The organism is Pantoea sp. SIMBA_079 (assembly GCF_046940275.1).
In the GTDB taxonomy this organism is placed as follows: Bacteria; Pseudomonadota; Gammaproteobacteria; order Enterobacterales; family Enterobacteriaceae; genus Pantoea; species Pantoea borealis.
On sequence record NZ_JAWRYR010000008.1, the window covers coordinates 112,470 to 168,335 of the forward strand.

The 55,866-nt window shown below is 57.6% G+C and carries 56 protein-coding genes, 1 tRNA gene, 1 pseudogene and 1 other annotated feature (2 of these 59 running past the window's edge); of the genes and pseudogenes, 24 read left to right on the plus strand and 34 right to left on the minus strand.

Annotated features, from left to right (window positions below; translation table 11 throughout):
• The 4 genes from dnaX to htpG form a co-directional block, all read left to right on the plus strand.
• A protein-coding gene (gene dnaX / locus SB719_RS12345; RefSeq protein WP_314688928.1) for a DNA polymerase III subunit gamma/tau crosses the window boundary here: on the plus strand, positions 1-1,458 show its 3' portion. The gene continues 534 nt to the left of window position 1, outside the view; only the last 1,458 of its 1,992 coding nucleotides appear in the window; the start codon falls outside the window, past its left edge; its stop codon occupies positions 1,456-1,458.
• Positions 803-864, plus strand: a sequence feature (DnaX frameshifting element). Its footprint overlaps the gene before it by 62 nt.
• Positions 1,459-1,508: 50 nt before the next feature.
• Positions 1,509-1,838, plus strand: coding sequence for a YbaB/EbfC family nucleoid-associated protein (locus tag SB719_RS12350; RefSeq protein WP_031377860.1), 330 nt, complete (start codon positions 1,509-1,511; stop codon positions 1,836-1,838).
• Positions 1,838-2,443 (plus strand): recombination mediator RecR, encoded by a 606-nt coding sequence (gene recR, locus SB719_RS12355; protein WP_039383019.1) that lies wholly within the window; start codon positions 1,838-1,840, stop codon positions 2,441-2,443. The genes SB719_RS12350 and recR overlap by 1 nt, the downstream gene beginning before the upstream one ends.
• A 100-nt stretch (positions 2,444-2,543) precedes the next feature.
• Positions 2,544-4,418, plus strand: coding sequence for a molecular chaperone HtpG (htpG, locus tag SB719_RS12360; RefSeq protein WP_065649918.1), 1,875 nt, complete (start codon positions 2,544-2,546; stop codon positions 4,416-4,418).
• A 62-nt stretch (positions 4,419-4,480) separates the two neighbouring features.
• On the opposite strand, the gene SB719_RS12365 is transcribed toward htpG, so the two are convergent.
• Complete coding sequence (locus SB719_RS12365) at positions 4,481-5,350, minus strand: LysR substrate-binding domain-containing protein (protein WP_412159269.1); 870 nt, start codon at positions 5,348-5,350, stop codon at positions 4,481-4,483.
• A gap of 184 nt (positions 5,351-5,534) precedes the next feature.
• Here SB719_RS12365 and SB719_RS12370 point away from each other — a divergent pair, with 184 nt between their 5' ends.
• The 4 genes from SB719_RS12370 to SB719_RS12385 all read left to right on the plus strand — a co-directional run bounded on the left by SB719_RS12370 (position 5,535) and on the right by SB719_RS12385 (position 9,589).
• A complete protein-coding gene (locus SB719_RS12370; RefSeq protein ID WP_065649916.1) occupies positions 5,535-6,356 on the plus strand; it encodes a DUF6024 family protein in 822 nt (273 codons plus the stop codon).
• 151 nt (positions 6,357-6,507) lie between these two features.
• On the plus strand, positions 6,508-7,152 hold the full coding sequence (adk, locus tag SB719_RS12375; protein ID WP_065649915.1) for an adenylate kinase: 645 nt from the start codon (positions 6,508-6,510) through the stop codon (positions 7,150-7,152).
• Positions 7,153-7,266: 114 nt separating this feature from the next.
• Entirely contained in the window at positions 7,267-8,226 is a 960-nt protein-coding gene (gene hemH / locus SB719_RS12380) for a ferrochelatase (protein WP_304232134.1), read from the plus strand.
• Positions 8,227-8,287: 61 nt separating this feature from the next.
• Complete coding sequence (locus tag SB719_RS12385; protein ID WP_065649913.1) at positions 8,288-9,589, plus strand: inosine/guanosine kinase; 1,302 nt, start codon at positions 8,288-8,290, stop codon at positions 9,587-9,589.
• 100 nt (positions 9,590-9,689) lie between these two features.
• Here the strand turns inward: SB719_RS12385 and ybaL are convergent, their stop codons facing one another.
• Positions 9,690-11,378, minus strand: a complete 1,689-nt coding sequence (ybaL, locus tag SB719_RS12390; RefSeq protein WP_314687108.1) for a YbaL family putative K(+) efflux transporter — start codon at positions 11,376-11,378, stop codon at positions 9,690-9,692.
• Positions 11,379-11,785: 407 nt separating this feature from the next.
• Here ybaL and ushA point away from each other — a divergent pair, with 407 nt between their 5' ends.
• Positions 11,786-13,480, plus strand: a complete 1,695-nt coding sequence (gene ushA, locus SB719_RS12395; RefSeq protein ID WP_304232351.1) for a bifunctional UDP-sugar hydrolase/5'-nucleotidase UshA — start codon at positions 11,786-11,788, stop codon at positions 13,478-13,480.
• Between the two features lie 48 nt (positions 13,481-13,528).
• Here the strand turns inward: ushA and SB719_RS12400 are convergent, their stop codons facing one another.
• The gene (locus SB719_RS12400; protein WP_065649910.1) at positions 13,529-13,960 is read right to left on the minus strand and encodes a multidrug/biocide efflux PACE transporter; all 432 of its coding nucleotides are present in this window, start codon (positions 13,958-13,960) and stop codon (positions 13,529-13,531) included.
• A gap of 91 nt (positions 13,961-14,051) precedes the next feature.
• Here SB719_RS12400 and SB719_RS12405 point away from each other — a divergent pair, with 91 nt between their 5' ends.
• Entirely contained in the window at positions 14,052-14,924 is an 873-nt protein-coding gene (locus tag SB719_RS12405) for a LysR family transcriptional regulator (protein WP_065649909.1), read from the plus strand.
• Here the strand turns inward: SB719_RS12405 and ybaK are convergent.
• The 3 genes from ybaK to copA form a co-directional block, all read right to left on the minus strand.
• A complete protein-coding gene (gene ybaK / locus SB719_RS12410; RefSeq protein WP_065649908.1) occupies positions 14,921-15,400 on the minus strand; it encodes a Cys-tRNA(Pro)/Cys-tRNA(Cys) deacylase YbaK in 480 nt (159 codons plus the stop codon). The genes SB719_RS12405 and ybaK overlap by 4 nt on opposite strands.
• 206 nt (positions 15,401-15,606) lie before the next feature.
• Positions 15,607-16,416, minus strand: coding sequence for a TraB/GumN family protein (locus SB719_RS12415; RefSeq protein WP_304232143.1), 810 nt, complete (start codon positions 16,414-16,416; stop codon positions 15,607-15,609).
• A 68-nt stretch (positions 16,417-16,484) separates the two neighbouring features.
• Positions 16,485-18,995, minus strand: coding sequence for a copper-exporting P-type ATPase CopA (gene copA, locus SB719_RS12420; RefSeq protein WP_412159270.1), 2,511 nt, complete (start codon positions 18,993-18,995; stop codon positions 16,485-16,487).
• A gap of 94 nt (positions 18,996-19,089) precedes the next feature.
• Here copA and cueR point away from each other — a divergent pair, with 94 nt between their 5' ends.
• The gene (gene cueR / locus SB719_RS12425; protein ID WP_065649905.1) at positions 19,090-19,506 is read left to right on the plus strand and encodes a Cu(I)-responsive transcriptional regulator; all 417 of its coding nucleotides are present in this window, start codon (positions 19,090-19,092) and stop codon (positions 19,504-19,506) included.
• On the opposite strand, the gene SB719_RS12430 is transcribed toward cueR, so the two are convergent.
• The 5 genes from SB719_RS12430 to tesA all read right to left on the minus strand — a co-directional run bounded on the left by SB719_RS12430 (position 19,482) and on the right by tesA (position 23,278).
• Positions 19,482-19,940, minus strand: coding sequence for an NfeD family protein (locus SB719_RS12430; protein WP_065649904.1), 459 nt, complete (start codon positions 19,938-19,940; stop codon positions 19,482-19,484). The two genes, cueR and SB719_RS12430, sit on opposite strands and share 25 nt — an antisense overlap.
• Positions 19,940-20,854 carry an SPFH domain-containing protein gene (locus SB719_RS12435; RefSeq protein WP_412159271.1) on the minus strand — a complete coding sequence of 305 codons (915 nt, stop codon included), beginning with the start codon at positions 20,852-20,854 and terminating at the stop codon, positions 19,940-19,942. The genes SB719_RS12430 and SB719_RS12435 overlap by 1 nt, the downstream gene beginning before the upstream one ends.
• Before the next feature lie 58 nt (positions 20,855-20,912).
• Entirely contained in the window at positions 20,913-21,767 is an 855-nt protein-coding gene (locus SB719_RS12440) for a co-chaperone YbbN (protein WP_292969586.1), read from the minus strand.
• Positions 21,768-21,846: 79 nt separating this feature from the next.
• Complete coding sequence (locus SB719_RS12445; RefSeq protein ID WP_065650498.1) at positions 21,847-22,620, minus strand: SDR family oxidoreductase; 774 nt, start codon at positions 22,618-22,620, stop codon at positions 21,847-21,849.
• Positions 22,621-22,645: 25 nt separating this feature from the next.
• Complete coding sequence (gene tesA / locus SB719_RS12450; RefSeq protein WP_139074203.1) at positions 22,646-23,278, minus strand: multifunctional acyl-CoA thioesterase I/protease I/lysophospholipase L1; 633 nt, start codon at positions 23,276-23,278, stop codon at positions 22,646-22,648.
• On the opposite strand from tesA, the gene ybbA reads away from it, so the two are divergent.
• Positions 23,246-23,932, plus strand: a complete 687-nt coding sequence (ybbA, locus tag SB719_RS12455; protein ID WP_039383054.1) for a putative ABC transporter ATP-binding protein YbbA — start codon at positions 23,246-23,248, stop codon at positions 23,930-23,932. The genes tesA and ybbA overlap by 33 nt on opposite strands.
• Positions 23,929-26,346 carry a putative ABC transporter permease subunit YbbP gene (gene ybbP, locus SB719_RS12460; protein ID WP_314687095.1) on the plus strand — a complete coding sequence of 806 codons (2,418 nt, stop codon included), beginning with the start codon at positions 23,929-23,931 and terminating at the stop codon, positions 26,344-26,346. The genes ybbA and ybbP overlap by 4 nt, the downstream gene beginning before the upstream one ends.
• A 36-nt stretch (positions 26,347-26,382) precedes the next feature.
• Here the strand turns inward: ybbP and purK are convergent, their stop codons facing one another.
• The 4 genes from purK to ppiB form a co-directional block, all read right to left on the minus strand.
• The gene (gene purK, locus SB719_RS12465; RefSeq protein WP_304232152.1) at positions 26,383-27,447 is read right to left on the minus strand and encodes a 5-(carboxyamino)imidazole ribonucleotide synthase; all 1,065 of its coding nucleotides are present in this window, start codon (positions 27,445-27,447) and stop codon (positions 26,383-26,385) included.
• A complete protein-coding gene (gene purE, locus SB719_RS12470) occupies positions 27,444-27,953 on the minus strand; it encodes a 5-(carboxyamino)imidazole ribonucleotide mutase (RefSeq protein ID WP_304232156.1) in 510 nt (169 codons plus the stop codon). The genes purK and purE overlap by 4 nt, the downstream gene beginning before the upstream one ends.
• Positions 27,954-28,084: 131 nt before the next feature.
• A complete protein-coding gene (locus SB719_RS12475; protein WP_304232158.1) occupies positions 28,085-28,801 on the minus strand; it encodes a UDP-2,3-diacylglucosamine diphosphatase in 717 nt (238 codons plus the stop codon).
• Positions 28,801-29,295, minus strand: coding sequence for a peptidylprolyl isomerase B (gene ppiB / locus SB719_RS12480; RefSeq protein ID WP_039383066.1), 495 nt, complete (start codon positions 29,293-29,295; stop codon positions 28,801-28,803). The genes SB719_RS12475 and ppiB overlap by 1 nt, the downstream gene beginning before the upstream one ends.
• 215 nt (positions 29,296-29,510) lie before the next feature.
• Here ppiB and cysS point away from each other — a divergent pair, with 215 nt between their 5' ends.
• Positions 29,511-30,896, plus strand: coding sequence for a cysteine--tRNA ligase (cysS, locus tag SB719_RS12485; RefSeq protein WP_304232162.1), 1,386 nt, complete (start codon positions 29,511-29,513; stop codon positions 30,894-30,896).
• A gap of 33 nt (positions 30,897-30,929) precedes the next feature.
• Here cysS and ybcJ read toward each other — a convergent pair whose 3' ends face one another.
• Together ybcJ and folD are read right to left on the minus strand one after the other, a co-directional pair.
• On the minus strand, positions 30,930-31,142 hold the full coding sequence (ybcJ, locus tag SB719_RS12490; RefSeq protein WP_039383070.1) for a ribosome-associated protein YbcJ: 213 nt from the start codon (positions 31,140-31,142) through the stop codon (positions 30,930-30,932).
• Positions 31,142-32,008, minus strand: a complete 867-nt coding sequence (gene folD / locus SB719_RS12495; RefSeq protein ID WP_065649896.1) for a bifunctional methylenetetrahydrofolate dehydrogenase/methenyltetrahydrofolate cyclohydrolase FolD — start codon at positions 32,006-32,008, stop codon at positions 31,142-31,144. Before folD ends, ybcJ begins: the two co-directional genes overlap by 1 nt.
• A 175-nt stretch (positions 32,009-32,183) precedes the next feature.
• On the opposite strand from folD, the gene SB719_RS12500 reads away from it, so the two are divergent.
• Entirely contained in the window at positions 32,184-32,687 is a 504-nt protein-coding gene (locus tag SB719_RS12500; RefSeq protein ID WP_412159272.1) for a DUF1198 family protein, read from the plus strand.
• Between the two features lie 95 nt (positions 32,688-32,782).
• A tRNA-Arg gene (locus SB719_RS12505) sits at positions 32,783-32,859 on the plus strand.
• 15 nt (positions 32,860-32,874) lie between these two features.
• Here the strand turns inward: SB719_RS12505 and SB719_RS12510 are convergent.
• Positions 32,875-33,027, minus strand: a pseudogene (locus SB719_RS12510) (integrase); the annotation flags it as partial.
• A 198-nt stretch (positions 33,028-33,225) separates the two neighbouring features.
• Complete coding sequence (locus SB719_RS12515) at positions 33,226-34,329, minus strand: AI-2E family transporter (RefSeq protein ID WP_292969604.1); 1,104 nt, start codon at positions 34,327-34,329, stop codon at positions 33,226-33,228.
• Between the two features lie 131 nt (positions 34,330-34,460).
• Here SB719_RS12515 and SB719_RS12520 point away from each other — a divergent pair, with 131 nt between their 5' ends.
• Positions 34,461-34,691 carry a DUF1272 domain-containing protein gene (locus tag SB719_RS12520; RefSeq protein ID WP_304232240.1) on the plus strand — a complete coding sequence of 77 codons (231 nt, stop codon included), beginning with the start codon at positions 34,461-34,463 and terminating at the stop codon, positions 34,689-34,691.
• 840 nt (positions 34,692-35,531) lie between these two features.
• Positions 35,532-36,356: a Cof-type HAD-IIB family hydrolase gene (locus tag SB719_RS12525; RefSeq protein ID WP_304232242.1), complete on the plus strand. Its 825-nt coding sequence runs from the start codon at positions 35,532-35,534 to the stop codon at positions 36,354-36,356.
• A 19-nt stretch (positions 36,357-36,375) separates the two neighbouring features.
• On the opposite strand, the gene SB719_RS12530 is transcribed toward SB719_RS12525, so the two are convergent.
• A complete protein-coding gene (locus tag SB719_RS12530) occupies positions 36,376-37,521 on the minus strand; it encodes an iron-containing alcohol dehydrogenase (RefSeq protein ID WP_412159273.1) in 1,146 nt (381 codons plus the stop codon).
• A 276-nt stretch (positions 37,522-37,797) separates the two neighbouring features.
• On the opposite strand from SB719_RS12530, the gene gntT reads away from it, so the two are divergent.
• On the plus strand, positions 37,798-39,114 hold the full coding sequence (gene gntT, locus SB719_RS12535; protein ID WP_065649890.1) for a gluconate transporter: 1,317 nt from the start codon (positions 37,798-37,800) through the stop codon (positions 39,112-39,114).
• Between the two features lie 37 nt (positions 39,115-39,151).
• Here gntT and SB719_RS12540 read toward each other — a convergent pair whose 3' ends face one another.
• Positions 39,152-39,397, minus strand: coding sequence for a hypothetical protein (locus tag SB719_RS12540; RefSeq protein WP_065649889.1), 246 nt, complete (start codon positions 39,395-39,397; stop codon positions 39,152-39,154).
• Between the two features lie 942 nt (positions 39,398-40,339).
• Between SB719_RS12540 and pagP the strand changes: the two genes are divergently transcribed.
• The 5 genes from pagP (at position 40,340) to tatE (ending at position 43,178) form a co-directional block, all read left to right on the plus strand.
• Entirely contained in the window at positions 40,340-40,912 is a 573-nt protein-coding gene (gene pagP, locus SB719_RS12545; RefSeq protein WP_412159274.1) for a lipid IV(A) palmitoyltransferase PagP, read from the plus strand.
• 150 nt (positions 40,913-41,062) lie between these two features.
• Complete coding sequence (gene cspE / locus SB719_RS12550) at positions 41,063-41,272, plus strand: transcription antiterminator/RNA stability regulator CspE (protein WP_010615627.1); 210 nt, start codon at positions 41,063-41,065, stop codon at positions 41,270-41,272.
• A 358-nt stretch (positions 41,273-41,630) separates the two neighbouring features.
• A complete protein-coding gene (locus tag SB719_RS12555; RefSeq protein WP_065649887.1) occupies positions 41,631-42,056 on the plus strand; it encodes a GNAT family N-acetyltransferase in 426 nt (141 codons plus the stop codon).
• Positions 42,057-42,080: 24 nt separating this feature from the next.
• Positions 42,081-42,875, plus strand: a complete 795-nt coding sequence (locus tag SB719_RS12560; RefSeq protein WP_292969640.1) for a deaminated glutathione amidase — start codon at positions 42,081-42,083, stop codon at positions 42,873-42,875.
• A 99-nt stretch (positions 42,876-42,974) separates the two neighbouring features.
• Positions 42,975-43,178 (plus strand): twin-arginine translocase subunit TatE, encoded by a 204-nt coding sequence (gene tatE, locus SB719_RS12565; RefSeq protein ID WP_039383119.1) that lies wholly within the window; start codon positions 42,975-42,977, stop codon positions 43,176-43,178.
• Between the two features lie 98 nt (positions 43,179-43,276).
• On the opposite strand, the gene lipA is transcribed toward tatE, so the two are convergent.
• The 13 genes from lipA to leuS all read right to left on the minus strand — a co-directional run.
• Positions 43,277-44,242 carry a lipoyl synthase gene (gene lipA / locus SB719_RS12570; RefSeq protein ID WP_039383121.1) on the minus strand — a complete coding sequence of 322 codons (966 nt, stop codon included), beginning with the start codon at positions 44,240-44,242 and terminating at the stop codon, positions 43,277-43,279.
• A 176-nt stretch (positions 44,243-44,418) separates the two neighbouring features.
• Positions 44,419-45,069 carry a lipoyl(octanoyl) transferase LipB gene (gene lipB, locus SB719_RS12575; protein WP_065649885.1) on the minus strand — a complete coding sequence of 217 codons (651 nt, stop codon included), beginning with the start codon at positions 45,067-45,069 and terminating at the stop codon, positions 44,419-44,421.
• 69 nt (positions 45,070-45,138) lie between these two features.
• The gene (gene ybeD / locus SB719_RS12580) at positions 45,139-45,402 is read right to left on the minus strand and encodes a DUF493 family protein YbeD (RefSeq protein WP_065649884.1); all 264 of its coding nucleotides are present in this window, start codon (positions 45,400-45,402) and stop codon (positions 45,139-45,141) included.
• Between the two features lie 95 nt (positions 45,403-45,497).
• On the minus strand, positions 45,498-46,709 hold the full coding sequence (gene dacA / locus SB719_RS12585) for a D-alanyl-D-alanine carboxypeptidase DacA (RefSeq protein WP_065649883.1): 1,212 nt from the start codon (positions 46,707-46,709) through the stop codon (positions 45,498-45,500).
• Positions 46,710-46,833: 124 nt separating this feature from the next.
• Positions 46,834-47,907, minus strand: coding sequence for an endolytic peptidoglycan transglycosylase RlpA (gene rlpA, locus SB719_RS12590; RefSeq protein WP_292969644.1), 1,074 nt, complete (start codon positions 47,905-47,907; stop codon positions 46,834-46,836).
• Positions 47,908-47,917: 10 nt separating this feature from the next.
• Positions 47,918-49,030, minus strand: coding sequence for a peptidoglycan glycosyltransferase MrdB (gene mrdB, locus SB719_RS12595; protein ID WP_065650496.1), 1,113 nt, complete (start codon positions 49,028-49,030; stop codon positions 47,918-47,920).
• A gap of 8 nt (positions 49,031-49,038) precedes the next feature.
• Complete coding sequence (gene mrdA, locus SB719_RS12600) at positions 49,039-50,943, minus strand: peptidoglycan DD-transpeptidase MrdA (protein WP_292969646.1); 1,905 nt, start codon at positions 50,941-50,943, stop codon at positions 49,039-49,041.
• A 33-nt stretch (positions 50,944-50,976) separates the two neighbouring features.
• Positions 50,977-51,447: a 23S rRNA (pseudouridine(1915)-N(3))-methyltransferase RlmH gene (gene rlmH, locus SB719_RS12605; protein WP_013357098.1), complete on the minus strand. Its 471-nt coding sequence runs from the start codon at positions 51,445-51,447 to the stop codon at positions 50,977-50,979.
• 3 nt (positions 51,448-51,450) lie between these two features.
• Positions 51,451-51,768, minus strand: coding sequence for a ribosome silencing factor (gene rsfS / locus SB719_RS12610; protein ID WP_065649880.1), 318 nt, complete (start codon positions 51,766-51,768; stop codon positions 51,451-51,453).
• Positions 51,769-51,879: 111 nt separating this feature from the next.
• Positions 51,880-52,548, minus strand: a complete 669-nt coding sequence (gene nadD / locus SB719_RS12615) for a nicotinate-nucleotide adenylyltransferase (protein ID WP_292969652.1) — start codon at positions 52,546-52,548, stop codon at positions 51,880-51,882.
• The gene (gene holA / locus SB719_RS12620) at positions 52,541-53,572 is read right to left on the minus strand and encodes a DNA polymerase III subunit delta (protein ID WP_292969654.1); all 1,032 of its coding nucleotides are present in this window, start codon (positions 53,570-53,572) and stop codon (positions 52,541-52,543) included. Before holA ends, nadD begins: the two co-directional genes overlap by 8 nt.
• Entirely contained in the window at positions 53,569-54,168 is a 600-nt protein-coding gene (lptE, locus tag SB719_RS12625; RefSeq protein ID WP_065649877.1) for an LPS assembly lipoprotein LptE, read from the minus strand. Before lptE ends, holA begins: the two co-directional genes overlap by 4 nt.
• 14 nt (positions 54,169-54,182) lie before the next feature.
• On the minus strand, positions 54,183-55,866 hold the 3' portion of the coding sequence (gene leuS / locus SB719_RS12630) for a leucine--tRNA ligase (protein ID WP_293006435.1). 899 nt of this gene lie beyond the right edge of the window; the window shows 1,684 of its 2,583 coding nt (coding positions 900-2,583); its start codon lies beyond the right edge, outside the window; its stop codon occupies positions 54,183-54,185.

The window sequence follows — 55,866 nt, forward strand, 5'->3', positions numbered from 1 at the left end:
GACGTTGAGCAGATTCAGCAGCAGCTGAGCTATGTGCTGGAGCAGGAGCAGATAGCAGCAGAGCCGCGTGCACTGCATCTGCTGGCGCGCGCCGCCGATGGCAGTATGCGTGACGCGCTGAGCCTGACCGATCAGGCGATTGCCAGCGGGCAGGGCAGCGTCACGCGCGAGACCGTTGCGCAGATGCTGGGCACGCTGGATGATGAACAGCCGCTGGCGCTGATTGAAGCGCTGGTGGAAGGCAGCGGCGAACGGGTGATGGCGCGTCTGAATCAGGCCGCTTCGCGCGGTGTGGAGTGGGAAGCGCTGCTGGTTGAAATGCTGCGTCTGCTGCACCGTATCGCGATGGTACAGCTGCTGCCCGGCTCCCTTAATGATGAAGAGTTCAGTGAAGCGCAACGTCTGCGTGAGCTGGCGCGCACGCTGCCGCCCGCTGATGTACAGCTCTACTATCAGACGTTGCTGATGGGGCGCAAAGATCTGCCGCTGGCACCCGATCGGCGGCTGGGTGTGGAAATGACGCTGCTGCGCGCGCTGGCTTTCCATCCACAGGCTACACTTGCTGAACCGGTGGCGCGTCCCTCGCTGGCGCCTCAGGCGGCACCGCAGGTACCTGCCGCCGCCCCGGCTGAGCAGCCCGCTGCGGCTACGCAACCGCAGATGGCACCGCCTGTTGCACCGGCTACACAACCGCAGATGGCACCGCCCGCTGCACCGGCTCCCGCAGAACCGCAGGCACCGCCTGCCGGCAATCTGCCGGACACCACCAGCCAGCTGCTACAGGCGCGTACGCAACTGCTGCGTCAGGGGGCAGGTAAAGTAAAAAAGAGTGAGCCGGCAGCGCGTCCCGCGCGGCCGGCAAATCAGGCGCTGGAGCGCCTGGCAACGGTTACAGAGCGCGTGCAGCAGCGCACGCCTGAGGCCGCAAGCGCGCCGGTAAAACCAGAAGCGTACCGCTGGAAAGCGCAGCAGCAGAGTGAGGTGAAAGCGGAGCCGGTCGCGACGCCAAAGGCCTTGCGTTCAGCGCTGGAGCATGAGAAAACGCCAGAGCTGGCCGCCCGGCTGACAGAGGAAGCGCAGCAGCGTGATGCCTGGGCCGCTGAAATTGCCCGGCTGACGCTGCCAAAGCTGGTGCAGCAGGTAGCGCTTAATGCGTGGAAAGAGCACCATGAACAGCGTGTGACGCTGCACCTGCGCAGCAGCCAGCGACACCTTAATTCTGCGACAGCACGGCAGGCTATTCAGGCTGCGCTAAGCCAGGCGGCGGGTCAGGAGGTTGAACTGACCATCGTGGAAGATGATAATCCGGCGGTGCTGACGCCGCTGGAGTGGCGACAGGCCATCTATGAAGAGAAGCTGGCGCAGGCGCGCCAGTCGCTCGCAAGTGATACCCACATTCAGATGCTGCAGCAATTTTTTGATGCCGATCTGGATGAAGAGAGTATCCGACCCGTATGATCACGCTGTCGCGCAGACGTTGCGCGCAGCCCCAGCAGAGAGAGAAAACTATGTTTGGTAAAGGCGGATTGGGCAACCTGATGAAACAGGCCCAGCAGATGCAGGATAAAATGGCCAAGGTTCAGGAAGAGATCGCCGCGCTGGAAGTCACGGGCGAGTCGGGTGCGGGTCTGGTTAAAGTAACTATCAATGGCGCGCACAACTGCCGTCGCGTGGAAGTGGATCCCAGCCTGCTGGAAGATGACAAAGATATGCTGGAAGATCTGATCGCTGCAGCGTTCAACGATGCGGCGCGTCGCATCGATGAGACGCAGAAAGAGAAGATGGCCTCCGTATCTTCCGGTATGCAGCTGCCGCCTGGCTTCAAGATGCCGTTCTGATGCAGACCAGTCCACTGCTTGAAACCTTAATGGAGTCACTGCGCTGTCTGCCGGGCGTAGGCCCGAAGTCAGCGCAGCGCATGGCGTTTCACCTGTTGCAACGCGATCGCAGCGGTGGCATGCGTCTGGCTCAGGCGCTGACGCGCGCGATGTCGGAGATTGGCCACTGTGCCGATTGCCGCACCTTCACTGAACAGGAGATCTGCACCATCTGCGCTAACGCCCGTCGGCAGCAGAATGGACAGATTTGCGTAGTGGAAAGCCCGGCAGATATTCACGCCATTGAGCAGACCGGCCAGTTTGGCGGACGCTACTTTGTGCTGATGGGACATCTGTCACCGCTGGATGGGATTGGCCCGCAGGATATCGGGCTCGATCGTCTTGAGCAGCGTCTGGAACATGAGACGCTGCAGGAGGTGATCCTGGCCACCAATCCCACGGTAGAAGGTGAAGCTACCGCCAACTATATCGCTGAGTTGTGCGGTCAGTATGGCGTTGACGCCAGCCGTATTGCACACGGTGTTCCGGTAGGCGGCGAGCTGGAGATGGTTGATGGCACCACGCTGTCACACTCTCTTGCCGGGCGTCACAAGATTAAATTCTAAGCACTTGCCGGTTTCATTCACTGAAACCGGCTTGAAAATTTTCCCGCCATCCCCATCTCTTTCTCAACGTTCGATCAACCCCGATTCTGTTGAGGTAGCAATGACCATGAAAGGACAAGAGACGCGTGGCTTCCAGTCAGAGGTAAAACAACTTCTGCACCTGATGATCCATTCCCTCTATTCAAACAAAGAGATTTTCCTGCGTGAACTGATCTCCAACGCCTCTGATGCCGCTGATAAGCTGCGCTTCCGCGCGCTTTCTGTGCCGGATCTCTATGAAGGCGACGGCGATCTGCGCGTACGTATCTCGGTCGACAAGGAGAAACGGACGCTGACGCTGAGCGATAACGGTATCGGTATGCGTCGTGATGAGGTGATTGAAAACCTCGGCACTATCGCTAAGTCAGGTACCAAAGCGTTTCTGGAGTCTATGGGTTCTGACCAGGCAAAAGACAGCCAGCTGATTGGCCAGTTTGGTGTGGGCTTCTATTCCGCCTTTATCGTTGCTGACAAAGTGACCGTACGCACGCGTGCTGCCGGTGCACAGGCCAGCGAAGGTGTGTTCTGGGAGTCAGAAGGCGAGGGTGAATATACCCTGGCAGAAATTGAAAAAGCCGATCGCGGTACGGAGATCACGCTGCATTTCCGCGAAGGCGAAGATGATTTCCTTGACGCCTGGCGCGTACGTAATGTCATCAGCAAATATTCCGATCACATCGCACTGCCGGTAGAGATCGAGACCAAAGATGAAGAGAACGACACCGTAACCTGGGAGAAGGTTAATAAAGCCCAGGCGCTGTGGACGCGTAATAAAGCGGAAATCAGCGACGACGAGTACAACGAGTTTTATAAGCACATCGCGCATGACTTCAGCGATCCGGCTATCTGGAGCCACAACCGCGTGGAAGGCAAGCAGGAGTACACCAGCCTGCTCTACATCCCGCAGCGTGCTCCCTTCGATATGTGGAACCGCGACAGCAAGCATGGCCTTAAGCTTTATGTACAGCGCGTGTTTATCATGGATGACGCTGAGCAGTTCATGCCGAACTACCTGCGCTTTGTGCGTGGCCTGATTGACTCTAACGATCTGCCGCTCAACGTCTCGCGTGAAATTCTGCAGGACAGCCGTGTAACCCAGAGCCTGCGCGCCGCGCTGACTAAGCGCAGCCTGCAGATGCTGGAAAAACTGGCAAAAGATGATGCAGAGAAGTATCAGCAGTTCTGGAAAGAGTTTGGCCTGGTGCTGAAAGAGGGACCGGCGGAAGATAGCGCCAATCAGCAGGCGATTGCTAAACTGCTGCGTTTTGCCACCACGCAGAGCGAAGGCAGCGAGCAGAACGTGTCGCTGGATGACTACCTGAGCCGTATGGTAGAAGGGCAGGAAAAGATCTACTACATCACAGCAGACAGCTACGCCGCGGCGAAAAGCAGCCCGCATCTGGAGCTGTTCCGTAAGAAAGGCATTGAGGTGCTGCTGCTCTCTGACCGCATCGATGAGTGGATGATGAGTTATCTCACCGAGTTCGACGGCAAAACGTTCCAGTCGGTAAGCAAAGCCGATGAGTCGCTGAGCAAACTGGCGGATGAAGAGACCGAAGAGCAGAAAGAGGCAGAAAAAGCGCTGGAGCCGTTTGTTGAGCGCGTGAAAACTCTGCTGGGTGAACGCGTAAAAGAAGTGCGTCTGACGCATCGTCTGACCGATACGCCTGCCATCGTGACCACTGACGCTAACGAAATGACCACGCAGATGGCGAAGCTGTTTGCCGCCGCCGGTCAGGATGTTCCGGAAGTGAAATATATCTTTGAGATCAATCCGGAGCACGGTCTGGTGAAACGCGTAGCGGACACCCAGGATGAAACACGCTTTGCCGAGTGGGTTGAGCTGCTGCTGGATCAGGCGCTGCTGGCTGAGCGCGGCACGCTGGACGATCCTAACCAGTTTATCCGCCGCATGAACCAGCTGCTGACGGCATAACGTCGCGCAGCGAGAGCAAAACTACTGCTAAGGGCGTCTTTAATGGCGCCCTTTTTATTGCCTTAACACTGCGCCTGTTCGCTAAGCCATGCGCGAAACAGACGGATCTCTGCATTCTGCTCGCATGAGCGTTTAGCCATCATCCAGGTGGCGCGATCGATGCGTACAAAGCCCAGCGGTGCGATCAGCGCACCCGCTTTCAGCTCCTGCTGCACCAGCAGTCGCGGTGCCATGATGATTCCCAGACCGCTTCTGGCGGCCTGAATGGCCAGCATCAGATTATCAAAGTGTTTGCCACGCCAGAAATCACCCCGCACGCCGCTGTTTTTTGCCCATTCTGCCCAGGCGTGCAGCCGGGTATCCGCATGCAGCAGCGGCAGCGTTTGCAGATCGCGCGCGCTCTGCAGGTGTTCGGCGTAGTGCGGCGCACAGAGCGGCCCGATTGCATCATCGCTGATAAGCGTGGCCTCAATGTCGTCATCGGGCTGCTGCTCGTAGCTCAGGATCAGTACATCGGTATGCTCGCTACGCAGCTGGTCAATGTCGACCAGTGACTGAAACTGCACGTCAATATCCGGGTAGCGCTGATAGAAACTGCTGATGCGCGGGATCATCCACTGTGAGAGGAAGCTGGGCGCACAGGAAACAGAGAGATGATGCCGCATGCCGGTACGAATGCTTTCGCAGCTGGTGGCGAGTTCGCTGAACGCTTTCTGACAGCTGACCAGCAGGCGTTCACCGTGCGAGGTTAATTTAACGCGTCCGTTAGTGCGTACAAACAGCGGCTTGCCCATCCAGCTCTCCAGCTGGCGCACCTGGTGGCTGACGGCGCTGTGGGTGACATGCAGGGTTTCCGCTGCCGTACTGAAACTGCTGTGCAGCGCTGCCTGATGAAAATAGCGCAGCGCCCGTAGTGACGGAAGCGCGGTCATACTCGTCCCTTGTGTAAAAACCTAACAGGGATTGTCAGTTTATATCATTTTAATGTCCAGCCGCATTGCCCTAACCTTTGCTCCAGATTCTGGCAGGTTGACGGGGCGTGCTGGCTATGTATCAGCCACGCGGTTTACCTGCCGGAAGCACTACTTCGCAGTCAATACAGGGAAACGTTACGCGATGGCCCCACAATACGCTTCTGCCAGGGCGGCGATATGCGATCGGCTGCGCAGCCAGCTATCCCGCTACTATCGGCTGGAAAATTACGATCTCTTCTTTGCACCCTCGCTGCATATTGCGCGCGTCGTGCTGTCCCAGCTTTTTTTACGCCAGGAGCAGGCGCGCAATCAGACGCGCTACGCCTCGCACCATCCGGTCAGCGAGCTGAGCGTACTGCCTGCTGTCCCCATGATGGCGGGCAATATCGCGCTGATAGAGCATGTGGATCTGGCGGAAGGGCGGGTACGATCGCTTGATACCTGCCAGAGTCAGGGCGTGACCGACGCTTCCGATTCCTTTGCCAGCGCGCTGCATAAAGCGCTGATCGCCGAATCCCATCTGTTTGTGGCGCACCTGAACCGCCACGCAGCGCTGAGCGACGATCTGGTGCTGATTGCACTGCGCACGACAAAATTCAGCACGCTGGTACGCAGCGAACTGCGGCTGATCGAGCAGGGGCTGGCGCTGGGCAACGCGCCGCAGCAGGCGCTGACGAGGATGGAGCACGCTGAGTGGAAACCCTTTAATGTTGCTCTGGTTGACCGGTTTACGCTGGAGACGCCGCTCCCTCTCTCATCACTGCAGCAGCCCGGTTTGCCATTTGCCCTGATTGAGCTGCCGCCGGTACTGCATCATGTTGACCTGCCGCCCGGGATCCGGCGGATGAGCGGACGTTTGCTGATGCCGGCCAGCCTGCGCGGCAGCGGCAGTAAACATACGAATGTCACCGCAACGCTGAAAAAGCAGCTGAAAGCGTTGCTGCTGCGTAGCCTGAATTCCTAAAAGCAATCCGCCATCTGGCGCTTAATCTCAAAGCAGGTCACAGTACAGGGGCCAGTGATAGCGTACCCGTTGCCTTGTGGCTGGCGGGTCATAATGGTATGTTCTTGGCCTTCATAGATTGATCAATGCGATTCGCAAGGGGAATTACGCAATGCGTATTATTCTGCTCGGGGCACCGGGCGCAGGTAAAGGCACTCAGGCTCAGTATATTATGGAGAACTACGGTATTCCGCAGATCTCTACGGGTGACATGCTGCGCGCCGCAGTAAAAGCAGGCACCGAACTGGGCCAGCAGGCGAAAGCCATCATGGATGCCGGTAAACTGGTGACTGATGAACTGGTGATTGCGCTGGTTAAAGAGCGTATCGCGCAGGAAGACTGCAAAAACGGCTTCCTGCTCGATGGCTTCCCACGCACCATCCCGCAGGCTGACGCCATGAAAGAAGCGGGCATCAAAGTCGATTACGTGCTGGAATTTGCCGTGCCGGACGAACTGATCGTCGATCGCATTGTGGGCCGTCGCGTACATGCGCCATCTGGCCGCGTGTATCACATCAAAAACAAGCCACCAAAAGTGGACGGTAAAGATGATGTGACCGGTGAAGAGCTGACCACACGCAAAGACGATCAGGAAGAGACCGTACGTAAGCGCCTGGTTGAGTATCATGAGCTGACAGCACCCCTGATTGCTTACTACAGCAAAGAAGCGGAAGCGGGTAACACCGCCTATCACAAAATTGACGGTACCCGCCCGGTGGCTGACGTCAGTGAAGAACTGCACCGTATCCTCGGCTAAGTACAAAAAGGGCCGGATGCCTGGCCCTTTTACAGCAATTGCTTTTCCCGCCCGTGATTTCCGCTACAATTTCCCCCGATTCACCACTCTTCGTTGCGACATCAAGGAAATACAATGAGGCAAGATAAGCCCGGTGTTCTGCTGGTTAACTTAGGCACACCTGAAGCCCCTACCACCCCGGCGGTGAAACGCTATCTGAAGCAGTTCCTCGGCGATCCGCGCGTGGTTGATACGCCGCGCTGGCTATGGTGGCCCATTCTTAATTTTATTATTCTGCCGTTTCGCTCGCCGCGCGTGTCGAAACTCTACGCTTCCGTCTGGATGGAAGAGGGATCGCCGCTGATGGTATTCAGCAAGCGGCAGCGTGCGGCACTGGCGCAGCGCGTAGACATGCCGGTTGAGCTGGGCATGAGCTATGGTCAGCCGAGCCTGGACGGCGCAGTGCATCGTCTGCTGGAGCAGGGCGTCACGCACCTGATTGTGCTGCCGCTTTATCCGCAGTTCTCCTGTTCTACCGTTGCCGCCGTATGGGATGGTCTGGCCAGCAGCTTTAAACCGCTGCGCTCGCTGCCGCAGGTCTCCTTTATTCGCGATTATGCTGAGCATCCGGCCTATATCGCCGCGCTGAAAGCCTCTGTTGAGCGCTCATTTGCCCGCCATGGCGAGCCGGATCTGCTGGTACTCTCCTATCACGGCATTCCGCAGCGTTTTGCCAATGAAGGCGATGACTATCCGCTGCGCTGTAAAGATACCACCGCCGCGCTGGCAGCCGCGCTGAACATTGCCCCTGAAAAAATCATGATGACCTTCCAGTCGCGCTTTGGGCGTGAGCCGTGGCTGATGCCCTACACCGATGAGACCATGAAAAGTCTGCCGGCTAAAGGCGTTAAGCATGTGCAGGTGATGAGTCCCGGCTTTGCGGCTGACTGCCTTGAAACGCTGGAAGAGATAAGCGGTGAAAACTGCGAAATTTTCCTGCATGCAGGCGGCAAAAAATTTGAATATATACCCGCGCTTAACGCGGATGACGAGCACATCGAGATGATGGTTCAGCTGGTCAACGCGCGCCGCTAAGCGCATCAGGCAGAGAGTATGATATGCTTCTCTGCCTGATTTTCCCTGATGACTGCTTTTCATGAAATTTCCCGGCAAACGTAAATCCAAACACTATTTCCCCGTCAACGCGCGCGATCCGCTGCTGCAGGCTATTCAGCAGGAGCAGGAGGAGGGCAGCTGGGTGGTGGGTATCGACCAGACGCTGGTGGATATCGAAGCCAAAGTTGATGATGCGTTCCTGCAGCGCTACGGCCTGAGTGCCGGTCATTCGCTGGTGATTGACGACGCCACGGCGGAAGCGCTTTATAACGAGCTGATGCGCGAACAGCTGATCAGCCATCAGTTTGCCGGTGGCACCATTGGCAACACGTTGCACAACTATTCAGTACTGGCTGACGATCGTTCCGTGCTGCTGGGTGTCATGTGCAATAACATCCAGATTGGCGGCTACGCCTATCGCTATCTCTGCAACACCTCCAGCCGTATGGATCTGAACTTCCTGCAGGGCGTGGACGGCGCGATTGGCCGCTGCTTTACCCTGATTGGCGAGCACGGTGAACGAACCTTTGCGATCAGTCCGGGACAGATGAACCGGCTGCAGGCAGAGAGTATCCCGGAAGAGGTGATTGCCGGCGCGTCAGCGCTGGTACTGACCTCCTATCTGGTGCGCTGTCAGCCGGGTGAACCGATGCCGGACGCCACGCTGCGCGCCATTGCGTATGCGAAAAAGCATAATGTGCCGGTGGTATTAACGCTGGGTACAAAATATGTCATTCAGGATAACCCGCAGTTCTGGCGCGATTTCCTGCGCGATCACGTCTCTATTGTCGCAATGAATGAAGAAGAAGCGTTTGCGCTGACCGGTGAACAGGATCCGCTGCTGGCAGCCGATATGGCGCTGGAGTGGGTCGATCTGGTGCTCTGCACCGCCGGGCCGACCGGGCTCTACATGGCGGGCTTTACCGAAGATGAATTCAAACGTAAAACGAATCACCCGCTGCTGCCGGGCGCGATTGCGGAATTCAACCAGTATGAGTTCAGCCGGGCGATGCGCCAGCAGGATTGTCAGCAGCCGCTGCGCATCTTTTCGCATATCGCGCCTTATATGGGCGGCCCGGAAAAGATCATGAATACCAACGGCGCCGGTGACGGGGCGCTGGCGGCGCTGCTGCACGATATCACGGCGAATAACTTCCATCGCCTCAAGGTACCCAACTCCAGCAAGCACGCACGTGAATATCTGACCTATTCTTCGCTGGCGCAGGTGTGTAAATACGCTAACCGCGTCAGTTATCAGGTGCTGAATCAGCATTCACCGCGCCTGACGCGCGGCCTGCCGGAGCGGGAAGATAGCCTGGAAGAGTCTTACTGGGACAGATAACCGTTCGGTAAAAAGGGGCGCATCACTGCGCTCCCTGCAGTAAGCGATTGCTGTTTCTGCCCGGTTACCCTGCGGGGTAATCGGGCAGAAACTGTCACGATTAAATCGGGCATTCGCGGGAAATGGGTTCCACCTCGATCTCTTTTTTCAGCACATTCAGCATGCTGCTGGCAATTTCACGCTCGCCCATCACGACCTGATTAGCGCCGCGATCCATAATATAGGCGACCTCATCGTCATAGTGCGCACGGGCGATAATCTCAATATCCTTGCGCTTCTCACGTGCGGCCACCACCACTTCACCCGCTTCATAGCCATTCGGGATGGTCAGCAGCAGCCAGCGGGCGCAGTCAAGCCGCGCCAGCTCCATGGTCTCTGCGCGTGCTGCATTGCCCAGTACCGCTCTGATACCCTGTTCACGCAGCGCTTCAACGCGCGGACGGGAATTTTCCACCACCACCAGCGGAATATCTGCTTCCAGCAGCTGCTGCCCCAGCAGGCTGCCGACGCGTCCATAACCCACAATCACCGCGTGATTACAGATATCCACCGGGATCTGTTTCTCTTCCGCCATCGCCTCTTCCAGCGTCTGCTCTTCAGCGGTTTCAGTTTTATCCAGATAGCGCTCCAGCAGCGAGAAGAGGATAGGATTCAGCATAATCGACAGAATAGCCGCCGCCAGCACCAGGTTGCGCCCCTCTTCACTGAGCAAATCGAGTGAAATGCCGAGGCCGGCAAGAATAAAGGCAAATTCACCAATCTGCGCCAGGCTGACCGAAATGGTCAGCGCAGTGCGGCGTGAGTGCCCCAGCAGAGTGACCAGCGCCCAGGCGGCGATTGATTTACCCAGTACCACGATGGCGAGCGCGCCCAGTACCGCCAGCGGCTGTTCAATCAGGATCATCGGGTTAAACAGCATGCCGACTGAGACAAAGAACAGCACGGCAAAGGCGTCGCGCAGCGGCAGCGTGTCGCGTGCCGCGCGGTGGCTCAGCTCGGATTCGTTCAGCACCATGCCGGCGAAGAAGGCGCCAAGGGCGAAGGAGACATCAAAGAACTCTACTGCACCAAAGGCGATACCCAGCGCCAGCGCCAGCACCGACAGGGTAAAGAGTTCACGCGAGCCGGTAGCCGCGCTTTTTGCCAGGATCCACGGGATCACGCGACGGCCTACCACCATCATCAGCACCATAAAGGCGGCCACTTTACCGATGGTCAGCAGCAGATCCCATGCCAGCAGGGTCGGGCTGGCATTGCCCTGCTCCAGCATACCGGCGATGGCAGGCAGCAGCACCAGCGTCAGCACCATGACCAGGTCTTCCACAATCAGCCAGCCGATCGCAATCTGGCCGCGCTGGCTGTCAATCAGCTGTCGCTCCTCCAGCGCGCGCAGCAGCACTACGGTACTGGCCGTAGAGAGACACAGGCCAAACACCAGGCCGGTCATCCACGACCAGCCCATGGTCCAGGAGAGACCCATTCCCAGCAGCGTGGCCACCGCGATTTGCGCCACGGCGCCGGGAATGGCGATCGACTTTACCGCCATCAGATCTTTCAGTGAGAAGTGCAGTCCGACGCCAAACATCAGCAGAATCACGCCCAGCTCTGCCAGTTCAGGTGCCAGATTGGTATCCGCAACAAAGCCTGGCGTAAAAGGGCCCGCGACCACGCCGGCAACCAGATAGCCTACCAGCGGAGAGATGCGCAGGCGGTTGGCCAGCATGCCAAGGAGAAACGCGAGGACCAGGCCCCCGACAATAGTGGTGATCAACGGTGTGGTGTGATGCATGCCTGTCTCCTTGTGTGCAAATGTGTCCGCTTGTAACAACCAAGTGTAATGCAAATCCTGCTGCAGCGTTTAGACATTTGCGGGATGAAAGCTGAATAAACTGAAAAAATGCGATAAAAAACGTGCCGAAGCGCTATTTTCAGCAGTTATCCTGGCCTGCAGATAGCGATAATGCATTACGGCAACGCTAAAAAGCGCAGCATTGCCGGTGCGCCCTGACGGGCAGAACAGATGAAAATAGCAGCGGATACTGCCTTTCGGCTTGAGTTAAGGCAGGAACTGTGCGACACAGAGGGCAGAAATCTGTCAGGTCCACGATGTGGTGGAAAAAACCGAACAAGGAGAGCGTTGTGTTGTTACTTACCCCTAAAAAGCCCTGGCTGGCGCTGCTGGTTTTGCTGGTGCCGATGCTGGCGCAGGCGTGGCAAACCGATCGCAGCTATCGTTTCAGCATCCTGCATACCAACGATCATCATGGCCATTTCTGGAGTAACGCGCAGGGTGAGTATGGGCTGGCAGCACAAAAGACCCTGATGGACCAGCAGCGTTATGATGTACAGGCGCGCGGAGGAGGGGCACTCATCCTCTCTGCCGGGGATATTAACACCGGCGTGCCGGAGTCAGATTTACTGAATGCAGAGCCTGACATTCGCGGCATGAATCTGGTTGGCTATGACGCTATGGCGCTGGGAAACCACGAATTTGATAAGCCCCTGAGCGTGCTGGAACAGCAGCAAAAGTGGGCGCGTTTCCCTTTTCTCGCTGCCAATATCTATCAAAAAGGCAGCGATCGGCGACTGTTTTCGCCCTGGGCCATATTTAACCGTATGGGCCTGAAAATAGCGGTTATCGGGCTGACCACTACGGATACGCTGCGTATCACCAATCCGGAAAATGTTGCAGAGCTTGAGATACGCGATCCGGTTAAAGAGACGCTGAAAGCGGTAGCAGAGCTGCGCGCAACGGAGAAACCCGATGTGATTATCGCGCTGACGCATATGGGGCACTATGACGACGGCCAGCACGGCAGTAACGCCCCGGGCGACGTTGAGCTGGCGCGCAGTCTGCCGCCTGGCACCCTGAGTGTTATCGTGGGCGGCCACTCGCACGATGCCGTCTGTATGGCGCAGGCTAACAGCAGCGTTCCGGATTACCAGCCGGGCCAGCCCTGCCAGCCCGATCGGCAAAATGGCGTCTGGATCATGCAGGCTAAGGAGTGGGGCAAATATGTCGGTCGCGGCGATTTTACCTTTCGCAATGGCGAGCTGACGCTGGAAAATTATCAGCTCATTCCGGTTAATTTGAAGCATAAAGTCACGAATCAGGATGGCAGTGAAACCTGGCTGCCTTATCAGGAGCCGATCGTCCCTAATACGGCGATGATGAAGCTGCTGACGCCTTTCCAGCTGCGCGCCGGTAAACAGCTGGATGTAGCCGTTGGCCGCAGTGACGGGCTGTTTGTCGGCGAGCGCAATAAAGTCCGCTTTGAGCAAACCAATCTGGCACAGCTGATCCTGCGTGCGCAGATGGCCGCGACCAAAGCAGATGTGGCAGTGATCAGCGGCGGCGGCATCCGCACGTCGCTGGCAGCGGGCGAACTGAGCCTGCGCGATCTGCTGCAGGTGCAGCCGTTTGGCAATCAGGTGGTGTCGGTCACGCTGAGCGGAGAGGCGCTGCAGGACTATCTTGCCCGCGTGGCGAATATCAAAACCAACTCCGGCGGCTTTGCTCAGTTAGCCGGCGTCAGCCTGGTGGCCGATGGTAAATCAGTCAGTGATGTCAAAATCAACGGGAAGCCGCTGGAGAAGAAGAAGACCTATCGCCTCGCCACTAACAGCTTTAACGCCAGCGGCGGCGATGGCTATCCGCAGCTGACGACGCTGGCAGGCTACCGTAACAGCGGTCTGCGCGATGCTGATGTGCTGCGCGACTACGTCACTCAGCATTCGCCGCTGAAAACCGCTGATTTTGTGCCACCAGCCATAGTACATCTGACCGATGAGCAGGTGCGGGAGCGCGACAGGGCGCTGGAAAAACAGCGTAAGCGCAGCTATCCGCGTATGTTCCTGGCGTGGATCTGGCCACGCGCGGCGCAGGATTAAGGGAGAATGACCACGCTGCCTCCGCCGGGAGGCAGCGTGGTCCCTGCATCACGCGCGGCACGACGCCTGCGCAAACCAGCGCAGGCGCAGCTTATCCCAGACCCAGTTGTAAACCATGGTGTAAGGCAGGAAAAACAGAAAAAAGCCCACCTCTACCAAAAACGCGTTAAGCAGCGAAATATGCAGCATGCCGGCGGCAATCGGCAGACCAATCAGAATGAATCCGCCTTCAAAACAGAGCGCATGCAGGGCGCGCAGCCCCAGCCCGCGTTTCTGATGCGGCGGCCAGATGCGATCGAACAGCGTGTTATAGATCATGTTCCACAGCATCGCGACGGTAGAGAGTGCGATTGCCAGCGTGCCCATCTGGAACAGCGGCTTATCCATAATCCATGCTGCCAGCGGCGCGATGGTCACAATAGCCAGGCCCTCAAAGCCCACGGCGTGAAGAATACGTTCTTTCAGCGAACGGGTACGCATAAATAACCTCCGGTTACGTAATCACGCGCATTTTCGCACTGCACGCATCTGAGATAAAATGAGCGTCTATCGAAAAAAGCGATGGTAAACCATGAAATACTCTCCGGAATCCCTTGAGGCTTTTGTCCAGACCGTTGCAAGCGGCTCTTTCTCTGCCGCTGCCCGCGCGCTGGCAAAAAGCCAGTCCACCATCAGCGCTGCCATTGCTAACCTGGAAATTGATTTAGGTTTTACGCTGTTTGACCGTCGCGGCCGTCAGCCGGTGCTGACGCCGCAGGGTGAGCGCGCGCTGGCTCAGGTGCAGCAGATTCTGGCCGCCAGTCAGCGGCTGGATGAGCTGGCGCTGCGCCTGTCGCAGGGCGTAGAGCCGCGCCTGAGTCTGGCTATTTCCGATTTCTGGCAGGCCGACCACCATGAACATCTGCTGACGCGGTTTGATGCCCGCTATCCCGACATCGACTTTGAATGCATGATCGCAGAGGATGAGGATGTGCTGGATCTGCTGCAGGCGGGGCGGGTGCATCTGGGCGTGGTTCGCACACAGCCCGTGCTGCCGCCCGATCTGGCGGTGGCCCGGCTGCAGGTGGAGGCGCAGATGGCAATTTTCCTGCATCAGGACCACGCGCTGGCGCAGCAGGATCAGGTAAGTGAAGCGCAGCTCAGCGCGCTGCGGCAGCTGCGGCTGAACACCTGGGTACAGACGCGCGGACCGCTGCCGGCGGCGGGGCGAACCTGGTCAGCGCCGACGTATCTGCTGCTGCTGGAGATGGCGGAGCAGGGGTTTGGCTGGAGCGTGCTGCCGCGCTGGCTGGTGGAGCAGTTTGGCCATCAGGTTCTGAAAGAGCTTTGCGTTCCCGGCTGGCCGCAGCATATCGCAGTGGATGTGGTCTGGTCGCGGCGTAATCCGCCCGGCCCGGCCGGGCGCTGGATGATCGATCAGCTTTGCGCGCAGCAGCCCGATTAATCGCCGCGTGCCACGTCAGCCAGGGTGGCATTCAGCAGCCGCGCCAGATCCTGCGCGGCCAGTTCAATGTCGAGACCGCGTTTGCCGCCGGAGATAAAAATCGTGTCAAACGCTGATGCCTGCCGGTCGATCACCGTCGGCAGGCGTTTTTTCTGGCCCAGCGGACTGATGCCGCCCAGCAGGTAGCCGGTGACGCGCTGCGCCAGCTGCGGATCGGCCATCTCTGCTCGCTTTGCGCCCAGCGCTTTTGCCACTTTTTTTAGATCAAGCTGGGACGCAACCGGCGTAACCGCCACTGCCAGCGCTTTCGCATCACCGTTCAGCGCTACCAGCAGCGTTTTAAACACCTGCCGCGCATCAAGATTGAGCTTGCGCACCGCTTCATCGCCGAAGTTCGTTTCATGACTGTCATGCTCATAGGGGTGCAGCGTAAACGCCACGCCATTTTTTTCCAGAAGTTTGACTGCAGGGGTCATCGTTAATCCTTACGACAAAAATTCTTCTCAAAGATTGCAGTAATAACAGTGGCGAAAATCTGAACTTTGCGCGAGAATTATCCCGCGCCACTTACCCTGGCGATAACCAAAATCATAAACAAATTCCTCTTTGACAGGTCGATAGTGATATCGGCCTTCTTTTTTTATCTTATCCTTCTGCCAGGCCTGTGCGGCCAGGCGTCTGGCTACGTCTGCTTCTGTTTCAGCAAACCGGGCAGATTATCATCGCCATAAAGATGAAGTGCGCCAACGGCAACCAGATAGCGACCGGATGGCAGCGCCAGCAGCTGTTCACGCCATTGCTGATTACGGTTGCGCATCAGCGTATCGCTCAGCTCACCGCCAAACGTGGCGGGCAGCGACACCGGCTGCTGCGCGGGGGGCGCTTCAAGCCACCAGCTGATCATCGTCTGCAGCAGGCGTGCATTAGTATGCCAGTGCTCAAGCGTGTCCACCAGCAGCGCCCGGCCCTCCTGCGGCAGGGATTTCAGCAGCGCGATCTGCGTCTCCGGCCCCTCCAGCTCAATGACCGGCTTGTCTGCGGCCTTTGCTGCCTGCAGCAGCTGATAATCGATACCATACTCCGGACGCAGTCCGAGCCGCTGCGCCTGGTGCGCCTGCAGCATCAGCGCTATCTGCCAGCAGGGCAGGGTATCAAACAGCGTACTCTCCAGCCCCAAATCCCTGCACAGCGTCTGCAGCCGCGTCAGCGTGGCGCTATCCAGCCGGGTGTGCAGCGGCGGTAAATCTGCTGTATCGGCAAAGGGAGAGCCGCCACGCGTGATATCCGCTTCCACAATCAGCGCATCCGCTTTCTGCAGCTGGCGCAAGAGCCCGGCCGGCAGAGGCTGCATGTTGCGCGTCCCCATATGAATACTGCCGGTCAGATGCAGCTGCCGGTCGCCCAGGCGCATATCCATTGCCGGCCAGCGGTAGGCAGACGGAAAAAGCGCGGCGATCCGCTGCCAGAGACGTTGCCAGATAGGGCTGTTCATGTCCGCTCCTGTTAGGGTAAAACGCCCATGCTAGCGATTTATGCCGGCTAAAAACAGCGCGCTGGCTGCTATTGCCGCCCGGGCGGAGTAAAACGCAGCAGGCGGTTTGCATTGCTGACCACGGTGATAGAAGAGAGGGCCATCGCTGCCCCTGCGACGATCGGACTCAGCAGCAGGCCGGTAAAGGGATAGAGCACGCCCGCTGCAATCGGAATGCCCAGGCTGTTATACACAAATGCGCCCAGCAGATTCTGACGCATATTACGCAGCGTGGCCTGTGAAATAGCCAGTGCATCCGCCACACCGTGCAGGTCGTTACGCATCAGCGTCAGCGCCGCGGTTTCTACCGCGACATCGCTGCCGTTGCCCATTGCAATACCGGTATCCGCCTGTGCTAACGCCGGCGCATCGTTAATGCCGTCACCTACCATCATGACCCGGCATCCCTGCTGCTGCAGGCGGCTTATGGCTTCTGCCTTGCCCTCTGGCAGCACGCCGGCGATCACTTCATCAATTCCCGCTTCAGCGGCGATTGCGCTGGCGGTGGCCTGATGATCGCCCGTCAGCATCACCAGCCGGTAGCCAGCCTGATGCAGACGCTGCAGCACAGCTTTGCTCTCTGGTCGCAGGTTATCGCGCAGCGCGAGCAGGCCCAGCAGCTGGTGCGCATCGGCCAGCAGCACCGGCGTGGCACCCGTTGCAGCGATGCGTGCGATATCCGCCCGCGCGGCGTCATAGTTAATCTGCTGCTCATCGAGCAGGGTCGTATTGCCCAGCAGCAGAGTCTGGCCTGCTACCTGCGCGCTCACGCCCCTGCCGCGCAGCGTCCGGAAGCGGGTGATCTCTGCGGCCGGCGGCTGCGGCGCGGCAGCGAGGATCGCACTGGCCAGCGGATGCGTGGATCCCTGCTCCAGCTCTGCTGCCGCCTGCAGGATCTGCTGTTGATCCCAGTCTGCATAGCGGCAGATCTCGCCGATCTGCGGCGATCCCAGCGTCAGCGTACCGGTTTTATCAAATACCACCGTATCGGTTTCGCTGGCGTGCTGCAGCGCGTCAGCATCGCGCACCAGAATACCCAGTTCTGCCGCCCGGCCGGTACCGGCGATAACCGACATTGGCGTGGCCAGTCCCAGCGCACAGGGACAGGCGATAATCAGGACGGTGGTAATAATTACCAGCGCATAGGCGAGCTGCGGTTGCGGCCCGACCAGATACCAGGTCAGCCCGCTCAGCAGCGCAATTGCCACGACGACCGGTACAAAGACGGCAGAGATGCGATCGGCGAGGCGACCTATCTCCGGTTTGCTGCTTTGTGCCTGACGTACCAGATTGATAATACGCGCCAGCGTCGTGTGACTGCCGGTGGCGCTGGCCACAAAGCGCAGCGTGCCATCCTGCACCACAGTGCCGGCATAAACCTTACTGCCAGGCGCTTTCTCCTGCGGCACGGCTTCGCCGGTCAGCATCGCTTCATCGCACCAGGCTTCACCCTGCGTGACGTCGCCGTCCACCGGCACCCGATCGCCGGTGACCAGTTTCAGGGTCATACCGGCGGTGACGGCGCTCAGCGGCAGCTGCTGCTCACCCTGGTCGGTAACCACGCACGCCTGAGCCGGAGTCAGATCCAGCAGCCGCTCCAGCGCCCGCGAGGCGCGCTGACGGGCACGCTGCTCCAGCGCGTGCCCAAGGTTAATCAGACCGATGATCATCACGCTGGCTTCAAAATAGAGATGGCGTGCCTGCACCGGAAAAAATTCCGGCCACAGCGCCACGCTCATGGAGTAGAGCCAGGCGGCGCCGGTGCCGAGCGCCACCAGCGTATCCATAGTGGCCGTGGCAAATCGCAGGCTGCGCCAGGCGCTGCGGTAAAAGTGGCCACCGGCAATGATCATTACCAGCAGCGTAACGGCACCCAGCGTACGCCACAGCGTCTGATTCGCTGGCGTCAGCATCATGTGATCGCCTGCCATCCCCCAGAACATCATCGGAATGCCAAGCCCCAGCGCCAGCGCCGACTGCCAGCTGAAGCGGCGCATCGCCTGACGCGCGCTCGCCTGCTGACGCTCGCGCCGGCGCTGTTCATCTTCAATCACTTCAGCGCTGTAGCCTGCCTTGTCTACGGCGGCAATCAGCGCCGGTGCGTTAACCTCACCCAGCACCAGCGCGCTGCGTTCGCCGAGGTTAACGCGCGCTTCGGTGACACCGGGTACCGCGCGCAGCGCGTTCTCTACCCGGCTGACGCAGCTGGCGCAGCTCATGCCTGCTATCAGCAGATGCTGTACCGGCAGCGCCGTTTCTGCCGGCTGAGAGGCCGTTGTCAGCGCCTCCGGCGGCGGCTCCTGAGCTGTCAACGGATCAGACTTTGGGGAGGTAGCCTCAGGCTGCAGCGTGGCGTGGTAGCCAGCCTGCTCCACAGTGGCGATCAGATCGCTGGCGCTGGCAGCGCCGGTCACGCGCGCTTGCTGTTGCGTGACCTCCGCCTGCTCCACGTCGCTGCGCTGTTCCAGCGCCTCTTTAACCCGTTTGACGCAGTGGCCGCAGGAAAGCCCCTCCAGCGCGAGTGTTTGTATATCTGACATCATGGTCTCCTTAATGAACAGAGTTGACCGGCTGCACCGGTTGCAGTAGTTATAAGCGTAAACCTTCCATTCGGGGGAAGGTCAAGGAGCCAGCATGAATATCAGCGACGTCGCCAGAAAAACCGGGCTGACCAGTAAAGCGATCCGCTTTTATGAAGAGAAAGGGATCGTGACACCGCCGCTGCGTAGCGAAAATGGCTACCGGCATTATGACGAACGCCATCTGGAAGAGCTGCACCTGCTGCGCCAGGCGCGCCAGGTTGGCTTTACGCTGGATGAGTGCCGCGAGCTGGTGGCCCTGTTCAACGATCCTGCGCGGCACAGCGCGGATGTCAAAGCGCGCACGCTGCAGAAGGCTGATGAAATTGCGGCACATATTGAAGAGCTGCACGCCATGCGGGCGCGCCTGCTGTCGCTGGCAGAGGCGTGTCCCGGCGATGAGGGCGCCGAGTGCCCGATAATTGATCAGCTGGCGGGCTGCTGCGGTCACACCGGTGGCAAGCGCGGCTGAATCAGCAGCGTGATCCCTTCAACCGCCGTGACGGTCACCCGCGTGCCCGCTGGCAAATCGTCTGCTGCCTGCACGCGCCAGCTGCTGTCACCAATCTGTACATGGCCGATACCACTTTTAAGCGGTGCCTCCAGCGTTAGCTGCCGGCCAATCAGCTCTTTACCGCGCTGGTTCAGCGTGTTTGGCTGCTGCTGCCCAGCCTGATGTCGCATCCAGCCATACCAGCCCAGCGCGCTCAATAGGGTCAGCGCGGCAAACAGTAGCCCCTGGCCAGCCCAGGAGAAAGGCCACAGCCACTCGGCCAGCCCTACCAGCAGCGCCGCCATACCACACCAGAGCAGATAGCCGCTGGTGCCCAGCATTTCGGCTGCCAGCAGCAGCCCGCCAAGCGTCAGCCAGAACCAGTGTGGATGGGCAATCAGCTCCATCAGCATCACGGTGCCTGCTCCTGACGACGCTCTTTCAGCAGTTCACTGATGCCCGCTACCGAGCCGATCAGGCTGCTGGCATCAAGCGGCATCATCACGACTTTGCTGTTGCCGGCTTCGCCGATTTTCTGCAGCGCATCAGTATATTTCTGTGCCACAAAGTAGTTAATCGCCTGGATATTACCGGCGGCGATCGCGTCAGACACCATGCGCGTGGCGTTCGCTTCCGCCTCTGCCTGCCGCTCACGCGCCTCGGCCTGTAAAAAGGCAGAAGTGCGCTCACCCTCTGCTTTCAGGATCTGTGACTGCTTGTCACCTTCAGCACGCAGTATGGCAGCCTGACGTACGCCTTCAGCAGCCAGAATATCGGCGCGCTTGGTACGTTCAGCTTTCATTTGTGCATTCATGGCGGCAATCAGCTCCTGCGGTGGCCGCACATCACGGATCTCAATGCGGGTGATTTTTACGCCCCAGGGGTTCGTGGCTTCATCAACGATATGCAGCAGGCGGGTATTGATATTGTCACGCTGCGACAGCATCTCATCGAGCTCCATGCCGCCAAGGACCGTGCGAATATTAGTCATCGTGAGATTAATGATCGCCAGCTCCAGATTACTGACCTCATAGGCGGCACGCGCCGGATCCACAACCTGAATAAAACAGACAGCATCAATGGTGACGTTGGCGTTGTCTTTGGAGATGATCTCCTGTGAGGGGATATCGAGCACCTGCTCCATCATATTGATGCGGCGGCCCACGCGATCCATAAACGGCACCACCAGATTAAGGCCCGGCGACAGCGTACGGGTGTAGCGTCCGAAACGCTCTACCGTCCACTGATAGCCCTGCGGAACAATCTTGATACCGGCCCACACCAGCACCAGCACCAGCACGATGAGAACAGGAATAGCGGTCAGCATATAACCTCCTGACTGTCAGATAACCGGGCCGAGTCGCTTCGGCCCGTCTGCGTACCCGTCAGTAGAGCAGCGAATAGAGCTGGCGGCGATAGCGCGAGGCGAGGGCGTCGCCGGTGCCGAGCGCGGCCAGGATCTCCTGGAACATTTTACGCACTTCACCGTCACCGGCAGCGAGATCGCTTTTCAGAAAGCCCAGCAGCAGCTCCAGCGCCTCTTCATTACGGCCTACCTGATGCAGCTGTAATGCAAGTTTAGCAGCGAGGGCAGCGTTCTGCGGCTCGGCGTTCAGCTGCTCCTGCAGCAGCTGAATTTCAGGCGTATCCGCCGCCTGCTTCAACAGGTCGATCTGCGAAATCAGGCTCTGATAGCGTGTATCCTGATCCTGCAGCGGCACCACATCCAGCACCGCTTCAGCTTCATCGCTGCGGTTCAGGGTGATCAGCACTTCTGCCAGCAGAAAGCCAATCTCACTGTTTTTATTACTCAGCTGCCAGGCATCTTTCAGCAGCGGCAGTGCTTCCAGCGGCTTGTTCTGCTGCATCAGCTCCATGGCCTGCTGCGCTTTCAGCTCCTCTTCGCGCGGCAAAACTTTTTCCAGCAGCGCGCGGATCGCCTCTTCCGGCTGCGGACCCTGAAAACCATCTACCGGCTGTCCGTTCTGGAACAGATAAACCGTGGGCAGCGAGCGCAGGCCGAACTGAGATGCCACCACTGGCTCATTGTCGCAGTCAAGCTTTGCCAGCAGGAACTGGCCGGCATACTCCTGTGCCAGACGCTCCAGCACCGGGGTCAGCTGCAGGCAGTGCTGACTGCGTTCAGACCAGAAATAGAACAGAACCGGCAGCTGCATGGATTGCTCCAGCGTCTGCTGCAGATTGGACTCATTGATATCGGTGATCAAAGCGTGTGACATGAAAAACGCTCCTGGCAGAAAGTGTTTAGAGAATATGGGGATAAAGTGGCCCGCTTCAAGCGCTGGCTGATGTTACCGCTCAGTTGCTGCGCAAAATGCGATCCAGCATCCAGCCTGGCAGCAGCCGTTTCAGAAAACTCATGCCCCAGGCCACCAGCGTCACCGGATAGCGCAGCCGCGGGTGACGGCTCTCCAGCGCATGGCGCAGTTTGGGTAAAATCGCCTCCGGCGGCAGGGTAAAGCGTGCGGCGATACCGGGATTCTGCACCGGCTTCTCCTGTTCACCCTGCTGCACGTTATCGGTGAAGCGCGTGGCGATAGGTCCCGGCTCTATCAGGCTGACGCGCACGCCGCTGGCGCGCACCTCCATACGCAGCGCATCGCTCCACGCTTCCAGCGCCCACTTACTGGCGGCATAGGCGCCACGCCCCGGGGTGGAGATCAGTCCCAGCACCGAGCTGGTATTGATAATGCGGCCGTCGCCGCTGTTCTGCAGCGCCGGCAGCAGCCGCATCGTCAGCTGATGGGTGCCAAACAGATTGGTGGAGAACTGCTTCTCAAGCTGCTGGCGGCTGACGCTGCTCAGCGGCCCGTACTGGCCAAATCCGCCATTATTAAATAGCCCGTGCAGGCAATGCCCGGTGAGTGCCAGCACCTGTTCTGCCGCGGCATCCACACTTGCGGCATCATCAAGGTCGAGCCGGATGCCGGTATACCCCAGTGCTGTCATCCGCGCGACATCTTCCGCACGGCGGCAGGCGGCAAGCACGTGATAGCCGCGCGCCTGCAAATCGCTGGCAGCTGCCAGCCCGATACCGCTGGAGCAGCCGGTGATCAAAACCGATTTTTGCATTTCTTTACCTGTAAAATCGCACGGCTCAGCGTGCGTCATGCTTAACTAGCGGAGCCAGCGCGTCAGCCATTATGCGGGCAATGAACGGCTGCGCATCCGGATTGGGATGAATACCATCCTGCTGCATCCACTCCGGCTTCAGATAGACCTGCTCCATAAAAAAGGGCACCAGCGGCAGGCTATACTCTTCCGCCAGACGCGGATAGATGGCGCTGAACGCGTCAGTGTATCGTCGTCCATAATTAGCGGGCAGCCGGATCTGCATCAGCAGCGGCTGCGCGTCAGCGGCTTTTACCGCACTGATAATCGCACGCAGATCCTGCGCGATAGCCTGCGGCGGAAAACCGCGTAAACCATCATTACCGCCCAGTTCGATTAACACCCAGCGCGGCTGATGCTGTTTTAATAGTGCAGGCAGCCGGGCCAGACCCTGCCCGGCGGTATCACCGCTGATGCTGGCGTTCACGACTTTTGGCTGCTGCTGCCAGCGCGTGCTGAGCAGGGCAGGCCAGGCGGCGCTGGCAGACATCCGATAGCCGGCGCTCAGGCTGTCGCCTAATACCATCAGGGTATCGGCCGCAGCAATGCGCGATACCAGCAGCAGCACCATACACAGGAAGGGATAATGCCAGCGGAAAACATTGTTGCGGTTCATCATCTTACTAAGTCCGTCGGTCAGGGTGAGCATCAGCTCTCAATCCTTACCGGAGTTGAGCTGGTTGTCAAACCAGCCGAGACGCTCGCGCTGATTGGCGAATCGGGATCGGGGAAGTCGACGCTGCTGGGGATCCTTGCCGGGCTGGATGATGGCAGCAGCGGCGAGGTACACCTTCTGGGGCAGCCGCTGCACCGCATGAACGAAGAGCAGCGCGCGGCGCTGCGCGCCCGTGAAGTCGGTTTTGTGTTTCAGTCATTTATGCTGGTGCCCACGCTGAACGCGCTGGAGAACGTACAGCTGCCGGCGCTGCTGCGCGGTGAAAGCGACCGCGACAGCCGTGCACAGGCCAGCGAACTGCTGGCACAGCTCGGCCTGAAAGCACGCCTGCATCATCTGCCGGCGCAGCTCTCAGGGGGCGAACAGCAGCGGGTGGCGCTGGCACGCGCGTTTAGCGGGCGTCCCGGCCTGCTGTTTGCGGATGAACCCACCGGTAATCTGGATCGTCAGACCGGAGAGCGCATTGCCGATTTACTGTTCTCGCTCAACCGTGATTACGCCACGACGCTGATCCTGGTTACTCACGATGAGCAGCTGGCAGCGCGCTGCGATCGGCGGCTGCGGCTGCGTGACGGCAAGCTGTGGGAGGAAGCATGATCTGGCGCTGGTTCTGGCGCGAATGGCGCTCGCCTTCGCTGCTGATCGTCTGGCTGGCGCTGACGCTGGCGGTGGCCTGCGTGCTGGCGCTGGGATCCATCAGCGATCGCATGGAGAAAGGACTCAGCCAGCAGAGCCGCGATTTTATGGCGGGCGATCGTACGCTGCGCAGCAGCCGGCCGGTGCCGGAAGCCTGGCTGACACAGGCGCGTGAGGAGGGGTTAGCGATCAGTCGTCAGCTCAGCTTCACCACCATGACCTTTGCGAAGGAGACGCCGCAGCTGGCAGATGTCAAAGCGGTGGATGACGCCTATCCGATGTTTGGTACGCTGCAGACTGAGCCCCCGGGCCTGCGTCCGGTTGCGGGCAGCGTGCTGGTCGCACCGCGTTTGCTGGCGCTGCTGGATCTGCGCGTCGGCGAGCCGATAGAGGTCGGCGACGCCACGCTGCGTATTGCCGGTACGGTAATTCAGGAGCCGGACAGCGGGTTTAATCCCTTCCAGACGGCGCCTCGTCTGTTAATGAACCTTGCCGATGTTGAGAAAACCGGTGCCATTCAGCCCGGCAGCCGCCTGAGCTGGCGCTATAAGTTTTCCGGCGATGCGGCCCCGCTGGCGCGCTACGATCGCTGGATTGAACCACGCCTTAAAGCGGGCGAACGCTGGATAAGTACGGAAAATTCAGAGGATGCGCTGGGCCGCTCCATGCAGCGTGCGCAGCAGTTTCTGCTGCTCTCAGCGTTGCTGACGCTGCTGCTGGCCATCGCGGCCGTGGCGGTAGCGATGAGCCACTACTGTCGCAGCCGTTACGATCTGGTGGCGGTGCTGAAAACGCTGGGGGCCACGCGGCGTGCGCTGCAGCGGCTGATTATCGGCCAGTGGCTGGCGGTGTTGCTGTTAGCGGGCATAACCGGCAGCGCGCTGGGGCAGGGGATCGAACTGCTGCTGCTTACTATGCTGAAGCCGGTGCTGCCTGCGTCACTGCCAGCCGCCAGCCTCTGGCCATGGTTCTGGGCGCTGGGCACCCTGTTTGTTATCTCCCTGCTGGTGGGGCTGCGTCCTTATCGTCTGCTGATGGCTACCCAGCCGCTGCGCGTACTGCGACGTGATGCGGTGGCGCGCGTCTGGCCGCTGCGCCTCTATCTGCCGGTAATGGCGCTGGTGGTGGTTGCATTGCTGGCACTGCTGCTGGGGGGGAGCAAAATGCTCTGGGCGCTGCTCACCGGCGTGCTGCTGCTGGCGCTGCTGCTCGCTGTGCTGGGCTGGGGTACGCTACTGCTGCTGCGCCGGCTGGTGGTGCGTAACCTGGCGCTGCGGCTGGCGATTAATCGTCTGCTGCGACAGCCGGCAATGACGCTGAGCCAGCTGGCCGCGTTCTCGCTCTCTTTTATGCTGCTGGCGCTGCTGCTGGTTATGCGCGGCGATCTGCTCGATCGCTGGCAGCAGCAGCTGCCGCCGGATGCGCCAAACTATTTTCTGCTGAATATTACGCAGGCGCAGGTGCCGCAGGTGCGCGATTTTTTGCAGCAGCATCAGATCAAACCGGAAACCTTTTATCCCGTGGTGCGCGCGCGTCTGGTTGAACTGAACGGCAAAGCGGCCGATCCCCGTCATGATAATGCGCTGAACCGCGAACTCAATCTGACCTGGCAGGCGCAGCGGCCGGATCATAACCCGCTGCTGGCCGGCAGCTGGCCCCCGCGGGCAGGGGAAGTTTCGATTGAAGCGGAGCTGGCGCAGCGACTGGGCGTTAAGCCAGGTGATATGCTGACTTTCAGCGGTGATACCCAGCAGTTCAGCGCACGCATCAGCAGTCTGCGTAAGGTGGACTGGGAGAGTCTGCGGCCCAACTTCTTCTTTATCTTTCCACCCGGTGCGCTGGATCAGCAGCCGCAGACCTGGCTGACCAGCTTTCGCATAGCGAACAACCCGGCGCTGCTGGCGCAGCTGAACCGGACGTTTCCGACGCTGAGCCTGCTCGATATTGGCAGCATCATGAAACAGATTGGCCAGGTGCTGGCGCAGGTGAGCCAGGCGCTGGAAATCATGGTGGTGCTGGTGACGCTATGTGGTGTCCTGCTGCTGCTGGCGCAGATCCAGATTGGCATGCGTCAGCGCCGTCAGGAGCTGGTGGTCTATCGCACGCTGGGGGCGAGCAGGCGGCTGCTGCGCGGCACGCTGTGGTGTGAGTTTGCTCTGCTTGGGGTGGTCTCCGGAATAGCGGCTGCGCTGGGTGCAGAGGCCGCGCTATGGGCGCTGCAGCGTAAAATCTTTGATTTTCCCTGGCAGCCCGACTGGACGCTGTGGTTTGCGCTACCGCTGTGCGGAGCGCTTCTGCTGTCGCTGTGCGGCGGCTGGCTGGGGGTGCAACTGCTGAAAGGAAAAGCGCTGTTCCGGCGCTTTGACGCGGCATAACCGGGGGCCCTCAGGCTGAGGGACCCCGTCAGCAAATCAGAGCTTCGCCTGCGCCCAGGCGAGGCCCGAGGCATATTCCGGCGGCAGCAGCGGCTGCAGCGCGTGCAGGGCAGCGGCAAGACGTGACGGCTCGCTGTCGGTGAGGTTCAGGTGTCCCACCTTGCGGCCGGGGCGTACCGCTTTGCCATACCAGTGCAGGTGCACCAGCGGCTGCGTCAGCCAGGCATGATTTACGTCGCTGCCGATCAGGTTCACCATCACTGACGGTGCAAATACCGCCGGCAGCGGCAGCGGCAGGCCGAGGATGGCGCGCAGATGCAGCTCAAACTGGCTGATGGACGCGCCGTTCTGCGTCCAGTGGCCGCTGTTGTGGACGCGCGGCGCCAGCTCATTAATCAGCAGCCCCTGCGGCGTGATAAAGCACTCCATCGCCATGACGCCCACGTAATCCAGCGCCTGCATAATGGCGCTGAGCATGGTTTCCGCCTGCTGCTGCTGCGTGGCGTCAGCCTGCGGAAACGCCACACTGGTGCGCAGAATGCCCTCTTCGTGCAGGTTATGCGTCAGCGGGTAGAACACCATGCTGCCATCCTGACCGCGCGCGCCTACCAGCGATACTTCACCGCTGAAATGAATGCCCTGTTCGACAATGCATTCGCCGTAGCACTCAGCGGGTAAGGTCGCTGTTTCACCCGCCCGCAGCCGCCACTGGCCGCGGCCGTCATAACCGCCGGTGCGGCGTTTGACAATCGCCAGTTCGCCCAGCTTCTCAAACACCGCCGGCCACTCATCAGGCGCGGCCAGCAGCTGCCACGGTGCGGTAGCCAGACCAAGCTCATCCAGCAGCTGCTTCTGCGTCAGACGATCGGCAAGACGCGGGAAGATATCGCGATTCACAAACGCGGGGTGGCGGGCAAGCTCGCGCGTCAGGGCGGTTTCCGGCCAGCGTTCAATCTCGGCGGTGATCACGCTCTCTGCAATGGGCAACGAGGCGGGCTCCGCATCCAGTCCCACCGGGTAGACCGCAATACCCAGCGGCTCAGCCGCCTGGCGCAGCATACGGCCCAGCTGACCGTTACCCAGTACGCATACCGGCTTCATGACTGACTCCGCGGATCCGGATTCTCCAGCACCTCATCGGTCTGCGCCTGGCGCCACGCGCTAAGACGCGACGCCAGTGCCGCATCGTGGGTGGCCAGGATCTGTGCGGCCAGCAGCGCCGCGTTGGCTGCGCCCGCTTTACCAATGGCCAGCGTCCCCACCGGAATGCCGCGCGGCATCTGAACAATCGAGTAGAGGCTGTCAACACCGCTCAGCGCGGCGCTCTGCACCGGTACGCCCAGCACCGGCACCAGCGTTTTTGCTGCGATCATGCCGGGCAGATGCGCAGCACCGCCGGCGCCCGCAATGATCACCTGGTAGCCCTGTGCGGCGGCACCTTCAGCAAAACTGAACAGCTTGTCCGGGGTGCGGTGGGCAGAAACCACCTCCACGTGAAAGGGAACGTCCAGGCTGTTGAGAATTTCCTCGGCGAACTGCATGGTAGCCCAGTCACTTCTGGAACCCATGACGATGGCGATACGGGCCGGGGCGGCGGTGGATGACATGCGGTCAACTCCTGTGAATAGACAGACGAACCTGGCCGGTGAGGCAGGTAAGAAGGGCACAGAGAATAGCATGAGATAGCAGCAAGGAAAACGGTTGCGCGGCCAGAAAACGGGCAATTGCACCCGCGCAATCAGAAGGGGAAAGCGATCAGTTTTACGCCGCTGGCGTCAAGCTGGATCATGGAACCTGCATCGTGCCACGCCCCAAGGACAGCGCGCTGCGCGGGAAGGCCATTCAGAGAGAGCGTATGAATTTCCGGCCGGTGCGTATGGCCGTGGATCAGCAGCGGGGCCTGCTGGCGCTGCATGGCTGCCGCCACCGCCTGCGGGTTCACATCCATAATGGACTGCGATTTATGCTGGTTCGCCTGCTGGCTGCCGGCGCGCATTCTGGCCGCGATGCGCAACCGCAGACGCAGTGGCAGCGCCAGAAACAGCCGCTGCAGCCAGCGCTGGTGCACCTTTGCGCGAAAACGCTGATAGCCAGCATCGTCGGTGCAGAGCGTGTCACCGTGCATAATCAGCACGCGCTGACCATACAGCTCCAGCACCTGCTCCTCTGGCAGTAGCGTCATGCCGCTGGCCTGGGCAAAGCGTTTGCCCAGCAGAAAATCGCGGTTGCCGTGAATAAAAAACACCGGCACCGGCAGCGCGTGCAGGGCAGCGGCGATCTGCTGATGCAGCGGATTGGGATCGTCATCGCCAATCCAGGCTTCAAACAGATCGCCCAGGATGTAAAGCGCCTCGCACTCACGCGCTTCACCCTGCAAAAAATGCAGAAAACCGGCAGTAATTGCCGGTTCTTCCTGACACAGATGCAGATCTGCGATAAACAGCGTGCGCGACATTACTCGCTGACGGTCACTTTCTGGATGACAACGTCTTCGGTCGGCACGTCCTGATGCATACCGCTGCGGCCGGTTTTCACCGCTTTGATCTTCTCAACCACGTCCATGCCTTCAACCACTTCAGCAAACACGCAGTAGCCCCAGCCCTGCAGGCTTTCGTCACGGAAGTTCAGGAAGTCGTTGTCAGCAACGTTGATGAAGAACTGTGCGGTTGCCGAGTGCGGTGCCTGGGTACGCGCCATCGCCAGCGTGCCTTTGGTGTTTTTCAGGCCGTTGTTCGCTTCGTTGCGGATTTCAGCTTTAGTGGCTTTCTGCTTCATGCCCGGTTCGAAACCGCCGCCCTGAACCATAAAGCCATTGATGACACGGTGGAAAATAGTGTTGTCATAAAAACCTTCACGGCAGTAGTCCAGGAAGTTCTGTACGGTGGCCGGCGCTTTATCATCAAAGGTTTTGATTACGATATCGCCATGGTTCGTCTGGAAAGTGACCATTATATTCGTCCTGTGGAGGTTGTATTCAGTATCAGTTGCCGCGTTCGCATGCGGACGGGCATTTTGTCGACGCCTCTTATATCATAATTTCCCGGAACGCGTCAGCAAGGCAACGGCATCTGGTATCTCAGCGATGCACAAGTCAGAAAAATACGGCACAATATCAGGCTACCAAAGAAGGCGTCTCCCGCACACGATAAAAACGGAACCGTTCAATGCTAAAGATCTATAACACCCTGAGTCGACAGAAAGAGGAATTTAAACCTATTCATGCTGGTGAAATCGGCATGTACGTGTGTGGTATTACGGTTTACGACCTCTGTCATATCGGCCACGGGCGTACGTTTGTGGCATTTGACGTGGTGGCGCGCTACCTGCGCTATATTGGCTATCAGCTGAAGTATGTGCGTAATATCACTGATATTGATGACAAAATTATTCGCCGCGCTAACGAAAATGGCGAAACCATTGAGACGCTGACCAACCGCATGATTGCGGAGATGCACCAGGATTTTGCGGCACTGGGCATTCTGCCACCGGATCTGGAACCGCGTGCCACACGCCATATCGCGGAAATTATCGAGCTGGTGCAGCGGCTGATTGAGCGCGGTCACGCCTATGTGGCGGACAACGGCGATGTGATGTTTGACGTGCTGAGCGATACCGATTATGGCGCGCTGTCGCGTCAGGATCTGGAGCAGCTGCAGGCGGGCGCCCGTGTGGAAGTGGCAGACGTAAAACGCAACCCGATGGATTTCGTGCTGTGGAAGATGTCCAAAACCGATGAGCCATCGTGGGAATCGCCGTGGGGCAACGGCCGCCCTGGCTGGCACATTGAGTGCTCTGCCATGAACTGCAAGCAGCTTGGCAGCCACTTTGATATTCACGGCGGCGGCTCTGACCTGATGTTTCCGCATCACGAAAATGAAGTGGCGCAGTCCACCTGCGCGCACGACGGTCCCTATGTCAATTACTGGATGCACTCCGGGATGGTGATGGTTGACCGTGAGAAGATGTCGAAATCACTCGGCAACTTCTTCACCGTGCGCGATGTGCTGCAGCACTATGATGCTGAAACGGTACGTTACTTCCTGATGTCGGGGCACTATCGCAGCCAGCTTAACTACGGCGAAGATAACCTTAACCAGGCGCGCGCGGCGCTGGAGCGTCTTTACACCGCGCTGCGGCATACCGATACCGGCGCAGCGCCTGCCGGTGGCGAAGCGTTTGAAGCGCGTTTCCGGGCGGCGATGGATGATGACTTCAACACGCCGGAAGCCTATTCGGTACTGTTTGATATGGCGCGCGACGTGAACCGTCTGAAGAGCGAAGATAAAGCGGCGGCTGACGGCCTGGCGGCCAGACTGCGCGAGCTGGCGAATGTGCTGGGGATCCTGCAGCAGGATCCGGAGCTGTTCCTGCAGAGCGGAGCGCAGACGAATAATGACGAAGTGGCAGAGATTGAGCAGCTGATCAAAATGCGCAACGATGCGCGTCAGGCGAAAGACTGGGCGCAGGCGGATGTGGCGCGTGACCGGCTCAACGCGCTCGGCATTGTGCTGGAAGATGGTCCGCAGGGCACCACCTGGCGGCGCAAATAAGAAAAAAGGGCGAACCCGGGTTCGCCCTTTTTGTTATGCAACAACCGTGATGCGCTGACCGGCAAACTCTACCGTCTGTCCGGCGACGATTTTACAGCGCTTGCGCGTTTCAATTGCCCCGTTTACGCGTACTTCACCTTCATCAATCACCGCTTTGGCCTGCGCGCCGCTCTCTACCCAGCCTTCCAGCTTCAGCAGATCGCACAGATCAACGTGCTGATGTTTACCCAGTGAGAAACTCGCCATTATGCTTCCTCCACGTCGTGATACGCTTCGCACGCCAGCAGCGTGTTTTCAATTAAAGTCGCTACCGTCATCGGCCCGACCCCGCCCGGTACTGGCGTAATGTAAGAGGCCCGCTCAGCGGCAGCGGCAAAATCAACGTCGCCTACCACTTTGCCGCTCTCCAGCCGGTTGATGCCGACATCAATCACCACCGCGCCTGGTTTGATCCAGTCACCCGGAATAAAACCGGGCTTGCCCACGGCTACGACCAGCAGATCGGCATGCTCCACGTGATGGCGCAGATCGCGGGTGAAGCGGTGAGTAACGGTTGTGGTACAGCCCGCCAGCAGCAGCTCCATACTCATCGGGCGGCCAACGATGTTAGACGCCCCGACCACGACCGCGTTCAGGCCATAGGTATCGATGTTATAGCGCTCCAGCAGCGTGACGATACCGCGCGGCGTGCAGGGACGCAGCTTTGGCGCGCGCTGGCAGAGACGACCTACGTTATAGGGATGGAAACCATCCACATCTTTATCCGGCGTGATGCGCTCCAGCACCTTGACGTTGTCGATCCCGGCCGGCAGCGGCAGCTGCACCAGAATGCCGTCAATGGTCGGGTCACTGTTTAGCTCATCAATCAGCGCCAGCAGCTCGCTTTCACCGGTAGAGTCGGGCAGGTTGTAAGCACGGGAGACAAAGCCCACCTCTTCGCAGGCGCGACGTTTATGGGTGACGTAGATCTGCGAAGCAGGGTTTTCGCCTACCAGAATCACGGCCAGACCCGGCGCACGTTTACCCGCTGCCAGGCGCTGCTGCACTTTTTCCGCAACTTCGCTACGCACCTGCTGCGCAATCGTTTTACCGTCAATAATTTTTGCTGCCATCAGAGAGGAAATCCATCTGTAGAGAGTTAAATCGGGGATGGTGCCTATTCTGGCAGAAGCGTGGGCGGCTGTCAGTCACAGTTTCAGCAGCGCACGCGCTTTCCGGCTTTTTTCGTGGTGACGCGTGCCAGCCTGCATGCGTATGATATCTGCAGGACACTCTGGGAACGATGCAATGATCTGGATAATGCTTGCCACTCTGGCGGTAGTGTTTGTCGCTGGGTTTCAGCTGCTCACCGCCGGCTCACGTCACGCCGCCCAGCGGCTCAGTAAACGGCTGCAGCTGCCGTCGGTGCAGGTGGAATCCATGCTCTCTATGATGGGTAAAGAGGCGGCGAAAGAGTTCACCGACTACCTCAGCCGCGATAACGAAACGCATCTGCATAATGGCGCAGCGGTACTGCTGATCTGGCAGGTACTGATTGTTGACGGCAGCGAGGAGAACAGTCAGCGCTGGCATACCATCCTCAGCCGCGCCGGTTTTCCGGCACTCATCAGCCGCCAGCAGCTGCTGCTCGCGCTGGGTTTTCTGCGCCAGCTGGAGCCGGACAGCCAGGAGCTGCATGCGCGGCGTGAACAATTTAATGCACGTTTTACGCCGCAAGGGGTTGAGCTGGAAGGGGAATCCACCGGCACCAGTAATCTCGTGTCGCTCAGCGAATGGCGCAGGCGTCATTGACGCAAATTGGTTATTCCCGCAGCACTCCGCTGCACAGAAACGGCAAAAACGTTGACGTACCCGCTTCCCGACGTATAATCCGACCCAACTCCTCAGCGCCCTTAGCTCAGCTGGATAGAGCACCGGCCTTCTAAGCCGTAGGTCACAGGTTCGAATCCTGTAGGGCGCGCCAAGTCAAATCAAGCCGTTACGTCACTTCGCCAGCTTTCAGATTTTCAGTATGGGACAGATTTGGGACACGACTGCCAACAATCGCGTCAATTTGCCTCGCATGCTCTGTTAAATGGTCAGGCGCCAGGTGCGCATATCGCTATACCCTTTTTGTACTTTCCCATCCGCCCGGCCATTCTCATGCCCGATATCCACTGCCTTTTTGCAACAGGCAAACCGGGCCTGATAGCCGCTATCCGGCGCTTTCCGCCACTATTCTGAGTCAGCAGGCTGATGCGCTTTTGCCAGCGGCCTTTAATCGTCAGCCAGAGCAGCAGCCATAAAAAAACCGCCCGCAGGCGGTTTTTAGTCAGCTCAGCGCATAGCGCTACTCGCGCGTTTTGCCCTCTTCAATAAACTCTTCATCAATCTCTTCGGCGTTGTCGCGGTTATCGCGACCGGAGAGGAGATTCCAGCAGGCGATGAACAGAGCGGCAATCAGCGGGCCAATCACAAAGCCGTTGATGCCGTAGATTTCCATGCCGCCCAGCGTGGCGATCAGGATCATATAGTCCGGCATCTTGGTGTCTTTGCCCACCAGCAGCGGGCGCAGAATATTATCTACCAGGCCGACAATCACCACAAAGAAGCCGACCAGGAACAGACCTTTCCACAGCGCGCCGGTGGCAAAGAAAAAGATTGCTGCCGGCACCCAGACGATGGCAGATCCGACCGCCGGGATAAGGGACAGGAATGCCATCAGTGCGCCCCACAACAGGCTGCCGTCGATGTCAGTGATCCAGAAAGCAAAGCCGCCCAGTACACCCTGAACAATTGCCACCACCACGGTCCCTTTCACCGTCGCGCGCGACACCGCAGCAAACTTCATCAGCAGATGATGCTTCACATAGGTGGAGAGCGGCAGCGCTTCGAGGATCAGGCCCACCAGCCAGGCGCCATCTTTCAGCAGGAAGAACAGTAAATAGAGCATCACGCCAAAGCTCACGGTAAAGGTAAACGTGCCTTTACCAATCAGCAGCACGCTGCCCGCCATATACTGACCGCCTTTCAGCGCGAACTCAGAGAGCTTTTGCTGAATCTGGGTAGAGTTGTTGAGATCGTGGTCGGCCAGATAGCGCTGCGCCCAGCCCGGCAGGTGCTGCAGCAGCTCAGCAAACACCGTCGGGAACTGCGCTGAATTATTCTGCAGCTTGACGTAAACGGTATTGATCTCCACGACCAGCGATGAGGTGATGATCGCCAGCGGCGTAAACACAATCAGACAGATAATCAGCAGCGTGACAAAAGAGGCGAGCCCGTTACGATCGCCCATTTTGTGCCGCAGCAGCACTTTTAGCGGAGCAAAAATCACCGCCAGGATAGCCGCCCAGAGAATAGCGGAGAAATAAGGTGACAGCACATCAAAAAAGGCGATGGTGACAATCGCCAGGATAAGAATAAAGAAACCGATATTTAAGCCTTTAACACGCATTCCATAGCCTCGCAAATAAACGTAGCGAAAGAACTATAGAACGGCTGGCGCAGAATGTAATCTGTTTCACATGATTGAATGCAGTAACGGATAAAAATCTGTCCTGAGCCTGCGCTAAACCGGAGAACCCTATGCTGGAACTGCGACCTAACTGTGAGTGGTGCGATGCGGATTTACCGCCGGAAAGCACGGAGGCACGTATCTGCTCATTTGAATGCACATTCTGCGCAACCTGCGCTGAGCATGTTCTGCTGCAGCGCTGTCCGAACTGCAGCGGTGAACTGGTCCGCCGCCCGATACGGCCTGCCGCAGCGCTGGCGCGGCATCCGGCTTCTCAGCTGCGGCACATCCGGCAGCCGTAATTCTGGCGCGCGTTATCAGCCAGCAAACAGATAATTAATTATGCTGCTTATAATTTTACTGTGGGTGAAATCAGAGGGATGACAGGGCAGTTATTTTCCTGATCTCAGGCTAAAAAGGCCATTATTTTAATTTAATGTTTTCTCTGAGTTTTTAATTCTAATGCAGGCGTGAGGTCAGAGCACCGACCTTATTTAATAACACCGTTAACTGGCGAGCCAGCGTTAAGTAATATTCTTAAATTCGGTTAATTTTATTTATTATTTTAGTGATGAAGTGATATTCTGCGCGCGCAATGCTGGTGATGTGGCGTTGTGTGCTTCAGTTTTACCCTCTGATTTGCAGGGTTTCCCTGTTTCTGAATAGTGAAAAATTTTTATTTACCCGATCCCTGTGGTCGGGTTTTTTTATGTTTTTTTCTTTTATTGCTGCAGTGATGAAGAGCATGATGAAAAAAATAAAATGCCGATCGCTATTTCTCTTATGAGATGCAGCACACAGTTTCCTTGCCAGGTCAGGCGAAAGCCCTGGCGGCTCCCCACGGGAATGTCCATAAAAACCAGCCCGCACCCGGCCGGGAAGGGGATCACCGCGGACCGGATCGTAAGGACATTATTACAGTGACCGTTTTGCCTGGCAGGTACGTGAGTTCCGGGCCTTCATCGACAATAATTATGTGCTGGCAGCAGCGGAAACCGGCATTATCACCGCCCTCTTACTCTGCGGCGCGTTCAGGTAATCTCCCTCCGGAATGCACCATAACTCCCGCTCCGTTTCTGTTTTCATCCTTTGCCAGGCTATTCTGTGAGCTATCGCTAATACGCATATGCTAAGGAGCAGTGATGGCCGCAGTTAAAATGGTAGCAGTGGATATGGACGGCACCTTTCTGGATGACCGCAAGCAGTATGACCGGCCGCGCTTTATGGCCTGTTACCAAATGATGAAACAGCGTGGTATCCGGTTTGTCGTCGCCAGCGGCAATCAGTACTACCAGCTGAAATCCTTTTTTCCGGACATTGCCCATGAGATCGCGTTCGTCGCAGAGAATGGTGCGTGGATCCTTGACGGTGAAGAGGAACTTTTCTGCGGTGCGTTTAGCCCTGATGCAGTGCACGCCGTGCTGGATACGCTGCAGCAGGGTAACTATCCCGGCCTGCGTTTTCTTATCTGTGGTCGCAACAGCGCCTACTACTTTGCCGGTGCGGACGCGCAGTGGCTGCAGAAGATGCAGCATTACTGTCACCGCCTGCGGCCCATTGAGACGCTGGATGAGATTGCCGGTGACCGGCTGTTCAAATTTGCCCTGAACCTCTCTGATGAGTATGTACCGGTTCTGATGGCAGACATTGAGCGACTGCATCAGGGATCGGCTGCGGCCACCTCCAGCGGCCACGGTTCAGTGGATTTGATTGTGCCGGGACTCCACAAAGCCAACGGACTGCGTCTGCTGCAGCAGCGCTGGGGGATTGAGAGCAGTGAGGTGCTGGCATTCGGCGACGGCGGCAACGACCTGGAAATGCTGGCGCAGTCAGGATTCAGCTTTGCCATGCAGAACGCGCCGGAGCGGGTCAAAGCCGCGGCGCGCTATGGCGCCGCGGATAATAATCATGCTGGCGTACTGCAGGTCATAGAGCAGATGCTGGCGGGCGACGGCCCGTTCGCCTGAGCAGAGCGCGCGGGCAGGATTAAAGAACGCGCCACGCCTGAACAAGCATGTCGGTCAGCTGCGTACTGTCATAGGTTACCCAGCTGTTTTTACTGTTAGCGCGTGCGACAATCCAGTCCACCTCTGTGGCAGAGAGCGCGGGTCCCTCCTGCCAGAACGGGACAATAGCGTGTTGCTGCAGCCAGGCCTTCAGTGCCAGCGGGGCAGGGGCGGACGCCCCGGGCATCAGCTGCGCGGCAAACGTGGCCATCAGATGCTGATGCTCAGGGTGATCGCTCTCTGCCAGCAGCTCCAGAAACGGAAACAGCAGGCGGCCGCAGGCTTCACCATGGTGAATCGCTTTGATTGCCCCCAGCTCGCCAGCGATGCCATGGATTACTCCCAGCCCGGCGCTGCTCAGGCAGAGGCCACCCAGCCATGACGCCATCATAATGGCCTCGCGCGCCTCATCTCCCTGCTGGTCAGCACGGTTCAGGTGCGGCCAGGCCTGGAAAAAGAGTCGCAGCCCGCTGAGCGCCATCTGCTGAGTAAAAAAGTTACCTTTTTTTGACAGGTAGGCTTCGAACAGATGGGTAAAAGCGTCAATAGCGCAGGTGGCAAGGATCTTATCAGGCGTGCCGCGCAGCAGATCAGGATCAAGAATCGCGACAGGAGGAACAAAGTTCGGATGGCGCAGCGACGCTTTGATTTTGATCTGCTGCTGATCGGTGACAACAGCGTTCTGCGTGACTTCGCTGCCGGTGCCGGCAGTAGTCGGGATAGCAATCAGTGGCAGCGTATCACCCTGCACCGGTGTATCACCCACTTTCTCCAGATAGCGCGCCGTCGGCAAAGGATGTTGCACCATGGCGCAGAACGCTTTGGCCGCATCCAGAACGCTGCCACCGCCAATCGCCACCACCCGCGCAACCCGCCCGCGCCAGCGCGCGACCCAGACGTCAATCTCTTCCGGAGAGGCTTCGTGACTGACTATTTCATAGTCCTGAATAGCGTGTTGCAGCTCACCCTCCAGCTGACGCCACGTCTCGCTAGCGAGAAATGAGCGGCCGCAGAACAGCAGCGCAGGCTGCGGGTCCTCAGCCAGTAACGGCAGCAGACGGTGAATACTGCCGCGTCCGCACAGAGTTTGCTGGTTACTGTAAAGCGCAATCAGGTTCTCACTCACCTGTCTATCCTTTCAGATTGATTTCAGGCAGCCAGTGTAGCGAAAGCGCTGCAGACGCCGATATAAAGGCCGTTAGCTGAATGAGCAAAAGTTGATCGCCTTCGCAAAAACGAAATTCTGCCCGCTACTCTGATGTTACCGGCCTGATGTTACCCTTAACATGATACCGGTAACAGTATGACGCATTTTGCAACATCCGGCCGCATCTGGCCGATCCGATAGAACAACGCAACCCGCTGGCAACTGACGCCGCGCGTAAAAAAGTGGAGAAAAACCATGCCATTACTCTATGTGGCGATTGGCGTAGCGCTGCTGCTGCTGCTGATGATTCGCTTCAAACTTAACGGCTTTATCGCGCTGATTCTGGTGGCGCTGGCGGTGGGCATGATGCAGGGCATGCCGGTTAATAAAGTGATCGGCTCGATTAAAACCGGCGTGGGCGGAACGCTTGGCAGCCTGGCGCTGATTATGGGCTTTGGTGCCATGCTGGGTAAACTGCTGGCTGACTGTGGTGGCGCACAGCGTATTGCTACTACGCTGATTAAAAAATTTGGTGAGAAACATATCCAGTGGGCGCTGGTACTGACCGGTTTTACCGTCGGCTTTGCGCTGTTTTATGAGGTGGGTTTTGTGCTGATGCTGCCGCTGGTATTCAGCATCGCCGCATCAGCGCGCGTGCCGCTGCTTTACGTCGGTGTTCCCATGGCAGCAGCGCTATCAGTAACGCACGGTTTTCTGCCGCCGCATCCGGGCCCGACCGCAATCGCTACGCTATTTAACGCTGATATGGGCAAAACGCTGCTTTACGGCACGCTGCTGGGGATCCCTACCGTGATTCTGGCTGGCCCGGTGTATGCGCGTTTTCTGAAAGGCATCGATAAGCCGATTCCGGAAGGGCTGTGGAATCCAAAAACCTTTACAGAAGCAGAGATGCCAGGATTTGGCGTCAGCGTCTGGACTGCGCTGGTGCCGGTGATCCTGATGGCATTACGTGCGGTGGCTGAGATGCTGCTGCCGAAAGGACACGTGCTGCTGCCGTACGCAGAGTTCTTTGGCGACCCGATTATGGCAACGCTGATTGCTGTACTGATCGCTATTTTTACCTTTGGTCTGAATCGCGGACGCAGCATGGATGAGGTGATGGGCACGATCACCGACTCCATCAAGATCATTGCAATGATGCTGCTGATTATTGGCGGTGGCGGGGCGTTTAAACAGGTGCTGGTGGACAGCGGCGTGGACAAATATATCGCGGGCATGATGCATGCGACCAACCTGTCGCCGATTTTTATGGCCTGGTCGATTGCGGCGATCCTGCGTATTGCGCTGGGGTCAGCCACGGTTGCCGCGATTACGGCTGGCGGGATTGTTGCACCGCTGATCGTGACCAGTGGGGCCAGCCCTGAGCTTATGGTGATAGCGGTAGGCTCCGGCAGCGTGATTTTCTCGCACGTTAACGATCCGGGCTTCTGGCTGTTTAAAGAGTACTTTAATCTCACCATCGGTGAGACTATCCGATCGTGGTCAGCGCTGGAGACGATTATTTCCGTATGCGGTCTGGCAGGCTGTCTGCTGTTGTCTGCTGCGCTGTAATGCTTATAACGGGCCACAGAATTGTGGCCCGACAGCCTTAATGTGGCTGCTCAAAACCCGCTTTCACCATCTGCTCGCGCAGTGCGCGGGTAATTTCACGATTGCCCCCCGTTACCGGGTAGATGACATTATTCACCACATCATCCAGATAGTGCTCATCAAACTCCTGCATGGTCAGCTGTGTACCGCCTTCATCGTTAATAGCGATACTCCCTTTAATATGGCTGCCGACATCTTTAGCCTTCAGGCTATAACGTCCCATGCTGGTATTAATCGTGCTCATAATTTCTCCTCGTTTCGCTAACAGAGATAACCATTGAGGCCCGTTGCAGGCGCTTTAAGTTTAGCCTGTCGTTATCCGTAAAGAGCGCCAGCAGGGCCAGTTAATGACTGAGCTGCGACCCTGCTCGCAGAAATACCATGGGCTTATTTTCCTGACGGGTAAGCGAAACGCACGCCGGCAGCGCACGGTGAGTTCAGAATATTCAGCTATACTCAGCAGCGGATGCATAAATTTTCAAATTGAAGGAGCGAATAATGAAAATATTTCTGTGGATTATTGCGATTGTCTTTATTGTCGGGCTGTTGACTATTACGGGTGTATTCAAGCTGATTTTCTGACGTGTTCAGGCACCTGCGGGTGCCTGAAATTATTATCGCGCATAGCGTACAATGGGCTGCCGACCTGTCATTTCAGGCGGTTTAATATCTGCACTACTCAGCGGCTTCCTGCATACTGCACAGCGCGCGCCGTGATGACCTGCTGGCTCTGAAGTCTCACTCTGCTGGCACGTATAGTAGAACTTTTTACTGCCGCACTGGCTGCAACAAATCGTCACCCTTTCTCTCCCTGTTCCCTCGCAGAAAACAAGAAATATCTCAATCAGAGCCCGGGTTCAAATGATTAATTCTGTTTATATGTATAACAATGCGGCAAATTTAATCTACTCCATGATAAATAATGATTTTTTTCGTTTGGCTAATTGCTAAAAGTGCACTTTCTGTCACAGAAACCCTTTTTCTGTTTTGTTTAGCCAGGGTTTTAGCCATTGCGACGCTGAAAGGTACAATACGCCTCTTGCGTGTATGTCATTTCAGACTATATCTGAAAAGCGTTACCACTCTTTTTGGTAACTTCAGACGTAAAAACGCAGCAATCAGTTTTGCAGAGCAACTTACAGATGTTCTGCTTGCCATTACATTACGCAATAACAGGGTTTTATCTGTGAATCGACACGTTTTAGCAGCCATATCGGGCTGCGTGTTGACCATACTGGTCTCATTTTCTGCTTCAGCCGCTACGGCAGGCGCCGCGCTTAAAGCGGGATGGAATAGTTTCAGCGACAATGTTGCGCAGACCTGGTCTGCGCCACAGCATTATGATCTCTATGTACCGGCTATTACCTGGCACAACCGCTGGACATATGATGATGAGCACATCAAAAAGTATAACGAACGGCCGTGGGGCGCAGGGGGCGGCGTCTCGCGCTGGGATGACAAGGGCAACTGGCACGGGCTGTATGTCATGGCGTTTAAAGACTCCTTCAACAAGTGGGAACCTATTGCCGGCTATGGCTGGGAAGCGACGTGGCGTCCGCTGCAGGATCAGCATTTTCATCTGGGAGCGGGCTATACCGCTGGCTTTACTGCACGTGACAACTGGAAATATATTCCGGTACCGCTGGTACTGCCGCTGGCTTCCATAGGCTATGGGCCTGCTACCTTTCAAATGACTTACATTCCCGGTACTTATAATAATGGCAACGTCTATTTTGCCTGGCTCAGATTCCAGTTTTAAGCGAGCAGGTAAGTGCAAAAGTGTGATGCAGGAACAAAAATCCGATATTTATCACTTTTTCATCAATTCGGACTGGACAAATGCCACTGCAATTGCTGTACTAGATGACGACACAGTTTAGTGTCCATTTTTCATGTAAAGGTAATATAGATGTCCAAGATCAAAGGTAACGTTAAGTGGTTTAATGAGTCCAAAGGATTCGGTTTCATTACTCCAGAAGATGGCAGCAAAGATGTATTCGTACACTTCTCTGCTATCCAGAGCAACGGCTTCAAAACTCTGGCTGAAGGTCAGCGTGTAGAGTTTGAAATCACCGACGGCGCTAAAGGCCCATCTGCTGCTAACGTTACCGCTCTGTAAGTTAACAGTCAGAATTTTAAAAACCCGCCTGATGGCGGGTTTTTTTTATCCATTTTTCAGTTCTGCCACCAGGTGATCAGCCAGGCAGCAACCACTACTGCAGTAAAAGCCAGTGCCAGCATCTCTTCCGAAGAACGTGGGATCCAGTTTTTCATTTTACTCGCCTCAGATATGATTTTCTTCAGCATGCCAAAGCAAGATTAAGTCAGCCTTAAGCCCGGATGACAGAAATAGGGCATCGCTGCTTTTTGCTGGCTGTTTCACAAACCGGGGATGCAACAGAGTTTTAACCACTACCGCTTGCAGCTTTTCCTGTTCACAGGCTATATAACCACAGCCCAATACAAGGAGGAGCACGATGCATATACGAAAAGCGCGGCCTGATGACTGTTTCGCCCTGAGCGCGCTGCTGGCTGAGCTTGGCTATAGCGGCACTGAGCACGTTATTGAAGCGCGTCTGGCGCAGCTTTGTACTCATCCGGATGAGATCCTGCTGGTGGCGGAGCACGGGGCGCAGGTGCTGGGATTTTTGTCGCTGCATTTTATCCCGCAGCTGGCGCTGGCAGGGGATTTCGCCCGTATCAGCTATTTTTGCATTGCGGAAGGTGAACGCAGTAAAGGCAGCGGCCAGCAGCTGCTGTCCCACGCTGAGCAGCTGGCGCGGCAGCGAGGCTGCGATCGTATGGAGGTGCACTGTCACGCTTCGCGGCTTAAGGCCAATCAGTTTTACGCACGTGAAGGCTATGTGGAGTCACCGCGCTATCATATAAAAGATCTCTGTTAGCACAGCGGTACCGGAGGAGAAAAAATGAGAGCGGCAATGGGGCAGTTCGCCGTCAGTAGCGAGTGGCAGGAGAATATCGTTACCTGTCGCGATCTGATGCAGCGTGCGCGGGCAGGGGGGGCCGATTTGCTGGTCCTGCCGGAAGCGGTGCTGATGCAGGACAGGGATCATCCCGATCGTATTCTGCAGGCGGCACAGCCGCTTGATGGCCCGTTTGTCAGCGCGCTGCTGGCTGAAAGTGCAGAGAACAGCCTCACGACTATTATGAGCGTGCACGTGCCGGCTGCAGCAGGAAAAACGCAAAACATGCTGATTGCATTGCGTAGTGGCAGGATCATTGCCCGGTACGCCAAGCTGCATCTCTATGACGCCTTTGCGATGCAGGAGTCGCAGCGCGTGACGCCAGGCAGCAGTATCCCGCCGCTGATTGAAGTCGCGGGTATGAAGGTCGGGCTGATGACCTGCTACGATATTCGCTTTCCTGAGCTGGCACGACGTCTGGCACTGGATGGGGCAGACGTGCTGGTACTGCCCGCGGCCTGGGTCAGAGGTCCGCAAAAAGAGCGTCACTGGGCGCTACTGACTGCTACCCGCGCACTGGAAAATACCTGTTATCTGGTTGCCACCGGAGAATGCGGGCCGCGTAATATTGGCAACAGTATGACGATCGATCCGCTGGGGGTGACGATCGCGCAGGCCGCTGAATCTGCGGCGCTGATCTTTGCCGATCTGGAAAGGGAGCGACTCGCTTACGCACGCCGCATTTTGCCGGTGCTGGAGAACCGCCGCTTTGCCACGCCGCAGCTGCGTCAGGAGTGATCGATCCGATCTTACTCTGTTACAGAATTCTGTTGAGTGCCGGCGCAGAGTGCGCGTTAATAAGCGCTGTCCGTTATACGTGAGAGCTGAAGGTAGAGTATGGAAGGTATCAGTATTGCCAAGCTGCTGATTATCGGTGCGCTTATTGTTCTGTTATTTGGTACTAATAAGCTGCGTTCACTGGGCGGTGATTTAGGATCGGCGATCAAGGGCTTTAAAAAAGCCATGAAAGACGACGACAGCACCGTTGCAAAGAGCAGTGCAGATGAGATCCCGGCAGAGCGCGTCAGCCATAAAGAGTAACGGCGTGCCCGGGCCGCACAACTGTAACAAGTTGTGATGAAAAAAAACCAGACTCAAAGAGACTGGTTTTTTTGTATCAGAAAGATGTCAGCAGAGGATTATTTTACTTCCAGTCCTTTAGCCTGCATATCCGCATGGTAAGACGAGCGCACAAACGGGCCGCAGGCGGCGTGCGTAAAGCCCATCGCCATCGCTTCTTCTTTCATCTCATCAAATTCCGCCGGGCTGACATAGCGCTGTACCGGCAGATGGTGACGGCTGGGCTGCAGATATTGTCCCAGCGTCAGCATGGTTACGCCGTGACGACGCAAATCGCGCATCACTTCCACAATCTCTGCATTGGTTTCGCCCAGGCCGACCATCAGGCCCGATTTAGTCGGGATATCAGGATGCGCCTCTTTAAAGCGCTCCAGCAGCTTAAGCGACCACTCATAGTTAGCGCCAGGACGTACCTGACGATAGACGCGCGGCACGTTTTCCAGGTTGTGGTTAAACACGTCAGGCGGCGTGGCGGTGAGGATCTCCAGCGCACGATCCATACGCCCGCGGAAGTCAGGGACCAGCGTTTCAATTTTGATGCTGGGACTCTTCTCACGAATAGCCGTGATGCAGTCAGCAAAGTGCTGTGCGCCGCCGTCACGCAGATCGTCGCGATCGACAGAGGTGATAACCACGTACCGCAGCGCCATATCGGCAATGGTCTGCGCCAGCTTCAGCGGCTCGTTCGCATCAGGGGCGTTAGGACGACCGTGTGCCACGTCGCAGAACGGGCAGCGACGGGTACAGATGGCGCCCAGGATCATAAAGGTGGCGGTGCCGTGGTTAAAACACTCTGCCAGGTTCGGGCAGGAGGCTTCTTCGCAAACGGAGTGCAGGCCATTTTTACGCATCGCGGCTTTGATGCCCTGAATGCGGCTGGAGTCGGCCGGCAGCTTGATCTTCATCCACTCCGGCTTACGCAGAATTTCGTCGCGCTCGGTGACCACGGTTTTCACCGGAATCAGCGCCATTTTGTCGGCATCGCGATACTTGACGCCGCGTTCCATCTGAATTGGTTTACTCATAAATCTGCAGGTTCCGATCGGGATTGCGATTTGAAAGCTTCCTCACTCAAACTGAGAACCAGGCTTTCAACTTTTTTTGAAAAATTTGCAAAAATTATATCATCTCGCCGCTGCAGAAGCAGCCGCTATGCGGTGAGAAAGGTTACAATTTTGTAAATACGCACGCACAGACAAGGTCAGTCCGCGCTTTCATCCTGCCAGGCCATCTCGTCAAATCCGGTCAGACGCGCGAAGTGTGCCACCAGACGCGGACGCACGTCAGCCGGCAGAGCACCGGGCCGGAACTGGCTCAGCTGCGTCATCTGCATCCCGGCATAGCCGCACGGATTGATACGCAGAAACGGAGCCAGATCCATCGCGATATTCAGCGCCAGCCCGTGAAATGAACAGCCTTTACGGATCCGCAATCCGAGCGAACAGATTTTGTCATCACCCACGTAAACGCCGGGCGCATCTGCGCGCGCGCGCGCCGCCACGCCGTACTCTGCCAGGGTGGCAATGACGGTCTCTTCCAGTGCCGTAACCAGCTCGCGCACGCCCAGCCTGCGCCGCTTAATATCTACCAGCACGTACATGACCTGCTGGCCCGGGCCGTGATAAGTGACCTGACCCCCGCGATCGCTCTGCACCACCGGGATATCGCCCGGCATCAGCAGATGTTCAGCTTTACCAGCCTGTCCCTGCGTAAAAACCGGCGCGTGCTCGACCAGCCAAAGCTCGTCGGGGGTTTCCGCGTTGCGGGTATCGGTAAAGTGATGCATGGCGTCAGAGACAGGCTGCCAGTCGCGCAGGCCAAGATTGCGTACAAGAAGTGTATTTGCAGACACAGCAGAGGTCCGGTAAAGAGGGAAAGCCTGAGTATAACGCTGGCAAAGCGGGCTTTGCCAGCGCCGGTATTACAGAACCATGCGCACGATATCGATGTTACCCAGCTCTTCATAGAGCGTTTCAACCTGCTCAATATGGGTCGCGGTAATGGTGATGGATACAGAGTGGTAGTTGCCTTTGCTGCTGGGCTTTACGTCAGGTGTATAGTCGCCAGGCGCATGCCGCTGCACCACTTCAACCACTTGATCAACCAGCTCTGGCTGCGCCAGTCCCATAACTTTATAGGTAAAGGGGGTAGGGAATTCGAGCAGTTCATTCAGTTTGGTTTTCATATTAACTCCGGTGCTTAAAAAAACAGGCTCCCGCCTGGGCGAGAGCCTTGATCATATCTTATTTATGGGCGGGCTGGTGATTTTTCAACCGCGACTCAGCCAAACCAGTGATGGAACATCAGCTTGATGTAGTCGATGATGCGGCCAAAGAAACCGCCTTCCTCAACTTCATTCAATACGACCAGCGGGCGCTGCTCAACCGTTTTACCATCAAGCTGGAAGTTAATGCTGCCAACCACCTGGTTTTTCTTCAGCGGCGCGTGCAGTTCAGTGTTGTTCAGCACATAGCTCGCCTTCAGATCTTTCATCCGGCCGCGCGGGATAGTCAGATAGGCGTCTTTCTCCACGCCCAGCTGAACGCGATCGGTATTGCCAAACCAGACGGGTTCAGAAGCAAACTCTTTACCCGCTTTCAGCGGTGCCACGGTTTCGAAGAAGCGGAAGCCCCAGGTCAGCAGCTTTTTGCTTTCGGTCTCGCGTCCTTTAAAGGTGTGGCCGCCCATTACGGCGGAGATCAGGCGCATCTGGCCTTCGGTAGCAGACGCCACCAGGTTATAGCCCGCCGCTTCAGTATGACCGGTTTTGATGCCGTCTACTGCCAGACTGCTGTCCCACAGCAGACCGTTGCGGTTCATCTGACGAATATTGTTAAAGGTGAACTCTTTCTCACGGTAGATAGCGTACTCATCCGGCACGTCGCGGATCAGCGCCTGGCCAATCAGCGCCATATCCCGCGCGGAGCTATACTGGCCGTCAGCATCCAGACCATGTACCGTCTGGAAGTGCGTATTTTTCAGGCCCAGTGCGCCAACATAGTTATTCATCAGGTTAACGAACGCATCCTGGCTGCCAGCCACGTAATCAGCCATCGCAACACAGGCGTCGTTACCGGACTGCAGCACGATGCCGCGTGTCAGCTGGGAGACCGGTACACGATCGCCCGGTTTCAGGAACATCAGCGATGAGCCCCTGAATACCGGATTGCCGGTAGCCCAGGCGTCTTTGCCCACGGTAACAATATCATCCTGATGGATCTTACCGGCTTTAACCGCCTGACCGATAACGTAGCTGGTCATCATTTTAGTCAGGCTGGCGGGATCGCGGCGCGCATCAGCGTTCTTTTCTGCCAGTACCTTGCCGGAGTTATAGTCGATTAGTACATAAGCCTCAGCATCAATGTCCGGCACACCCGGAATCATGGTTTTGAGATTGATATCATCAGCAAAGGCAACATGGCTGAGAGAGAAGGCGACCAGTGATCCCACTGTCAGGCGTTTCAGCAAACGAGAAGGTTTCAGCGTATTCATGTTAAGGACTACAACATCCGTGGGGTTAAGGGTGAAAAAAGTGCCTTACTATAGCAAATGCGGGATCGGGCAGCATCCCGCATTGCCGGTCAGTTTTAGCCGTAAATGTTACTGTCCGTCACTTTCAGGGACGGGCTGTGGTAATAAAGGCGTTAATCTGCGCTTCCGTACTGAGGCGCTGCTGCAGGGCCGCAGCATCCGCACGGCGGGCAAAGCTGCCAAGCTGAACGCGGTAAACATTACCGCTGCTCTCAACCTTACCCGGCACGCCAAAGCGCTTACCCAGCGTGCTGGCCAGCTGCTGTGCGCGACCTGCATCATTCAGCGCGCCAGCCTGCACAACATAGCTGCCGCTGGCCGGTGCGCTCTGGCTGGTCGCGGCAGCGGGAGCGGCAGGGGCGGCTACTGCGGGTGCAGGGGCCGGTGGCGGCTCGCTGCCCTCCAGCACGCCGTTTGCTAACGGCTGCGGCGCGCCCAGAAAGCCGCTGCTCTGTACCGGGGCACCCAGGCTGTCGTCGCCCTGCAGCGCGCGGTTATCAACTTCGCGCACGTCTGTGTCTGCGGGCTGCGGCGCGCTGCCGCCGTTCATGACGTTACCGCCGCTGAGATCGGGACGGGCGGGCAGCGCGTAGCTCTGCTTCGCCACCGTGGTGCCAATTGTACCGGGGCCGGAAACTGAGCCATCAGGCGCGACATTGATAAAGTCGACCCGTACGCGCGTATTGTTTGAAATATTCAGACGATCGCCCGCGGCGCGTGACAGATCGATAATACGCCCCGGCATGTAGGGACCGCGATCGTTGACGCGTACCACAATCTGCCGGCCGTTGGCCATATTGGTGACACGCACGTAGCTTGGCAGGGGCAGGGTAGGATGCGCGGCGGTCAGTGCATCAGGATCGTAGGTTTCACCAATAGCGGTGCGGTTGCCTTTAGCTTCATCGCCATACCAGGTTGCCAGGCCCACTTCACTGAAGCTGGACGGATTTTTGACCACGCGCCAGGTTTTGCCATTCACGCTGTAATCCTGGCTGGTGGCCGGATTGATCGGTTCATAGCGCGGCTCAACGCCCGGGATCTCCACTACCGGACCGTTATACGCCGGTTGTGGCGGTGGCGTATTTGTTTGCGGTTCCTGTGTGGTACAGGCACTTAATACCAGTGACGCCAGTGCAACCCCAAGCCAGTCCTTACGCATGTGCAGCCTCTTAAACGCTTTTAGACAACATTTTTCGATGAGTATGGATCGACATGACAATGCCGAACCCCGCCATTAACACGATCAGCGCCGACCCGCCGTAACTGACCAGCGGCAGCGGTACGCCAACCACCGGTAAGATACCACTTACCATGCCGATATTAACGAAAACATAAACAAACAGAATCAGCATTAATCCGCCTGACATCACGCGACCAAACGTGGTTTGCGCCCGTGCGGCGATGATCAGGCCGCGCATAATCAGCAGCAGATAGAGCAGCAGCAGCAGCAGCACGCCGACCAGGCCCAGCTCCTCTGCCAGCACGGCAAAGATAAAGTCGGTATGACGCTCCGGCAGAAACTCCAGCTGGGACTGCGTACCGTGCAGCCAGCCTTTACCGCGCAGGCCACCGGAACCGATGGCTATTTTGGACTGAATAATGTGATACCCCGCGCCGAGCGGGTCGCTTTCAGGATCGAGCAGCATCATCACGCGATCGCGCTGATAGTCATGCATCAGGAAAAACCACAGCACCGGAATAAAGGCGGCAACCAGCAGCACCGCGACGCCAATCAGTTTCCAGCTCATACCGGACAGGAACAGCACAAACAGGCCGGAAGCGGCGATCAGAATAGAGGTGCCGAGATCGGGCTGTGCTGCCACCAGCAGTGTAGGCATAAAGATCAGCACCAGGGCGATGCCGGTATTTTTCAGCGTGGGCGGACAGACGTCGCGGTTAATAAAGCGCGCGACCATCAGCGGCACGGCAATTTTGGCTATTTCTGACGGCTGAAAGCGCACAAATCCAAGATCGAGCCAGCGCTGTGCGCCTTTACTGATATGGCCAAAGGCGTCAACGGCTATCAGTAAAATCACGCAAACAATATAGAGATAGGGCGCCCAGCTCTCATAAACGCGCGGCGGCACCTGCGCCATCACCAGCATGATCACCGTGCCCATAGCAATCTGACCCAGCTTCCGCTCCATCATGCCCGGATCCTGCCCGCTGGCGCTCCAGATCACAATGGCGCTGTAAGTCAGCAGCGCAATAACAATTAACATAAACAGCGGGTCGATATGGATACGTGTCCAGATCGTCCTTTTCTGCGGACTATCGTTCATCGACATGATTATTCACCTTCGTAGCCGGGCGGCGTCGGGGCGGCTTCAGGCAGCACCGTATTATTGTCACCCAGCATTATGTGATCGAGGATCTGGCGCATTACGGTTCCCACTGCCGGGCCGGCGCCGCCGTTCTCCAGAATGATGGTAACGGCCACGCGCGGTTTGTCGTATGGCGCAAAAGCGGTCATGAGTTTGTGATCGCGCAGGCGTTCGGCAATTTTGTGCGCGTTATAGGTTTCATTCTCTTTCAGGCCAAATACCTGTGCGGTACCTGACTTGGCAGCAATTTTATAGGGCGCATCAGCAAAGCTTTTGTGTGCGGTACCGTTGGCGCGGTTGGCGACGCCATACATGCCATCTTTGGCAATCTCCCAATAGCCGGAGTGAATATCGCCAATCGGTGCATCCGGCGGCTGACGATAAGGCACCATGGCGCTGCCCTCACGCGTAGCGCGCAGCAGATGCGGCACTTTGATAACCCCATCATTAATCAGGATCATCATCGCTTTGTTCATCTGTACCGGCGTAGCAGTCCAGTAGCCCTGTCCGATACCGACCGGAATCGTGTCACCCTGATACCAGGGTTTTTTAAAGCGTTTCATTTTCCAGTCGCGCGTCGGCATATTACCGGCGCTCTCCTGCGGCAGATCGATACCGGTGCGATGACCATAGCCAAATTTGGTCATCCACTCCGAGAGGCGATCGATGCCCATATCATAGGCGACCTGATAGAAGAACGTATCCGCTGACTCTTCCAGCGATTTTGTAACGTTAAGACGGCCGTGACCCCATTTTTTCCAGTCACGGTAACGCTTTTCAGAACCGGGGAGCTGCCACCAGCCAGGATCGAACAGGCTGGTATTACGGTTAATGACGCCCGCGCTCAGCGCTGATACCGCGACGTAAGGTTTTACCGTCGAGGCGGGCGGGTAGGCGGCCTGCAGTGCGCGGTTATAGAGTGGCCGGTTTTCATCACTCAGCAGCGCCTTGTAATCTTTACTGGAGATGCCATCGACAAACAGGTTGGGGTCGTAGCTTGGCGTGGAGACCAGCGCCAGGATCTCACCGGTGCGCGGATCGCTGACAACAACCGCTGCCCGGCTGCCGGTCAGCAGGGTTTCAATGTATTGCTGCAGCCGGAGATCAACGGTCAGCCAGATATCGCGGCCCGCCTGCGGAGACTGCTCATGCAGCTGACGGATCACACGGCCACGGTTATTGACCTCGACCTCTTCATAGCCGGTTTTGCCGTGCAGCACATCTTCATAGTAGTTTTCGATACCGAGCTTGCCGATATCATGCGTGGCGGCATAGTTAGGCCACTTACCCTCTTCATCAAGGCGTTTGACATCGCGATCGTTGATTTTGGATACATATCCCACAACGTGCGTCAGCGTCTGGCCATAAGGGTAATAGCGGCGCTGGTAGCCTTTAACTTCCACGCCGGGAAAGCGGTATTGATTCACGGCAAAACGTGCAACCTGGACTTCATTCAGGCCGGTTTTGACCGGAATAGAGGTAAAGCGACGCGAGCGCTTGCGCTCTTTTTCAAAGGCGTCGATATCGTCGTCAGTCAGATCCAGCACCGGTCGCAGCGCCTGCAGCGTCTGCTTCAGGTCGTCAACTTTTTCCGGAACCAGTTCCGCCTGATAAATCGTGCGGTTCAGCGCCAGCGGAACGCCGTTGCGATCGTAGATGATGCCGCGGCTCGGGGCGACCGGTACCAGCTTGATACGGTTCTCATTCGAGCGGGTGCTGTAATCATCAAACCGCAGGATCTGCAAATGATAGAGGTTGAAAATCAGCACGCAGGAGAGCAGCAGAATGCCGATGAACGCCACAAGGGCGCGGCGGACAAACAGTTTTTGTTCGGCAGTGTAATCGCGAAAAGCGTTGCTCTGTAGTTTCATCCGCTGCGTTTTTATCTGGAGGTTGTCGGGCGTTTATTCACGATGATAAGGGTGATTCGTGGTAATACTCCAGGCGCGGTAAAGGCTTTCAGCAACCAGTACGCGTACCAGCGGATGAGGCAGCGTCAGCGCCGACAGCGACCAGCTCTGTTCGGCAGCGGCTTTACACGCCGGAGCCAGGCCTTCAGGACCACCAATCAGCAGGCTGACGTCACGGCCATCCAGTTTCCAGCGTTCCAGCTGCTGTGCCAGCTGTGGGGTTTCCCACGGCTGTCCGGGAATATCGAGCGTGACAATACGATTACCTTTGCCCACTGCCGCCAGCATCGCTTCGCCTTCTTTTTCCAGAATGCGTTTAATATCAGCGTTTTTGCCGCGTTTTCCGGCCGTAACTTCAGTCAGCTCAAACGGCATATCTTTGGGAAAACGCCGCAGATACTCCATAAAACCGGTCTGAACCCAGTCGGGCATTTTAGTGCCAACGGCTACAAGTTGCAGTTTCACTGCTTAGCTCCAGAGCTTTTCCAGCTCATAAAGCTGACGGCTCTCTTCCTGCATTACGTGCACAATGACGTCACCGAGATCGACAACAACCCAGTCCGCTGCCGCTTTACCTTCCACGCCCAGCGGGGTCAGGCCAGCTGCGCGGGACTCCTGCATAACGTGATCGGCAATAGAGGCAACATGGCGGGTTGAGGTGCCGGTGCAGATGATCATGTAATCGGTGATGCTGGATTTGCCCTGAACATCAATCGCAATGATATCCTGGCCTTTAAGATCATCAATTTTATCAATAACGAACTCTTGGAGTGCTTTGCCTTGCAAAAGGTTCCCCTTAAAAACAGGTAATGCGGGCTGGCTGAATGCCCGGAAATGCAGCCAAAAATTAAGCGGCGCAGTATAGCATGCTACAACCGGGGGGGATATATATCCGGGTTATTTACCCGCGCCGGCTGGCGGAACATCCCGATAGAGGCCGGTGCGATCGATATAGTCGATCACCGCTGCCGGCAGCAGCGTGCTGCAGGATTGCCCCTGATGACGCCGCTGGCGGATTTCAGTGGCAGAAATAGCATAAAGCGGCGTTTCCGCCAGCCAGATATGGCCCGCCGGCGCGTTGTGCAGCGCCGCACTATCCTGCGTCTGATGCTGTTCCAGCCACCGCTGCATCTCAGGCGACCCCATTTCTGTTGCATAGCCGGGTCGTTTGCAAACCAGCAGGTGACAGAGTGACAGCAGCTCCTGCCAGCGATGCCATTTATGCAGCGACAGCAGTGAATCCTGGCCGATGATAAAGCCGAGCGGCTGCCGGGGACCGCGCTCCTCACGCAGCGCTTCCAGCGTGGTGACAGTCCAGGAGGGGGTCTGGCGCTGCAGCTCGCGCGTGTCGATATCAAACAGGGGCCGGTCGGCAATCGCACACTGCAGCATCGCCACCCGCTGTGCGGCACTCGCTTCCGGCTGTGGCCGGTGGGGGGGCACATTGTTGGGCATCAGCGTGACTTTTTTCAGCCCAACCTGCTGCGCCAGCGCCTCTGCCGGATGCAGATGACCATAATGCACCGGATCAAACGTGCCGCCAAACAGGGCGCTGAGCTCAGACATCATGTAATCCTGACGGAAAGTGGCGCTGACTGAGCAGCAGCGAGAGCGTTTCCAGCTGCGGCCAGAGATTCTGACCATAATCCTGCTTCATGGTGAGCTCCAGCTCAGCCAGCAAGTGTATCGCCTGATGCAGCCGTTCGGCGTCCAGCCGCTGCAGCGCCCCAGTGAAGAGCGCACGCCGGTTCTGCCAGATGCGCTGCTGGTCCATAAGCGCACGCAGAGGCTGCTTTGCCTGATTGCGCTGCAGATGCAGCAGCGTCAGCAGATCGCGCTGCAGGGTACGCAGCAGGATCACCGGTTCGCTGTCCTCTTTCTGCAGCTGATGCAGGATGTGCAGCGCCCGCTTACCTTTTCCCGCCAGCAGCGCATCCACCCAGTGAAAGGGCGTAAAATGGGCAGCATCGTTTACTGCGGCTTCCACCCGAGGCAGCGTCAGCTTGCCGTCAGGCCAGAGCAGCGACAGCCGCTCCAGCGCCTGGGCCAGCGCCAGCAGATTGCCTTCATAGCAGTAGCAAAGCAGCTGAACAGCAGCGTCATCGACGCTGAGCTGCATCGCTTTGGCGCGAGCGGCGACCCAGCGCGGCAGCTGTGCCTGTTCAGGCGTCTGACACGGCACCAGTACTGCCTGCGCACTCAGCGCTTTATACCAGGCGCTGTTTTCCTGTGCTTTGGTCAGTTTTGTCATACGCAGCACCAGCAGAATATCGCTGTGCAGTAAGGCAGAAAGAGTAACCAGCTGCTCAGCCATCGCAGCATTCGGCCCGTTTTCCGGCAGCGTCAGCGTCAGTGTCTGACGCAGGGTGAACAGACTCAGCGCCTGACAGCTGGCGAAAAGCGCCTGCCAGTCGGTCTGGGCATCAAGCGTCACCGCAAAGTGCTCTTCAAACCCCTGGCTGCCAGCAGCGGCGCGAATAGCATCCGCACTCTCCTGAATCAGCAGGGGTTCATTACCGGCGAGAAAATAGCAGGCGCGCAGCCCCTCACGAAGCTGCGCGTGCAGTTGCTCAGGATAAATCCTGATCATTGCAGACTGGTGGCGGAAGAGGAGGGCACTTCCGGTGAATCAGAACCCGGCGTAATAACCTCCGGCTCCGGCAGCGTCTCTTTGTTATTGAGCTGCGCGGCATGCACCGTGAGCAGTTTACGCACCAGCTGCTCTGCTGCACGCTGACGCATCTCCTGCAGGATCATATCCTGTTCCGCATCCTTTGCCAGTGCGGCGTTAGGGTTGTCGAAGAACGAGCGGTAGACCGTGGTGCTGATAGGATAAATTCCTTTGCCTGGCAGCACGACCTGCGCGGTCAGCGTCATCACCAGCGAATATTCCGCCGTGGTACCGCTGATAAACACTGACGCGGTGTCACGCCCCTGTCGCACACTTCCCAGACGCAGCGTCGGGTAAGTTGCGCTGGCCTCTTTGCTGTCCTCAACGATGTTGACATCGTTGATGCGCAGCTGCTGACGCACGGTGCGCGCCAGCGGCCCGTAGGGATCGCCACTCTGTACAATCAGCGTTTTCATCTCCGATGGCACCTGAGTGGTGCCACGCGGATGAAATCCACAGCCTGCGGTGGCCAGCACCGCAAGCAGGACAAACAGCCTGATAACTAGTTGTCGCACAGTTCCTCCTGAACTTAACCCACGACCAGGTTAAGCAGTTTGCCAGGGACATAAATCACTTTACGCAGCGTGACGCCGTCCAGATATTTTGCCACCAGTGGCTCCTGGGCGGCTCTCGCCTGCACCTGCTCCTGAGTAGCATCTGCTGCCACGGTGACTTTGCCGCGCACTTTACCGTTAACCTGTACCACGACCAGCATTGAATCATCGACCATTGCGGCTTCATCCGCTTCAGGCCACGGTGCATTATCAATGCTGCCTTCGCCACCCAGCGCCTGCCACAGCACATAGCTGGCATGCGGCGTGAACGGATAGAGCAGGCGCGTGACGGCGACCAGCGCTTCCTGCATCAGCGCGCGATCCTGTTCGCTCTCCTGCGGCGCGCGCAGCAGCTTGTTCATCAGCTCCATGATAGCAGCGATAGCGGTGTTGAAGGTCTGACGACGGCCAATGTCATCCGCAACTTTTGCAATGGTTTTATGCAGATCGCGACGCAGTGCTTTCTGCTCACTATTCAGTGCGCTGACATCCAGTGCGGCAGTGGCGCCTTTTGCTACATGATCGTAAGCCAGTTTCCAGACGCGTTTCAGGAAGCGGTTAGCCCCTTCTACGCCAGATTCCTGCCACTCCAGCGTCATATCAGCTGGCGATGCAAACATCATGAACAGGCGTACGGTATCGGCGCCATAACGCTCAACCATCAGCTGCGGGTCGATGCCGTTATTTTTCGACTTCGACATTTTGCTCATGCCGGCGTAGATAACATCCCGGCCCTGATTATCCACTGCTTTGGTGATGCGACCTTTATCATCGCGCTCAACGGTGACATCAACCGGGGAGACCCAGTTACGCTCACCGTTAACGCCAACGTAGTAGAACGCGTCTGCCAGCACCATGCCCTGACACAGCAGACGTTTAGCGGGCTCATCCGAATTTACCAGGCCCGCATCACGCAGCAGCTTGTGATAGAAACGGAAGTACATCAGGTGCATGATGGCGTGTTCGATGCCGCCCACATACTGGTCTACCGGCAGCCAGTAGTTGGCCGCAGCCGGATCCAGCATGCCTTCGTTGTAGTTAGCACAGGTATAGCGTGCATAGTACCAGGAAGACTCCATGAAGGTGTCAAAGGTATCGGTTTCACGCAGTGCCGGCTGACCATTCACAGTGGTTTTGGCCCACTCCGGGTCCGCTTTGATTGGGCTGGTGATACCATCCATGACCACATCTTCCGGCAGAATAACCGGCAGCTGATCTTCTGGCGCTGGCATGACCGTGCCATCTTCCAGCGTCACCATCGGAATAGGTGCGCCCCAGTAGCGCTGACGTGAGACGCCCCAGTCGCGCAGACGGTAATTGACTTTGCGTACGCCAACGCCTTTTGCGGCCAGCGCGTCAGCAATCGCGTTGAAGCCTGCCTGATGATCCAGACCGTCGAACTCACCTGAATTAAACAGCGTGCCTTTTTCGGTCATGGCGGCGCTGCTCAGATCGGGTTCTGAACCATCAAGGGTGCGGATAACCGGCTTGATGTTCAGGCCATATTTAGTGGCAAACTCCCAGTCGCGCTGGTCATGACCCGGGACCGCCATCACTGCACCGGTGCCATACTCCATCAGAACAAAGTTCGCGACCCACACCGGAATCGCTTCACCGGTCAGCGGATGGATAGCAGACAGGCCGGTCGCCATGCCTTTC

Coding starts and splice junctions, on each gene's coding strand:
- hemH (WP_304232134.1), top strand. CDS start 7,267: ATGAGGCAAGATAAGCCCGGTGTTCTGCTGGTTAACTTAGGCACACCT.
- cspE (WP_010615627.1), top strand. CDS start 41,063: ATGTCCAAGATCAAAGGTAACGTTAAGTGGTTTAATGAGTCCAAAGGA.
- purK (WP_304232152.1), bottom strand. CDS start 27,447: ATGAAGCCGGTATGCGTACTGGGTAACGGTCAGCTGGGCCGTATGCTG.
- rlpA (WP_292969644.1), bottom strand. CDS start 47,907: ATGCGTAAGGACTGGCTTGGGGTTGCACTGGCGTCACTGGTATTAAGT.
- SB719_RS12500 (WP_412159272.1), top strand. CDS start 32,184: ATGATCTGGATAATGCTTGCCACTCTGGCGGTAGTGTTTGTCGCTGGG.
- tatE (WP_039383119.1), top strand. CDS start 42,975: ATGGAAGGTATCAGTATTGCCAAGCTGCTGATTATCGGTGCGCTTATT.
- ushA (WP_304232351.1), top strand. CDS start 11,786: ATGCTGGCGCAGGCGTGGCAAACCGATCGCAGCTATCGTTTCAGCATC.
- nadD (WP_292969652.1), bottom strand. CDS start 52,548: ATGTCTGAGCTCAGCGCCCTGTTTGGCGGCACGTTTGATCCGGTGCAT.
- purE (WP_304232156.1), bottom strand. CDS start 27,953: ATGTCATCCACCGCCGCCCCGGCCCGTATCGCCATCGTCATGGGTTCC.
- SB719_RS12440 (WP_292969586.1), bottom strand. CDS start 21,767: ATGTCACACGCTTTGATCACCGATATCAATGAGTCCAATCTGCAGCAG.
- lipA (WP_039383121.1), bottom strand. CDS start 44,242: ATGAGTAAACCAATTCAGATGGAACGCGGCGTCAAGTATCGCGATGCC.
- ybeD (WP_065649884.1), bottom strand. CDS start 45,402: ATGAAAACCAAACTGAATGAACTGCTCGAATTCCCTACCCCCTTTACC.
- SB719_RS12415 (WP_304232143.1), bottom strand. CDS start 16,416: ATGAACAGCCCTATCTGGCAACGTCTCTGGCAGCGGATCGCCGCGCTT.
- ybbA (WP_039383054.1), top strand. CDS start 23,246: ATGCCAGCGGAAAACATTGTTGCGGTTCATCATCTTACTAAGTCCGTC.
- adk (WP_065649915.1), top strand. CDS start 6,508: ATGCGTATTATTCTGCTCGGGGCACCGGGCGCAGGTAAAGGCACTCAG.
- tesA (WP_139074203.1), bottom strand. CDS start 23,278: ATGATGAACCGCAACAATGTTTTCCGCTGGCATTATCCCTTCCTGTGT.
- mrdA (WP_292969646.1), bottom strand. CDS start 50,943: ATGAAACTACAGAGCAACGCTTTTCGCGATTACACTGCCGAACAAAAA.
- SB719_RS12515 (WP_292969604.1), bottom strand. CDS start 34,329: ATGCGTGTTAAAGGCTTAAATATCGGTTTCTTTATTCTTATCCTGGCG.
- htpG (WP_065649918.1), top strand. CDS start 2,544: ATGACCATGAAAGGACAAGAGACGCGTGGCTTCCAGTCAGAGGTAAAA.
- cysS (WP_304232162.1), top strand. CDS start 29,511: ATGCTAAAGATCTATAACACCCTGAGTCGACAGAAAGAGGAATTTAAA.
- mrdB (WP_065650496.1), bottom strand. CDS start 49,030: ATGAACGATAGTCCGCAGAAAAGGACGATCTGGACACGTATCCATATC.
- SB719_RS12555 (WP_065649887.1), top strand. CDS start 41,631: ATGCATATACGAAAAGCGCGGCCTGATGACTGTTTCGCCCTGAGCGCG.
- dacA (WP_065649883.1), bottom strand. CDS start 46,709: ATGAATACGCTGAAACCTTCTCGTTTGCTGAAACGCCTGACAGTGGGA.
- recR (WP_039383019.1), top strand. CDS start 1,838: ATGCAGACCAGTCCACTGCTTGAAACCTTAATGGAGTCACTGCGCTGT.
- folD (WP_065649896.1), bottom strand. CDS start 32,008: ATGGCAGCAAAAATTATTGACGGTAAAACGATTGCGCAGCAGGTGCGT.
- SB719_RS12525 (WP_304232242.1), top strand. CDS start 35,532: ATGGCCGCAGTTAAAATGGTAGCAGTGGATATGGACGGCACCTTTCTG.
- cueR (WP_065649905.1), top strand. CDS start 19,090: ATGAATATCAGCGACGTCGCCAGAAAAACCGGGCTGACCAGTAAAGCG.
- gntT (WP_065649890.1), top strand. CDS start 37,798: ATGCCATTACTCTATGTGGCGATTGGCGTAGCGCTGCTGCTGCTGCTG.
- SB719_RS12445 (WP_065650498.1), bottom strand. CDS start 22,620: ATGCAAAAATCGGTTTTGATCACCGGCTGCTCCAGCGGTATCGGGCTG.
- ybbP (WP_314687095.1), top strand. CDS start 23,929: ATGATCTGGCGCTGGTTCTGGCGCGAATGGCGCTCGCCTTCGCTGCTG.
- holA (WP_292969654.1), bottom strand. CDS start 53,572: ATGATCAGGATTTATCCTGAGCAACTGCACGCGCAGCTTCGTGAGGGG.
- ybaL (WP_314687108.1), bottom strand. CDS start 11,378: ATGCATCACACCACACCGTTGATCACCACTATTGTCGGGGGCCTGGTC.
- copA (WP_412159270.1), bottom strand. CDS start 18,995: ATGTCAGATATACAAACACTCGCGCTGGAGGGGCTTTCCTGCGGCCAC.
- ppiB (WP_039383066.1), bottom strand. CDS start 29,295: ATGGTCACTTTCCAGACGAACCATGGCGATATCGTAATCAAAACCTTT.
- SB719_RS12435 (WP_412159271.1), bottom strand. CDS start 20,854: ATGCTGACCGCTATTCCTGTTCTCATCGTGCTGGTGCTGGTGCTGGTG.
- SB719_RS12400 (WP_065649910.1), bottom strand. CDS start 13,960: ATGCGTACCCGTTCGCTGAAAGAACGTATTCTTCACGCCGTGGGCTTT.
- SB719_RS12475 (WP_304232158.1), bottom strand. CDS start 28,801: ATGTCGCGCACGCTGTTTATCGCAGATCTGCATCTGTGTCAGGAAGAA.
- SB719_RS12540 (WP_065649889.1), bottom strand. CDS start 39,397: ATGAGCACGATTAATACCAGCATGGGACGTTATAGCCTGAAGGCTAAA.
- ybaK (WP_065649908.1), bottom strand. CDS start 15,400: ATGACCCCTGCAGTCAAACTTCTGGAAAAAAATGGCGTGGCGTTTACG.
- SB719_RS12430 (WP_065649904.1), bottom strand. CDS start 19,940: ATGCTGATGGAGCTGATTGCCCATCCACACTGGTTCTGGCTGACGCTT.
- SB719_RS12350 (WP_031377860.1), top strand. CDS start 1,509: ATGTTTGGTAAAGGCGGATTGGGCAACCTGATGAAACAGGCCCAGCAG.
- ybcJ (WP_039383070.1), bottom strand. CDS start 31,142: ATGGCGAGTTTCTCACTGGGTAAACATCAGCACGTTGATCTGTGCGAT.
- SB719_RS12385 (WP_065649913.1), top strand. CDS start 8,288: ATGAAATTTCCCGGCAAACGTAAATCCAAACACTATTTCCCCGTCAAC.
- SB719_RS12365 (WP_412159269.1), bottom strand. CDS start 5,350: ATGACCGCGCTTCCGTCACTACGGGCGCTGCGCTATTTTCATCAGGCA.
- SB719_RS12370 (WP_065649916.1), top strand. CDS start 5,535: ATGGCCCCACAATACGCTTCTGCCAGGGCGGCGATATGCGATCGGCTG.
- SB719_RS12405 (WP_065649909.1), top strand. CDS start 14,052: ATGAAATACTCTCCGGAATCCCTTGAGGCTTTTGTCCAGACCGTTGCA.
- SB719_RS12560 (WP_292969640.1), top strand. CDS start 42,081: ATGAGAGCGGCAATGGGGCAGTTCGCCGTCAGTAGCGAGTGGCAGGAG.
- SB719_RS12520 (WP_304232240.1), top strand. CDS start 34,461: ATGCTGGAACTGCGACCTAACTGTGAGTGGTGCGATGCGGATTTACCG.